The sequence below is a fragment of the Streptomyces sp. NBC_01317 genome (genome assembly GCF_035961655.1).
Taxonomy (GTDB): Bacteria; Actinomycetota; Actinomycetes; order Streptomycetales; family Streptomycetaceae; genus Streptomyces.
This window is the reverse complement of the sequence record NZ_CP108393.1, coordinates 287,024-344,694: the sequence shown is the minus strand read 5'-3', so window position 1 is coordinate 344,694 and position 57,671 is coordinate 287,024. Positions and strand designations below refer to the sequence as shown.

Sequence of the window (57,671 nt, the reverse complement as noted above, 5' to 3'; positions counted from 1 at the left end):
CGGCCTCGCTCTCGGGCGCCGGGTCGATGCCCAGCTCCTCGGCGAGGACCTCGCGCAACTGCTGGTATGTGCGCAGCGCCTCGGCCCGGTTGCCCGCCGTCCGGTGCGCGGCCATCCGGCACCGGTACGCGCTCTCCCTGAACGGAGCGCGCCGTACGGCCTCCTCGGCGTACCGCAGCGCGTGGTGCTCGTCGCCGAGAGCCGACGAGGCGAGGCTCGCCGTCTCCAGCGCGGACAACCGCAGCTCATCGAGGCGTTCGCGGGTGCTGTTGACCCACTCGCCCTCGTGGGCCGGAAGAAATGACCCGCGTAGATGTGACACAGCGGCGGCCGCGAGCTTCTGCGCGACACCGTACGACCCGGTCGCGTACGCCTCGGCCGCCTCGGTCGCCGCCTCCTCCGCGCACTCGACGTCGACCAGTGCCTCCTTGGGCAGGTACAGCAGATAGCGGCCGCCCTGGGCGACGAGCGGGGTGATGCCCGGATGCTGCGTCGGGGATGTGACGAACGTACGGACGCGGCTGACCACGCTGCGGAGCGCGGACGCCCAGGTGTCGGGGAGGCCGTCCGGCCATACGGTGTCGGCGAGCTGGTCGCGGCTGGTGCCCCCGGAGCGTTCGAGGACGAGCCGGGCGAAAGCGATCTGGGCCTGTGCGCTGGACAGGTGCTGTGGGGCAGTCCCGTCGGGTTCGATGGTGACGAGACCAGCGAGTCTGATGAGCAAGCTGTACTCCCTGAGCGGTCGGCCGGTGGCCGGGAGTTCCGGCGCCGGCTGCGGCCGGCGACGGTGGGTCGAGAACGCGCCAGGGGGCGTCACGCTTGTCCTTGTGGAGGAAAGCGGGACACGTCTCGGGTATGCCCCCCGCACAAGAATTGGACGATACCGGCCACCCTTCTCGGTGTGTCAACAGTGGCCGGAGAACAATCCACTTGAATGGCTGGAGCCTTGAGTTCCGATTGCCGTTCGCTGTCGCGTTCTTGTTGCGCTGTCCCAATTCCCCCATCTCACAGCCGTGTTGCGCCCGCCTTGCGCGGCTGTCGTTGAATTGCGTCGCACTTCGGGTCCAGGGTTGAGAGGACTCCGGTAATTGTCCGAAACGTGGATGAGGAGACGTCCGTGAACGCATCCGGAGGCTGGGAACGGCTCGCGCCGAAACTGGACGCGACACGCCGTCGCGTGCAGTCGCTCGAATGGGAGCCCGCCCGCCGCAACAGCTTCGTCACGTACACGGTCGAGCGGGACTCCGCGTACGCCGACCTCGACGGCCGCCGCCTCCTGATGATGTCGGGCTACAGCTACCTCGGTCTGGCCGGTGACGAGCGTGTGGTCCGCGCCGCCCAGGCCGCCGTCGAGCTGTACGGCACCGGCAACCACGGGGTACGGGCACTGGCCGGGTCGATCCCGCTGCACGAGGAACTGGAGGCGGAGGTCGCCCAGTTCGCCGGCCGCGACCGGGCCCTGGTCTTCGGCTCCGGCTACGCGGCCAACGTCGGCACGGTCGGCGCCCTGGTCGGCGCGGGGGACACCGTACTGATCGACAAGTACGACCACGCCAGCATCGTCGACGGCTGCCGCCTCAGCGGCGCCACCGTCACCCGCTTCCGCCACAACGACGTGGACCATCTTGACCGGCGGCTCGCCGCGGCGGGCCCCGACGGCATCCGCCTGGTCATCGTCGACAGTGTGTACTCGATGGACGGCGACATCGCCCCGCTGCCCGAGCTGCGCCGCGTCTGCGACGCGCACGACGCGCTGCTGATGGTGGACGAGGCCCACGCGCTCGGTGTCATCGGCGCCACCGGCAAGGGCATCGAGGAGCACTTCGGGTACACGGCGAAGGTCGACGTCAAGCTGGGCACGCTGTCCAAGGCCATCCCCTCCATGGGGGGCTGGGTCGCGGGGCCCGAGGAGCTGATCGGCCATCTGAAGTACGCGGCGCGGCCGTTCCTCTTCTCCGCCGCCCTCGGCCCGGCCCAGACCGGCGCCGCGCTGGAGTCGCTGCGCATCCTCCAGCAGGAGCCCGAGCGGGTCACCCACATCCAGGAGGAGTCCGCGCGCTTCCGCCGCACCCTGAACGACGGGGGGATGCGGACGGGCGACAGCGAGACGGCCGTGGTGCCGGTCATCGCGGGCTCCGACGAGGCGGCCTACGACTACGCGACCGCGTGCCGCGCGGCCGGCGTGATCGGGCTGCCGGTGGTCACCCCCGCGGTCCCCAACGACCTGGCGCGGCTGCGGATCGCCATCACCGCCCGGCACACCAAGGCGGACCTCGACTTCGCCGCGGAGGCCTTCCTCAAGGCCGCGGCGGAGTGCGGTCTGATCCCCGCCTGAGCCGTGCTCCGACCACTTCTGACCCACCGTCAGGACGTTCCTGAACCGGGCCTCGGAGCCGGGTCGACACCGACGGCCGACGCGCGCGTGCCACCGACTCGTAGAACCGGTCGGCACGCGCGCCGACCGCCACCACCGCCACCACCTCAACGGCCGGACGGCCGTCCGCCGCTCGCACGGGATACGGGATCCGAGATGCCAACCTCACCGAGGCACGCACCGCTCACAGCGCCTGTCGCGATCACCGGCATGGGCGTCGTCACTCCGGGCGGCAGCACCCCCGACGACCTGTGGGACACCCTCCGCGCCGGCCGCTCGACCGCCGCCGCGCTCACCCACCTCGACCTGTCCCGGCACCGGGTCAGGATCGGCTGCCGGGTCCGCGGCCTCGACGCCGTCGGACTGGTCCCCGACAAGGACGCCCGGCGGATGGACCCGTTCGCGCTGTACGGGACGACCGCCGCGCTCGCCGCCCACCGCGACGCCGGGGCGCCCACCGCGGACCCCGGCCGTACCGCCATCGTCGTCGGCAACGCCGTCGGCGGCCGGGCCACCAGCGACGAGCAGTCCCGGCTCTTCACCGAGTCGGGCCCCCACCGGGTCAACCCGCTCATGCCGCTGATGACGATGCCCAACGCCGCCGCCGCGCAGATCGCGATCCGGCTCGGCTGGCAGGGCCCCGCCCTCACCATCGCCACCACCTGCGCCAGCGGCGCCGACGCCGTCGGCCACGCGCTGATGCTCCTCCAGACCCACCGGGCGGACGTCGTCATCGCGGGGGGCTGCGAATCCACCCTCACCCCCGTCACCCTCGCCGGGTTCGGCAACCTCAACGCCGTCTCGATGCGCAACGACGACCCGGAGCACGCGTCCCGGCCGTTCGACACCGACCGCGACGGGTTCGTGATGGGGGAGGGCGCCGGGTTCGTCGTCCTGGAACGCCTGGACGACGCACGGGCGCGGGGAGCGCAAACGTACGCCACCGTCGCCGGGTACGCGGCCACCTCGGACGCCTACCACCTCGCCATGCCCCTGCCCGACGGCTCCGCCGCCATCGACGCGATGACCGGGGCGATCGCCGACGCCGGCCTGATCCCCTCCGACATCGTCCACATCAACGCCCACGGCACCTCCACCCCGCACAACGACCGGGCCGAAGCGGCCGCCCTCACCAAGGTGTTCGGCGCCGACGGGCCGCCGGTGACCGCGACCAAGAGTGTCATCGGCCACCTCATCGGAGCCGCCGGAGCCGTCGAACTGATCGCCACCGTCGAGGCGATGCGCCGGTGCGAGGTCCCGCCCACCGCCAACCACGAACAACTGGAGCCAGGCATGGAAATCGACGTGGTCCACGGCGCTCCGCGCCCCGTGGCGTCCGGTCCCGCGCTGTCGAACTCCTTCGGCTTCGGCGGCCACAACTCCACCCTGGTGGTGTCGCCGGTATGACCACCACACCGATCGAGGAGACAACCGTGGCCCAGGCCCTCGCCCCCGCGGCGGCCTCCACCGTCACCGCGGCGCAGCTCGCCGCCTACCGGGACGCCGTACGGTCCGCGCTCCCGGCGGCCGGAACCGGCCACCCGGCCGCCGGACCCGCCTCGCCCGTGCACGCGTTTGTCCTCGCCCACACCGTCGCCGAGCAGACGGTCGCCGCGCTGACCGCCGCCGAGACGGGACCCGTGTCCGTCGTCCACCTCGGCCAGGACATCCGCTGCCGCAGGCTCGTCGCCGCCGGTGAGCGGGTGACCGTACGGCTCGACGTGCTCGGCGCCCGCCGCGAGCCACGCGGCACCCGGGTCGCCCTGCGCTCGCTGCTCACCGGCGACGCGGACGGGGGAGCGGAGCCCTTCGCGGAGCTGCTCACCAGCGCCCTGCTCGTCGGCGCCACCGCACTGGACCCCTTCGGTGACATCTCGGCGGGCGCCCCCGCCCCGAAGCCCGCCGGATCCGGTGAACCCGCCCTCGCGACGCACGAGTTGACCGAGGAATGGATCGGCCGGTACGCCCACGCCTCGGGCGACCTCAACCCCATCCACCTCGACCGGGAAGCGGCCCGCGCCGCCGGCTTCGGCTCCGTCATCGCGCACGGCATGAGCGTGGTGGCCCTGGCTGTCGAGGAGATCACCGACCGGTACGCCGATGGCGACCCCTCGCGCGTACGGGGCATCGGCGCCCGCTTCTCGTCGCCCGTGGCGCCCGGCGAGGAGCTGCGCCTCGAACTCCAGCCGGACGCGGCCGGCCTGGTGGTGCGCTTCACCGGCAGGACCCCGGCGGGGCCCGCGGTGAAGAGCGGCTGGGTCCAGCTCGCCGATCCCGGCGCCGGGTCCGGGGCCGTACCCACCGGAGGCAGCCATGAGCACTGACAGCCCCGGCCCCGGCGGCCTCGTCGGCGGATTCCTCCTCCAGGTCCGCGAGCGCCCCGACGCGCCCGCGCTCGTCTGGAACGGCGAGGAGACCTCGTACCGCGAGCTGTACGAGCAGGCGGGACAGCAGCGCGAACGGCTGGACCGGATCGGGCTCACCCCCGGCGAGCCCGTCGGCGTCCTCGGCACCAAGTCACCCGCGGCCGTCGCCCTCGTCCTGGCGTGCCTGCTCGCCCGGCGCCCCTTCCTCCTGCCGTCCCCGGCCCTCGCCCCCGCCCTGCTCGCGGACCTGTTCGCCCAGGCGGGCTGCCGCCGGGTGATCGCCCCCGGGGCCGAGGACCCGGGCGTGGTGCCCAACCCCGAGGTCACCCCGCAGCCGCTCTCGCCCCGCGAGGCCGCCGAGGTGTCGTTCATGCTCACCACCTCGGGCTCCACCAGCCTGCCCAAGATCGTCCCGCTGGGCCGGGACGCCGTGAACCGCTTCGCCGCCTGGGCGGGACCCGCCTTCTCGATCACCCCGGGCACGACCGTCCTCAACTACGCCCCGCTCAACTTCGACCTCTGCCTGCTCGATGTGTGGACCACGCTCGCCCACGGCGGCCGGGTCGTCCTGGTCGACCCCGCCCTCGCCGCCCGCGGCGGACACCTCCTCGACCTGCTCGTGCGCCACGACGTCGAGGTCGTCCAGGCGGTGCCGATGTTCTACGGCCTGCTGCTCGACGCGGCCGAGCGGCGCGGGGTGACCCTGCCCGGCGTCCGGCACGCGATGTTCACCGGCGACGTCATCCCCGACCGCACCCTGGGCGGGCTGCCCAAGCTCTTCCCCTCGGCGCGGATCCACAACATCTACGGCTGCACCGAGACCAACGACAGCTTCGTCCACGAGGTGGACGCCACCACCGGCACACCCGTGCCGATCGGCGTCCCGCTCCCCGGCGTCGAGGCCCTGGTCCTGGACCAGGACGGCCGGCCCGTCACCGGACCGGGCTCCGGCGAGCTGTACGTGTCGACACCCTTCCAGTCGGCGGGCTACCTCGACCGGACCCGGCACACCGGAGTGTTCACCGGTCACCCCCTCGGGCTCGACGACCGCCCCTGGTTCCGTACCGGCGACCTCGTACGGCGCGACACCGAGGGACGGCTCCACCTCACGGGACGCGGCGACCACCAGGTCAAGGTCCGGGGCGTGGCCGTCAACACCGCCGAGGTGGAACGGGTCCTGCTCGACCACCCCTCCGTGCTCGAAGCGGGTGTGGCCGCCGTGCCCGACCCCATCGAGGGCCGCGTCCTGATCGCCGCGGTCCACCGCGCGCCCGGCAGCGGGGTGAGCAGCCTCGAACTGCGCAAGCACTGCGCCCAGGGCCTGCCCAGGGCCGCCGTCCCCGCCCAGCTGCGGATCGTCGACGAGCCGCTGCCCAAGACCGCCACCGGGAAGGTCGACCGCAGGGCGCTCGACCGGCTCCACCCTCTGTCATCAGCGAAAGGAAGAACGTCATGAGCCACGTCGGCACCATCAAGCAGTTCGTCATCGAGGAGTTCCTGCCCGACGTCAGCGCCGAGGAGCTGGCCGACGACCACGACCTGCTCTCCGACGGTGTCATCGACAGCCTCGGTGTGCTGAAGCTGATCGCCTGGGTCGAGGACCGGTTCGAGGTCGCCATCGGCGACGAGGACCTCGACCCGGACAACTTCCGCAGTGTCGCCGCGATCGACGCCTTCGTCTCGGGCTCGCGCCGGCCAGAGGTCGCAGGAAGCTGACATGCACCTCGCGATCCTCGGACTGCTCGAACAGCGCGCGCCCGTCGGGCGCGAGACCTGGCGGTCGTTCTGGGACCAGCTCGGCGACGGCAGCCTCGACCGGGCACAGGCCGTGGCCCTGCTGACCTCCCTGGCCACCCGGCTCCCCGACCACGAGACCCTGCGCCACCTGCTGGACTCGCTCGCGGAACGGCGGCCCGCCCGGCCGGCGGACCGCTGGCCCGGCACGGTCAACGTGGTGGGCACCGGCGGCGGCCCCAGGACCTTCAACATCTCGACCGCGTCGGCGTTCGTCGCCGCCGCGGCGGGCGTACGGGTCGTCAAGACCGGCTCACGTGCCTACTCCAGCAGCCTCGGCTCCGTCGACCTGCTGGAACGCCTCGGGATCCGGCTGACGTCGTCGTACGAGCAGACCGAAGGGACGCTGGAGCGGTACGGCATCGCCTTCGCGGGGCCGTTCGTCTACCCCGCGCAGCTGACCCGGCTCGCCAGGACCGTCGCGCCGCTGAGCATGAAGCCCTTCGGCCGCTTCCTGAACGCCCTGGGTCCCTTCCTCGCCGACCTGCCCGTCACCGCCCAGGTCACCGGGGTCTCCGCGAGTGCGCCGCTCACCGGACTCCGCGCCCTCGCGGGGACCGTCACCGATCGCACCCTGTGGCTGACCAGCAACGACCGGGGAGCCGACGAACTGCTCGGCTTCGCCGACAACACCATCCACACCAACGGCGACGCCGGGGGCGAGTTCACCGTCAAGGCCGGTGAACTGGTCTCCTCCGAGGGCGGGTTCGACGACCTCGGCCCGGCCGCCGACCCCGCCTCGGCGCCGGACCACTTCCTGTCCGTCCTCGGCGGCACCGCCGGTGAGGTGGCCACCCGCACGGTCTGCCTCAACGCCGCGGCCCTGGCCGTCGCGAGCGGCCACCTCACCGACTGGAGCCGGGCCGTCGCGGCGGCGGAGGAAGCGGTACGGGGCGGAGCGGCCCGCGCCCTGGCCGAGCGCGTCCGTGCCGACCAGGCGCGGCCATTGGTCCGTGCGGGCGGAGCGGCCCATGTCTGACTTCTTCACCCGCGCCAGGACGGGCGGCGAGGGACCCGGCCTCGCGCTGTTCCTCAACGCCGGGGACCCGCCCCTCGACGTCCTCGCCGATCTCGTGCGGATGCTGGACGACGAGGGTGTCGACTGCCTCGAACTGGCCGTCCCCTTCCCGGACTCGGTCACCGACGGGCCCGTCATCCGCCGGTCGGCGAGCCGCGCGCTCGCCCTCGGCGTGGGCCTGGACGAGGTTCTGGAGTTCGTCGCCGCCGTCCGCCCGGGACTGCGCACCTTGCGGATCGCGCTGCTCGCCGACTGGAGCCACTCGCTCAAGCACCGGGACCTCGCGGCCACCACCCGTACCATCGCCGACTCGGGCGCGGACGGCCTGCTCGTCCACGCGCTGCCGCCCCGGCTGCGCGCCGCCCACCTGGCCGCCGCCCGCGAGGCGGGGCTGCCCGTCGTCACCACCTGCTACCAGCAGAGCCCGCCCGCCACCCGGGCGGAGGCGGCGGCCGACGCCACCGCCTACCTCTATCTCGTCGCCCACTACGGACGCAGCGGCACCGCGCCGGCCACCGGCCACGCGGACCTGGCCGGCACGGTCACCGCTCTCCGGGCGCACACGACGTCCCCGATAGCCGTCGGCTTCGGGGTCAGGACCAGACAGGACGTGGAAGCCGTACGAGCCTGCGGCGCCGATGGCGTGATCATCGGTTCCGCCGGCGTCGCCACGGTCGAGCAGGCACTCGACCAGGGCGACGACATCGTCCGGGCCTTCCGCGACTTCGTCGGGTCCGTCTCTCCCATCCCAACCAACACACCAGAGAGAACAGGGAGTTGAACATGATTATCCGTGACCTGGAGAACGTCAAGACCGTCGAATGGGGCAACGGCCTGAGCCGTCGCTTCCTCACGGCCGCGGACGGCCTCGACTACAGCGTCACCGACACCACCGTGCGCGCCGGCACCAAGTCCCGCCTCCAGTACCGCAACCACCTGGAGACCTGCTACTGCATCGAGGGCTCCGGCGAGGTGATCGAGCTCGACGGTACGTCCCACGCGCTCACACCGGGCGTCCTGTACTCCCTCAACGAGAACGATCCCCACTACCTCGTGGCGAGCCCGCACGAGGACCTCCGCCTGGTCTGCGTCTTCTCCCCGGCCCTCCAGGGCGACGAGGTGCACCAGCTCGACGAACACAGCTCCTCCGCCTACTGATCCACCCCAGACCCGCACGGTCCGTACGTACATCGAAAGGCTCGCCGTGATCCGCTGGAACGCCGATCAGACCGACCTGCGCGAGGGCCTGGCACGGTGGGGCGAGGCCCTCAGCGCCGGCCACATCGAACAGGACGAACAGGCCACGTTCTCCTGGGACAAGTGGAAGCTGATCCGGGAGACCGGCATTCTCGGACTGCCCTTCGGGGAGGAGTGGGGCGGCCTTGGACAGTCCCTGCTCACCACCATGCACGTGCTCGAAGGCCTGGGCGAGAACTGCCGCGACTCGGGGCTGAGTTTCTCGGTCACCACCACCATGGCCAGCACAGGCGTCCCCGTGGAGCAGTTCGGCACGGCGGCCCAGAAGGACAAGTACCTCACCCGGATCTGCTCGGGCGAGACGATCGGCGCCCACGCGATCACCGAGGCGGAGAGCGGCTCGGACGCCATGGCGATGACCACCCGGGCCGTCCGGGACGGCGACCACTTCGTCCTCAACGGCGGCAAGATCTTCGTCAGCAACGGGCCGGTCGCCGACGTCATCGTCGTCTACGCGCGTACGCGCCCGGACGGCGGAGCCCTCGGCGTCACCGCGTTCCTCGTGGACCGGGACACTCCCGGTCTCGTCATCGGCAAACCCACCAAGAAGATGGGCCTGCGCACCTCACCCATCAGCGAGCTCTACTTCGACGACTGCCGCGTCCCCGCCACCCAGGTCCTCGGCCGCGTCGGCGGAGGGTTCCTCGTGCTCGACCACGTGATGAAACGGGAGATCCTCTACTCCTTCATCGTCAACGTGGGGGAGATGCGGCACCGTCTCGGCCGCCTCGTCGAGCAGGCGAGGACCCGCCGCTCCTTCGGGAAGACCATCGGCTCCTACCAGGCCGTGGCGAACAAGATCGTGGACGCGAAGATCCGACTGGAGACGGCCGCCAAATGGCTGTACGACACCGGTGAACGCCTCGCGGCCGGCGAGAACGTCACCACCGACCTCGCCATCGCCAAACTCCTCACCAGCGAATCCAACCTCGCCACCAGCCTGACCGCCGTCCAGCTCTTCGGCGGCCACGGCTACATGACCGAGTACGGCCTGGAGAAGGACGTACGCAACGCCGTGGCCGGCACCATCTACTCCGGCACCAGCGAGATCCAGTACAACCGCATCGCCTCGATGATGGGCCTCGGCCAATGAGCGTGCCGGCCGGCGTCCTCAAGGTCTGCGGAGCCACCGAACCCGCCGACATCGCCCTGCTCGCCGCCCACGGGGCCACCTGCGTCGGCCTCTGGCACGGGGTGCCCGGCGGCCATGCGGACCTGCCCGGGGACCGGCTGGCCGGCCTGGTCTCCGCCGCCCGTGCCACCGGCCGCCTCGAACCGGTCCTCGTCACCTTCCTCGGCGACCCGGACGCCCTCGCCGCCGTGGCCCGACGCACCGGGCTCCGCTGGCTCCAGCTGCACGCCTACCAGCCGCCCTCCGTGGTCAGGGCGCTGCGCTCCGCCCTGCCCGACGCGGTGCTGGTCAAGGTGCTCCACCTGCGCGACGGCGCCTGCCTGGAACGCCCGCTGATCGGCGCCTACGAACGGGCCGGCACGGACCTCTTCCTCCTCGACACCACCACCGAGGACGGCCGGATCGGCAGCACGGGACAGTCCCTCCGCGCAGACGACGTACTGGACCTGCTGCCGCGCCTCACCCGGCCGTTCCTGCTCGCCGGGGGCATCACCCCCGCCCACCGCCCCGGCCTCGAAGCCGTCGTGAGCCACCCCGGGTTCCGCGGCGTCGACGTCGACACCGCGGCACGCGACGGCCACGGACGCTTCGCGGCGCCGGCCGTCACCGCCCTGGCCCGCGCCTGGCGGACCGTACCTCTCCTGGAGGAGACCAGATGACCGCCCGTTTCCTGGAAGCCCTGCTGGCCGCCGAGCGCCCGCTGGTCATGGAGGTCAAGCGGCGTGACGCGCACGGCTACGACCTGCTCGGCGGACGCACCCCGGCCGCGATCGTGGAGTCGTACGAACGCGCGGGCGCGCCCTGCATCTCCGTGGTGACGGGCCGCTGGTTCGGCGGAACGACGGCCCTGCTCCGCGATGTCGCCGCGCTCACCGATCTGCCCCTGCTCCAGAAGGACTTCATCACCCGCAAGGACCAGCTGCGGACCGCCAGGGAGCTGGGCGCGTCGGCCGTCCTGCTCACCGCCGCCCTGCTGCCCAGGTCCAGCATGCGCACCCTGATCTCCGGCTGTCTCGCCGAGGGCCTCACCCCCTTCGTGGAAGTGACCCAGGAGGCGGAACTCGACGGGCTGCCGCACGCCGAGGAGTGCGTGGTCGCCGTCAACAACAAGGACATCAAGGTCAAGGAGAGCGATCGCGGAGACCTGGACCGGAGCATGGCCCTGCTGCCCGCCCTCCGCGCGTCCGGTACCCGGTGTCCGGTGAGCGCCAGCGCCATCGACAGCCCGGTCGCCGCCGCGCGCCTGCTCGACGCGGGCTTCGCGGGCCTGCTGGTCGGTACGTCGCTGCTGCGCACCGACAGCGCGGCCGGCTGGCTGGAGGACCTGGACCGTGCCAGGGTCCGGCCACCCTCCCGCACGCCCTGACCGCCCCGTCCGTACCGCTCCTGGAGACCACCACCCATGACCGCTCCGGCCGACACCACACCACCGCCCGGCCCCGCCCTCGGCTCCGGCCCCGCCGCCGCTCCTGACCCCGGCCCCGTTCCCGTTCTCGGACCCGATCCCAGCCTTGTCCCCGCCGTCCGGCCGATCCTCCTGGACGCCGGCGGGGTCCAGGTGTCCGGCCTGCTCGCCGAACCGGCCGGTGTCCACGACGGCACCGGCGGCGCGCCACGCGCCGTCATCGTCGCCGTGCACGGCCGCGGCATGTGCGCCGAGTACTTCAACGGCCTGACCGACCCGCTCAACTCCCTGCTCACCCTGGGCGCGCGGCTCGGCCACACCGTACTGGCGCTGGACCGCCCCGGGTACGGGCTGTCCGCGCGGCAGCTCCCGGAGGGCCACTCCCTCGGCGAACAGGCGGTCGTCCTGCACACCGCGCTCGCCGCCTTCGCCCACACCCACCCCACCGGGGCCGGCTTCTTCCTCGCCGCCCACTCCGACGGCGGCAAGGTCGCCTTCCACATGGCGGCCGCCGAAGCCGGCGGGTCGCTCCTCGGCCTGGACGTCAACGGCTGCGGCTGGCAGTACAATCCCGAGGCCCGCCACTTCCCCGACACCCTCGGCGGCGGCGCGTCCCGGCTCAACTGGGGCCCGCTGCACCTCTATCCGCCCGGTACGTTCCGGGCGAGCCGCTCCCTCCTCCAGCGGGTCCCCCGGCACGAGGCCGCCCAGACCGCCTCCTGGCCCGCGCAGTACCCGCGCCTGGCCGGCCGCGTCACGATCCCCGTACGCCTGACGTTCGCGGAACACGAACTGTGGTGGCGGCTCGGCGAGGAGGACCTCACCGCGATGACGGCCCTCCTCACCGCGGCCCCGCACGTCACGGTGGAGCGGCTGCCCGAAGCCGGCCACAACATCAGCCTCGGGCACGCGGCCCGCGCCTACCACCTCCGGGCGGTGGCGTTCCTGGAGGAGTGCCTGCTCCGCGGGCACACCGGCGCGCGCTGACCGCCACGGGCGCGGCCACCCGCCGCTGATCACCACGGGGGACCACCATGCGGCCACGGCGGAACGCAGCGCCACCCGGCGGCTACTCTGCGAACTCACAGGCGCCTCGAACGACTTCAGGAAGGACCTCCGCCATGGCGGCAGAGACCGCAGACCGTCCGCCGTACCCCAAGACAGGCCCCCGTGCCCTGCTGTCCGCGCTGTCAGCGCCGTCAGGGGAGAGGCGCTCGTTCTCCTTCGAGTTCTTCCCGCCGAAGACCGAAGCCGGGGAACGCACCCTCTGGAACGCGATCCGCCGCATCGAACCGCTCGCCCCCACCTTCGTCTCCGTCACGTACGGCGCGGGCGGCTCCTCGCGCGACCGCACGGTCGAGGTCACCAAGCGCATCGCCGCCGAGACCACCCTCACCCCGGTCGCCCACCTGACGGCGGTCGGCCACTCCGTCGCCGAACTGCGCCACATCATCGGCCAGTACGCGGACGCCGGCATCCGCGACGTCCTCGCCCTGCGCGGCGACCCGCCCGGCGACCCCCGCGCCGAGTGGGTACGCCACCCCGAGGGCTTCGCCCAGGCGAGTGAACTGGTCACCCTCATCAGGGACCTGGGCGACTTCACGGTCGGGGTGGCCGCCTTCCCCGAGCGCCACCCGCGCTCCGCCGACTGGGACACCGACATCCGCCACTTCGTCGCCAAGTGCCGTGCGGGCGCCGACTACGCCATCACCCAGATGTTCTTCGACGTGGACGACTACCTGAGGCTGCGCGACCGGCTGGCGGTCGCCGGCTGCACCACCCCGATCATCCCGGAGATCATGCCCGCCACCGACGTGCGGCAGATCCGCCGCTTCGCCGAACTCAGCGACGCCCGCTTCCCCGACCATCTGGCCCAGCGTCTCGAAGCCGCCAGGGACAGCCCCGCCGACGGCCACCGGATCGGGGTCGAGCACGCCACGGCGATGGCCGAGCGGCTGCTCGCCGAGGGCGCCCCCGGCCTGCACTACATCACCCTGAACCGGTCCACGGCCACGCTGGAGATTCACCAGAACCTCGGAGTGAGCGCGCGCGAGGTCCGCGAACCGGCCACCGCCCCGCGCTGAACGGCCTCCCGGCGTGCCGGACTTCCGGTGGGCGGGGTTGGACGCAGGGACATGCACCTGAGCTTTACAACTATGTACCGTCTCAGCGCCTTCGACTTGACTGGAACCATGAGGCGGACGTCAGACAAGGAACTTCGATGAGTCACTACCCTCCCGGCACCCCCCACCCCTACGTCGCCCACCCGCCGCCGCCCGTGGCCGCCCCGGTGCGCCGCAGCAAGGCGGCCGGGCCCCTGCTGATGATCGCGACCATCACCATGGGTCTCATGGCGGGCCTGTTCTTCGCCTTCGACGTCTCCGTCATGCCCGGTCTGGCCAAGGGCGACGACCGCACCTACGTCACCGCGATGCAGAACTTCAACGCGCTGATCGACGGCAGCGGGCTCTTCGGCATGGTCTTCGTCGGCGCGCTGCTCGCCACGGGCATCGCGGTGTTCCTGGAACACCGCCAGGGCCGCCGGGCCGCCGCGCTCTGGATCGCCGCCGCCGCGGCGCTCTACCTGGTCGCCCTCGTCATCACGTTCAGCGTCAACATCCCGCTCAACAACGAGCTGGCCGCCGCCGGGGACCCCGCGAAGATCACCGACTTCTCGGTCGTCGACAAGTTCAAGGACACCTGGGTGGCCACCAACATCGTGCGGACCCTGGTCTGCACCGCGGCCCTGGGCTTCCTCGCCCGCGCCCTGGTGCTGCACGGGCGCGGGACCTCCCCGCTGCGCCCCGGCGCCGTCTGAGCCCCCCTCAGCGGCACCGCCGGACCGCAGGTGACGCGCCCGCCCTTCCCGAGTGGCTCCCAGGGGAAGGGCGGGCGCCTCGCCGTCCGGAGCGGGTCTGTCCCGCGCCGCCCAGGGCCGGCGCGGCCTCGGGTAGAGTGAAGCCGTCCGTCAGCAGTGAGCGATCGAGGAGGTGGACCCCATTACCGCTGTATCAGGCCGGGTGCTCCCCCTCACGGCCGTGCGGTCCGACCGGCCCAGGTGACCGCGGGAGCGCCCGAAGGCGTTCCCGAAAGGCTCCGATGCCGGTTCCACCGTCACTTCTCCCCCTCTCCACTGTGGTCAGCAGACTCCGCGCCGCGGGCTGTGTCTTCGCCGAGGACGAGGCGCGACTGATCCTCTCCACGGCCCGCACCCCCGCCGAACTCACCTCCATGCTGGACCGGCGTGTCCACGGGCTTCCCCTCGAACACGTCCTGGGCTGGGCGGAGTTCCGGGGCCGCCGCATCATCGTGGACCCCGGGGTGTTCGTCCCGCGCCGGCGTACCGAATTCCTCGTCGACCAGGCCGTGGCCCTCGCGCGCCCCGGCGCCGTGGTGGTCGACCTGTGCTGCGGCTCGGGCGCCCTGGGCGCGGCGCTCGCCGCCGAGCTGGACGGGGTGGAGCTGTACGCCTCCGACATCGACCCCGCCGCCGTCCGGTGCGCCCGCAGCAATGTCGCCGCCGCGGGGGGCCGGGTGTACGAGGGCGATCTGTACGACCCGCTGCCCGCGGAGCTGGCCGGACGCGTCGACGTCCTGCTCGCGAACGTGCCGTACGTCCCCACCCGGGAGATCGCGCTGCTGCCCCCGGAGGCCCGGCTGCACGAGGCGCGGGTGGCGCTCGACGGGGGAGAGGACGGTCTTGACGTCCTGCGGCGGGTGACCGCCGGGGCCGCGCGCTGGCTGGCCCCGGGCGGCCGGCTGCTGTTCGAGACGAGCGAACGCCAGGCGGACCGGGCCGTCGCGACGGTCGCCGGGGACGGGCTGCTCCCGCGCACGGTCACCTCAGACGAGCTGTACGCGACGGTGGTCATCGGCACGAACGCGCGCGCCCTTCCCTGAGACGGCCGGGAGCGCCGGGCGGGCCGCTCGCACCCTGCGCGCCGGGCGGCCCGATCATCCGTACGCCGAATGCCGCGTGCGAGGTGACGTGACCGGTGAGGTCTCGTTGGGGAGGCGAACCAGGCCGGGCGGTGTGCGGGAGCCGGACGCCGTCGGCCCCCGACGCGCGACCGGAGAGAGCCATGACCACTGCTCACGCCCCCCACCCCGACCACGCGCACCGCCACGGCGAGGGCTGCGGCCACGTGGCCGTCCCCCACGGCGACCACGTGGACTACGCGCACGACGGGCACCTCCACCAGGTCCACGACGACCACGTGGACGAGTGCGAGGCCGCCGCCCACGCGCCGCACGGCGAGCACGGCCACCGGCACGGCGAGGGCTGCGGCCATGTCGCCGTACCGCACCGCGACCACGTGGACTACGTGCACGACGGCCACCGGCACGCCGGGCACGACGGCCACTGGGACGACCACTGAGCCACGGCCGCGTGTGCGTGTCCGTGTGCTGGTACGTGCGCCGGTACGTGGGCGACGCGTGAACGGGCGGGTGGCCCCCCGGCGTCCCAGGGGGCCACCCGCTCTTCCCGGGGGACGGCCGTGGGAGCGCTCTCCGGACCACGTAGCATCACCCGTATGGAGCAGCGTGTACTGGGCAGGACGGGACGAGACGTCTCCGTCGTAGGACTGGGAACTTGGCAGCTGGGCGCGGACTGGGGGGACGTGACCGAGTCGGACGCGTTCGCCGTCCTGGACGCGGCGGTCGAGTCGGGGGTGACCTTCTTCGACACCGCGGACGTGTACGGGGACGGCCGCAGCGAGCAGCTGATCGGCCGCTATCTCAAGGACCGGCCGGACGCCGGGATCTTCGTCGCGACGAAGATGGGCCGGCGGGCCGAGCAGCTTCCGGAGAACTACACCCTGGACAATTTCCGGGCGTGGAACGACCGTTCCCGGGCGAACCTCGGCACCGACACGCTCGACCTGGTCCAGCTGCACTGCCCGCCGCCGGCCGTCATCGAGTCGGACGCCGTCTACGACGCGCTCGACACCCTGGTGGACGAGCGGCGGATCGCCGCCTACGCGGTGAGCGTCGAGACCTGCGCCGAGGCGCTGGCGGCCATCGCCAGGCCCGGCGTCGCGAGTGTGCAGATCATCCTCAACGCCTTCCGGCTCAAGCCGCTCGAAGAGGTGCTGCCGGCCGCCCGCGAGGCGGGTGTCGGCATCGTCGCGCGGGTGCCCCTGGCCTCCGGCCTGCTGTCCGGGAAGTACACGAAGGACACGGTCTTCGCCGCCGACGACCACCGGACGTACAACCGGCACGGCGAGGCGTTCGACCAGGGGGAGACCTTCTCCGGCATCGACTACGAGACCGGCCTCGCGGCGGCGGCCGAGTTCGGCGAACTGGCCCCCGAGGGCGCCACGGCGGCCCAGACGGCCCTGCGCTGGATCGTCCAGCAGCCCGGCGTCACGACCGTCATCCCCGGCGCCCGCTCCGTCGCGCAGGCCCGGGGCAACGGCGCGGCGGCGGAGCTGCCCGCCCTGCCGCAGCCGACCCTGGACGCCGTCAGGGACCTGTACGACCGGCGGCTGCGCGCCTCGGTCCACGGGCGCTGGTAGGCACCGCCTCCGCACACGGGAGAACCACGCGGCCGATCGGCGTTGATCGGGAGATAAAACGGGATGATCGTGGGCCGATTGCCGCGCCAGGGTGCGGCACGGCTGCAAGAGTTGGTCGTTTCTGTGGCTGTATCGCGTTGCGCCATGTAGCGTCTTGATCAGCTGTCGTGGTTCCGAAGTACCGCTCGCCCGTGACGCACCGTCACGGGCGTTTGTGCTGTTCAGCGTCTCTGCGGACCAAGGCGATCACCTCCGGTTCCCCGTACCGTGCGGGGGACCATGCGTCCCGGATACGGAGATTCACCATGGCCAGTGGAACAGTGAAGTGGTTCAACTCGGAAAAGGGCTTCGGCTTCATCGCGCAGGACGGCGGTGGCCCCGACGTGTTCGCGCACTACTCGAACATCGCGACCTCCGGCTTCCGCGAGCTCCAGGAGGGCCAGAAGGTGACCTTTGAGGTCACCCAGGGCCAGAAGGGCCCCCAGGCGGAGAACATCCTCCCCGCCTAAGGGCTGAGAGCGGAGCCGTCCCGCCCGCGAGGGCACGGACGACAGGGCGCCGGTCCGACGGGTTCACCCCGCCGGGCCGGCGCCCGCTTCTGTTCCCGCCCGTGGCGGCTCAGGCCACGGGTTCCGTCGCTGCCGCCGTCGTACGGGCCACCTCCCCGCCGGCCGCCGGCCGCAGGGCCAGTCGGCACCCGGCGCAGTCGCCGTGCCCCTCGGCCGCCGTCCGGTCGCGGACCCGCCAGTTCCACTGGTCGGCGGTACGCGGCCCCGGCGGCTTCCCCCAGCCGATGAGGTGCAGCACCCAGGTGACCAGCGCGGCCACGGCCACCACGCCGAGCCCCAGCCAGATGCCCGGCGCCCACGCGGCGCACAGCGCGGCGCCCGCGCCGGCCGTCCCGGCGCACGCGGTGACCGTGCCCGTCCACCCCGCGACGGTGTGACCCAGGTCGACGTCGCCATGCGCGCTCATGGGGCTTCCTCTCTCCCTCGCATGTGCTTCCCGGTAACGCGGCAGCCGTGTGCCGCGCCTAGACTTCGCACGTGGGGAAGTTATCTCACGTGCTAAGTAACTTAGATGCTAAGGAGAATGGTGGGCAAGGGCAACCCCCGGCCGTCGGCGACCCCTGCGGAGGCACTGGCGAGGATGGACCGGGTCATGGCGCTGAGTTCCGTCGGCCAGCATCGGGTGGCCGAGGGGCTGGGCATCAACATCACCGATCTGACCTGCCTCGGACACATCCTCGGGGCGAGGGAGAAGCCGATCGGCGCCGGGGAACTCGCCGCGCTGGCCAATCTGACCACCGGCGGGGTGACCGGTGTCCTCAACCGGCTCGAACGGGCCGGGTACGCGCACCGGGAGCCGGACCCGGCCGACCGGCGGCGGATCAGGGTCGTCGCCGACCCGTCCACGGCCGCCCGGCTGTACGCGGTCTACGGCTGCCTCTACGAACGGCTCAACGGCCTGTTCGCCGACTATGCGCCGGAGGAGATCGCCGTCCTGGTCGACTGGTTCACCCGCGCCGAGGAACTGATGCGCGTCTCCCTGGACGAGATGCCGGCGCGGCTCGAAGCGCAGGAGCCGGCACCGGACCGGCCTTGACGGGACGGAACCGACCGTGACGGGACGGACCGGAGATCACCGGCCGCCGGCGCCGGTCTCCAGGTGGACGATGTTGGACTGCTCCCCGTACACGAAGGCCCGTACGCGGTAGGACGCCGTCTTCTCGTCCGGCAGGGTGATGAGGCCGAAGGAGTTGATGTCCGGGTCCAGGACGGCCACCGGGCGGTACGTCTCGCTCCCCGACGGCCTGGTCTCCAGCAGGAAGCCGTCCTCGTCCTCGGCGTGATCGGTCCAGGTGAATCCGATGCCCGCCGCGTGCATGACCGTCGCCCGGAGGTCGCCCGGCGCGGCGGCGTCCGCCGGCTGTGTGCTCCCGCCGGCAGAGGTCTCCCCGCCGGCCGGCGCGTCCACGACCGGGTGGGTGTCGGCCGGCGGCCCGTCGACGGTGCGGGGCGCCGTCCAGGTGTGGTCGTCCTCCTGGTCCTCCGCCGTCGGCTCCCCCGGAGGGAGGGTGACCTCGACGGGCGCCGAGGCGGGGCCGGAGTAGGGCCGCAGCCGGTAGAAGAAGGGGGTGTGCGGCATGAGGTCCGGGTGCTCGTACTCCGTCCGGCCGGGCGCCAGGAACTCCAGCACGGTGTACGGACCCGTGGGCTCGGTCGCGAACTCCAGTACGCGGCCCGCCGCGCCCGGCTCGTCGCCCTTCCAGCGCAGGATCGCGTCCACCGGGGATTTCAGTTCTCCGGTGAGCGTGAGGCCGCCGCCGGGCGGGGCGGGGCGCGCGGCCCTCGTACGGTCCGGTGTCGCGTCGGGTGACGCGGTGCAGCCCGCCAGGGCGAGGAGGAGCACCACCATGGCCGGGGTGCGCGGTTGTGGAAGCACGGAGGGGGGTCCTTCTGGCGTGTGGGGGGAAGGGCGCGATCCGGGAGGGACGGTCTACTTGCTCCAGAACTTCACGTTGCTCCACACGACCGTGGCGGGCCCGCTGCCGCTGTCGGTGCGGTACGCGCCGAACTTGTCGTAGAAGCTGCCGCCCGGACTGCTGTAGGTGTGCTTCAGCGAGCCGTTGATGTACGTACGGTGCGAAGTGCCCACCTGGTGCACGGTGTTGACCCGGACCGTGGCACCGACGGTGCCCGCGGTCGAGAGAGTGGTGCCGCCGTGCACGGCGTACAGCCGGCCGCCGCGCTCGGCCGCCAGCATGAAGTACGGCCCCGAGGCGGACTCGTTGAACGTCTGCTTCAGGCTGATCCGGGTGCCGCCCATGGCGGCTATCCGGAAGTACCCCTCGAACTGGCGGGTGCCGCCGGTGTACGTGGCGTACCTGCGCTCGGCGCGCTGGTCGCCGCTCGCGGTGGAGCAGGTCAGGGTGAAGGTCAGGTTGTCGACCTGGCCGCAGCCCCGTTCCTGCACGGTGAAGGAGGGGGAACTTGAATTCCACCCTCCCGGTTCGACTTCCGCATGAGCGGCCGGAGCCGCCATGAGAAGTGCGGAAGCGGCGGAAAGGACAGCGGCGATACGGGTTTTCCGGGACACGTCTCACGTCTCCATTTCCCAAATGGCTTGGGCGACAGAGTAGAAGCACGTGCGGTGGCCGACAAGGGATTCAGAGGAAGTCGACGAAGTTCAGGGATATGAATGCGCGTATGGCGCGAATGGCGCAAATCTGGAGATGAATTGAGCCTGGAAGGGGGTCGATATTCAGCCTGCTGAACGGGAGGACAGTTTTTTCTTTCCCCGCGACGCGGCCCGGAAGCTGCTTGCCGGGACCGTGAGATTCCAGGCTGTAATGACAGGATTGCCGTGTTCCAGGCCGAGTCGTGACACCGTTCCCGTGGTCAGCTGGAAAAGCGCGCCGGCCGCCGGGCTCAGTCCGAGATAACGCGCGGTGAGTACACGCAGGAAATGGCCGTGCGACACGAGCGCGATGTCGTCGTCGCCCGCCCGCAGGGTGTCCATGATCCCGCCCAGCACCCGGTCGGCGCGGGCCCCGACGTCGCCGGGCTGCTCGCCGGGGTGGTCGGCAGGACCCGGGGGCACCCCGTCGGTCCACAGGCTCCAGTCCGGCCGGGTCGTGTGGATGTCCGCGGTGGTGATGCCCTCGTACGCGCCGTAGTCCCATTCGTGCAGGTCAGAAGTGATGCGCGGGTCTTTGAGCCCGGCCAGTTCCGCCGTACGCCGGGCGCGCGCCAGCGGGCTGACGAGCACAAGCCCGATGTGGCGCTCCCGCAGCAGCGGCGCCACGGCGCGGGCCTCGTCCTCGCCGTGTGCCGTCATCGGCAGGTCGGTGGACCCGGTGTGCTGCCCGGACAGCGACCAGGCCGTCTCGCCGTGCCGTACGAGGATCAACTCACCCATGGATGACGTCCCTGCTTTCCGCTGTCCGCGCTCCGGCCGTCCGGAGTCACCCCCAGTCTCTCCTGTCCCAGGGGCCGGGACGTGGCGGGAATGTCACAACGGGGTGGTGTGTTACAGAGACGTACCGCTCGATGGGAGCGATATCGAGAGTCTGGAGCCCCCATGGCACGCAGCGAAACCCGTCCGGTCGTGACCCTCCGGTCGACGGCGGGCACCGGCCAGGCGTACGTGACGCGCAAGAGCCGGCGGAACAATCCCGACCGCCTTGTCCTTCGTAAGTACGACCCGGTCGCCGGCGAACACGTGATGTTTCGCGAAGAGCGCTGACCGCCCGGCGTCGTACCGAACGCCCCGTCCCACCCCCTCCACCCGTACCGAGGAAGGATTCCGCATGAAGCCTCGTATCCACCCCGTTTCCCGTCCGGTCGTCTTCCGGGACCGCGCCGGCGGAGCCGCCTTCCTCACGCGTTCGACCGCTGACTCGGAGCAGCGTGTGGAGTGGGAGGACGGCAACACCTACCCCGTCATCGACGTGGAGATCTCGTCCGCGAGCCACCCGTTCTACACCGGGCGTGGCCGTGTCGTGGACACCGCGGGCCGAGTGGAGCGCTTCGAGCGCCGCTACGGCAAGCGTGAGACCCCCACCGACTGACTCCCGCCGGGGCCGGCGAGGCCCTGGGGTGTACGACTCCTCTCGGAGACCGGAAGCCGGCCGTCGCATCCTGAACCAGGGTGTGACGGCCGGTTTCCGCATGTGGTGGGGCCGGACAGGCCTGGCCGCGTGGCACAGTTCACACCGCCGACGGGCGGCCGCGCGGAACGCGCCGGTGTGATCGGGCGTTCCTCAACCGTGGGCCCTGGCCGGCATCCCCCGAACCGGCCGGGGCCCCTTTCATGCCTCCGGCGGCACCTGGAGTTGGAAGACGGCCCGGCCCCGCGCCACCCCGTTGACCTGGACCTCCAGCGCGTGTTCCCCGGCGTGGAACGTCCGCGTGGTGATCGGTTTGAAGGACCGGCGGCGGGCGAGGACCACCGTCTCCCCGGGGGCCAGGGTCACGGTGGTGAGCTTGAAGACCTTCGGGGCCGTACCGCCGTTGGCCTTGCGGTAGTGGACCACGTAGTCGACCGCCAGCCGCGTCTCCGCCGCCGAGTCGTTCGTCAGCGTGACCTCGAACGGCAGCTCGTCCCCGACGGACAGCGCGGTCGCGCCGAGGACCGGGCCCGAGACCGTCAGGGCCGCGGGCGGCGGGAATCCCAGCAGCCCGAGCGCCCCGGGATGGCCCTGCTTGACGAGGGTCCGCAGCGCGTGGCGCACGACCTTCGTGGTGGTGCCGTCGGGAGCCGCCGCCCACGCCGTCGCGACACGCACCGCCAATTCCGGGCTGGTGTGGCTCACGTCGTTGAGGTGGTTGGCGACCGACCGCCGCACATACTCCGACGGGTCCCGGTACAGCGCGTCCAGGATCGGGACCGTCGCCTCCGGCCGGTCGGCCAGCGGCTTGACCCGTACGGCCCAGGGCAGGCGCGGCCGGGTCCCCTCGCTCGCCAGCCGCCGTACGTGCGCGTCCGGATGAGCGGTCCACCCCTGGATGTCCGCGAGGGCGCGGTCCAGGTCGGCGTTGAGCAGGCGGCGCAGGGCGAACTCCGCGGTCAGCCGGGGCGTGAGATCGGCCAGCAGCGCCAGGGCGTCGTCGAACGCGCGCGGATCGTCCGAGGCGAGCGCCCGGGTCGCGACCGCGTCGGTCACCGGCCAGATCATCCAGCCCGTGAACTCCGGATCGTCCATGGCCGACCGTACGGTCTTGTCGAAGTCGGCGTAGGCCGCGGGCAGATCGGTCAGCAGGGCCTCCCGCAGCAGGTCGTTGCGGGCCCGCAGCCCGACCCCCGCGAGCGACGTGGCGGCCCGGCGCAGGGCGGACAGCTCCCGTTGTGGCGCGACCGCCTCCAGACAGCGGACCAGGCCGGCGGCCGCGGCGGGGCTGATGAGTTCGTCTGCTGTGGGCACTGACTTCTCCCTGAGGGGCGGTGGCTCGGTTCGTCGGTGGATCGTTGGTCGGCAACGGGTCGGCAACGGGTCGGCCGGCGGCTGGTCGGTCGTGGTGCGGAGGACGTCCGAGTGGTCAGACCTCCATGCGGTGCGCGAGGTCCGGGTAGTCGAGGACCAGCCCCGCCGCGTCGAACTCCAGGTCCCTGCGGAAGCCGCCCGACGTGAAGCGGACCAGTCCGCCGCGCCCGGTGCGCCGCAGGTGGGTGTACGTCTGCCGGGACGGGTGCACGGTCAGATCAGGTACGGACACCCACGCCATCAGGAACGCCGCCCCGCCGGGACCGGCGTGGAGCCCGTGCCGCAGCACCGGCATGGAGTTGGTGAGGGGACACAGGCCGAGGTCGCAGTCGAGGGCCCCCGCCAGCTCGGGCCGCAGCCGCCCGTCCACGGTCCACGCCCCGTCCTCGTCCCGGCGCAGATCGAGGGCGCGCGTACCGGCCGCGCTCTCCACGCCGACGCGCAGCGCCCGGGTGACGAAGCCCGGGCCGGTGTCCAGTTCGTACGAGATCCAGTACGGCTCCGGTGCCGTACCGACCGCTCTGCCACGGGCGTCCAGCCGGTCCTCGCCGAGCGTCACCCAGCTGGTTTCGTACCCCTTGCTCTCCCTGATGTCCCAGGTGAGGACGTGTGATGCAGCCATGTCCCGCACTCTAGGGCAGGGGTCTGACACTCCCGGGTGCCCCGCGTGCGGGCACACTGGTGGCCGTGGTTCCATCCGGCCTTCCCGGCAGTGCCGACGTCAAGGAGAACGACGCGTGACCCCACTCTTCCCGGCCCTCGCCGCGCGTGCGGACCGGCCCGCGCTCCAGTTCGGCGACCACACCCTGACGTACGCCGAACTCGCCGACGACGCGGGCGCGCTGGCGCTGCGGATCGCCGGTGCGCGGCGGATCGCGGTCTGGGCCACGCCCACGCTCGGCACGGCGGTGGGTGTCGTGGCCGGGCTGCTCGCCGGGGTGCCCGTCGTGCCCGTCAACCCGAAGAGCGGGGAACGCGAACTCGCGCACGTCGTCACCGACAGCGCCCCGGACCTTGTCCTGGTGGAGGCAGGTGTCGAACTGCCGCCGGGACTCGCCGCACCGGAGCGGGTGGACATCGTGGCGCGTGCGACCCGTCCGGGTTCACTTCGGGAGAGGGGGACGGACGGCGTGCCCACGGGCGACGGTCCCGCGCCGCTGCCTCCCGAGCCGTCCCCCGAAGCGCCCGCGCTGATCGTCTACACCTCCGGGACCACCGGGCCGCCCAAAGGGGCCGTCCTGCCGCGCCGGGCCCTGACCGCCTCCCTGGACGCGCTGGAGGACGCCTGGCAGTGGACCGCCGACGACGTCCTCGTCCACGCGCTGCCGCTCTTCCACGTCCACGGACTGATCCTCGGCGTCCTCGGCCCGCTGCGCAGGGGCGGGTCCGTGCGCCACCTCGGCAGGTTCGACACCGCCGGGGTCACGCGGGAGCTGTCCTCCGGGGCCACCATGCTCTTCGGCGTACCGACGATGTACCACCGCGTCGCCGAGGCGCTGGCCGACGATCCGGCACTGGTGAAGGCCCTGACCGGGGCGCGGCTCCTGGTGTCCGGCTCCGCCGCGCTGCCCGTGCACGACCACCGGCGGATCACCACGGCCACCGGGCGCGCGGTCGTCGAGCGGTACGGCATGACGGAGACCCTGATGAACACGAGCGTGCGCGCGGACGGTGAACCGCGCGCGGGCACGGTCGGCGTTCCGCTGCGGGATGTCGAACTGCGCCTGGTCGAGGAGTCGGGCGAATCGATCGAGGCGTACGACGGGGAGACGGTCGGCGAGATCCAGGTACGCGGCCCGAACCTCTTCACCGCCTACCTGAACCGGCCGGACGCGACGGAGGCCGCCTTCGCGGACGGCTGGTTCCGCACGGGCGACATGGCGGTCCGCGACCCGGACGGCTACGTCCGTATCGTCGGCCGCAAGGCCACCGACCTGATCAAGAGCGGCGGTTACAAGATCGGCGCCGGGGAGATCGAGAACGTCCTGCTGGAGCATCCCGGGGTACGGGAGGCCGCCGTCACCGGCGAACCCGACGCGGACCTCGGCGAGCGGATCGTGGCGTGGGTCGTGCCACGGGACGCCGACGCGCCGCCGTCCGCCGAGGAGTTGGCGGATCACGTCGCGGGCCAGCTCGCGGCGCACAAACGGCCGCGTGTGGTGCGCTATCTGGACGCCCTGCCCCGTAACGACATGGGCAAGATCATGAAGCGGTCGCTCCGTGGCTGACCGGTCGAGCGCCCGCGAGGCCATCGCCGGGGTGACCGGTGGCGGTGACTTCGCCGAACTGCCCGCGCCCGAGGACATCTCCGCGCCGGACGGACCGCTGGCCTGGGAGGGGTACGGCGAGCAGCGGCGGCGCGCGCGGCGGACGACCGGCGAGGCCGAGTCCGTCGTCTGCGGCACCGCGTGGGTCGGCGCCACCCGGGCCGTGCTGATCTCCTTCGAATTCGGCTTCCTCGGCGGCTCGTTGGGCGAGGCGACGGGCGACCGGATCGAGGCCGCCCACACCCGGGCGCGCGAGGAGGGACTGCCGGTTGTCTCACTCATCGCCACCGGCGGCAGCCGGATGCAGGAGGGCATGCGCGCCCTGCGCCAACTCCAGCGGGTGGCACGGCAGTCGGCGCTGACCCGGGAGGCCGGCCTGCCCCAGGTGGCCGTCGTCCGGGACCCGACCACCGGCGGTGGCTGGGCCACCCTGGGCGCGGGCGCCGATGTCGTACTGGCGCTGCCGGACGCCCAGATCGGCTTCGCCGGCTCGCGGGTACGGCCCGTGGACGCCGACCCCCACGCGTACACCGCCCAGGCGCAGTTGACGGCCGGTCAGATCGACGCCGTGGTGGCGCCGGAGGCGCTGGCCGCCACGGTCGGCAGCTGGCTGGCACTGCTCACCGGTGGGGTCCGCGCGGACGCCGCGCCGCCGCCCGACGGTCTCGGCGACACCCCGCTGCCCGCCACCGGCCGGGAAGCCGTCCTGCGTGCCCGGGCAGCCGGACGCCCGCGTGCCGGGGCGTACCTGGACGCGTACTTCACCCGCCGGGAGGAGGTCACCGGCGACCGCTGCGGGGGTACGGACCCCGGGATGCTCTGCGGGTTCGGCGAGAGGGCGGGCCGTACCTACGCGTACGCGGCGCAGTGCGGCACGGCCACGCTCCCGGCCGGGTACCGTACGGCGGCGCGGCTGATCCGGCTCGCCGACCGGCTGGGCATCCCCGTCCTCACCCTGGTGGACACGCCGGGCGCGGCCAACGACGCCGAGGCGGAACGCGCGGGGGTGGGGGCGGCCGTCGCGGACGTCTTCGCGGCGGTGGCGGCGGCGCGGGTGCCGATCACCACCCTGCTGATCGGCGAGGGCGGCTCGGGCGGCGCGCTGGCGCTGTCGGCGCCGGACAACACGTGGGCCACGAAGGACAGTTACTTCTCCGTCATCGCGCCCGAACTCGCCACGGCGATCCTCAAACGCGCCCCTGACGAGGCGGGCGCGACGGCCGACCAGCTCGGACTGCGGCCGCAGGACCTGCTGGAGCTGGGGGCGATCCGGGGGATCGTGCCGTGAACGGCGGCCTCCCCGTATTAATTCTCATGGGCCTCTCACCGGCTTTTCAGTTGGCATGCTTAGGCTTGGACGCGTGACGTATTCGACTCCCCCCGGCTGGCATCCCGATCCAGGGCACACAGGCGACGGCCCCCGCCTCGAACGATGGTGGGACGGATCGGCCTGGACCGAAGAGCTCCGTTCCGCCACGCCGGACCGGGAGCAGAACCAGGAGCAGGATCCGGGCCCCGTCCGGACACAGGAAGCGGACCAGATCCACGAACCGGATCAGGCCCAGGCCCACGTCCGGGACGCGGCCCTGGCCCAGGACGCGGGTCTGGCCCAGGACCCGGCTCAGGCGCAGGACCCGGATCGGCCCGATCAGACCCTTGTCCAGGGCGCGGTCGACCGGCCGCACGGCCCGGACCTGTTCAAGGGCACGCCTCCCGCGCCCGTTCCGGACCCGGTCGACGGCCACCCCGCCACGGTCACGGCGCCGGTCCCCGTCCCCGGTCCCGGTCCCGTGCCTCCCGCGCCGCCCGCCGGGGCGGGTTGGGGCCAGCCGCAGTACCCGCCGTATCCGCTGGGCACGGCACCCGGGACCGCCCCCGGCACGCCGAACCGCAAACGGCGGATCGGGTTCGGGGCGATCGCCGCCGTCGTGGTGCTGGCCATCGCGGGTGGCTCCTTCCTGCTCGGGCGCGGCACCGACGACAACAGTGACAACACCTCCGCGGCGGGCGACGGGGGTTCCTCCGCGGCGCCGTCACTGCCCGGCGTGCCCGGCCCCGGGCAGCGCGGCCGGAGCCCCGCGCCCGACGCCCCGCCCGGGCAGGGCGAGGGCGGCAGCGGCGGAGGCGGCGAGGACGGCGCTCCCCAACTGCCCCAGCCGCAGACCGAGGACGGCTTCGCCACCGACGGGGCCAGCGGCATCAGCATTCCGGTCCCCACGAGCTGGAAGGGCGAGTCGGGCCCGATCGGCGCCGGGGTGACGACCGGGGACTACCCGTGCCCCGGGGAGACGTCGCAGACCTGTGTCCTCGGCGGGGTGTTCTCCGCCCCGGCCGCCGCGCTGGAGATCAACGCGAAGACGGCCAAGGACGCGGCCGAGAAGGACATCGAGGCCAACGCCAAGGATTCCTACGGCGGCGCCACGTACGGCGAGATCTCCTCGCACCAGCAGCTCAAGGCCGAAGCGGTGACCGTCGCCGGCCAGAAGGGCTATCTGGTGCGCTGGAAGGTCGTCACGAGCAAGGGCGACGACGGTTACGTCCAGTCGCTGGCCTTCCCGTCCCCCGCCAACCAGGAGCTGATCGTGATCGTACGGTCCGGGTTCGACGTCAACGTGAAGGCGCCGAAGCTCACCGTCATGGATGACATCACGAAGGGGATCAAGAAGGCGGCGGGCGGCGGCACCGGCACCGGACAGGGCGTCTGACCCACCCGTCGCCCCCCTCCGGCCCCTGGGAGACACCAGAGGCACCTGAGGCACCACGCTGTGGCACCACGCACTCCCGCACGCGATCGCCGGGCGGACCGGAACAGGTCCGCCCGGCGTCGCCGTGTCCGGGAGCGGCGGCCGGCCCGCGCACGACGGAGCCGGGAGCGCCCCTCTGGCCGTACACTCGCCCCATGGGTTGCACACGTGTGGTGAGGGAGTGCCTGCGACAGGGCGCCTGCGCACTGTGCCCGGCCGCCGCCGACGCGGTGTCCTCAGGCCCCGGCCCGGTGTCCGCACCGGAAGCCGGTTGTCGCGCCCTGCACGGCCACGGCTAACACCCCGCCTGCACCGCCGCCGACCCGCCTGAACCGCCGTCCCGCCCGCACCTTCCGTCCGGCCGTCGCTGGCCGTCCGCGCCCTCATCTCGCCCCCGCCGCACGGGACTTCACCGCACCCGCACCCGCTTGACCGCCGCAGCCGCACCCGCCTCCACCGCCGCCGTACCAGCACGCCCCCCACCGCAGCACATCCCACCGCAGCGCGCCGCCCGCCGGGCCGGCCCTGTGGCGTCCGGTCCGACCCGGACGCCGTCACCGCCCGCACCACCCCCGTCACGCGACGCCACCGCGACCCGTCGGCGCCTTCCCGGCGCCCGCGGCGACCCGGCCGTATCGCGCCTTCGAGAGGACCCCTGTGAAGTTGAGCGCACTGCTCGCCGGGCACGACCACGAGATTCTTCAGGGCGATCCGGAGACGGTGATCACCGCGGGAACCGCCTTCGACGCCCACCGGGTGTCACCCGGATCGCTGTTCATCGCGGTGCCCGGACACCGCGAGGGCGGCCCCGAGTCCGTCGGCCCCGCGCTCGCCAGGGGCGCGGTCGCCGTCCTGGTCGACGCCGGGGCCCCGGACCTGCCCGCCTCCGTCTGGGCGGACACCGACGTCTGCGTGGTGCGCGTCCAGGACACCCGCACGACGGCCGCGGTGGTCGCCTCCCGCTACTACGGCGAGCCCGGGCGCGCCATGGACATGGTCGCCATCACCGGCACCAACGGCAAGACCTCGGTGTCGTACATGGTCGAGTCGGTGCTGCGGCTCGCCGAGGGCGCCACCGTCGGGGTCATCGGGACCGCGGGCAGCCGGATCGGCGACGAGCTGATCCCCATGCCGAGGTCGGTGCTGACCACCCCCGAGTCGCCGGACTTCCAGTACCTGCTGGGGCGCATGCGGGACCGCGAGGTCGGTACGGTCGTCCTGGAGGCCACGTCCATGGGGCTGTTGACGCACCGCGTCGACCACTCCTTCATCGACGTCGGCATCTTCACCAACCTGACGCAGGATCACCTGGACGACCACGGCACGATGGAGAACTACCGGGACGCCAAACTCCGGCTGTTCCAGGGGCTCTGCCGCCGCGCCGTCGTGAACGCCGACGACGCCGTGGGCGCCGGGATCGTCGCGCTGATGCCCGGGGCCGTGACGACGTACGCCCTCGACACCGACGCGGACTACCGCGCCACCGACCTCACCGTGGACGCCTTCGGCACCCGCTTCACACTGCACCACGAAGGGCGCAAGTACCCGGCGGCCATCCCCGTACCCGGCCGCTACTCCGTCGCCAACGCCCTCGCCACCGTGGCCGCGTGCCACCTCCTCGGACACGACCTGCGCGGACTGGTCGCCGCCCTCGACCGGATGCCGCCGATCCCGGGCCGCTTCGAGCGCTTCGAGACCCCGGCCGGCACCTCGGTCGTCGTGGACTACGCGCACTCGCCCGACTCGCTGGAGAAGGTGCTCACCACCATCCGCGGGTACGCCAAGGGCCGGATCGTCACCGTCTTCGGCTGCGGCGGCGACCGCGACATCACCAAGCGGGCCGAGATGGGCGAGATCGCCGGCACCTACTCCGACCTGTGCGTCCTCACCTCGGACAATCCCCGCGACGAGGACCCCGAGGCGATCCTGGACCAGATCGCGCCGGGCATCACCGCCACGGGGACGCCCTTCGAGCGGCTCGCCGACCGCCGCGCCGCCATCGCCCACGCGCTGGCCGCCGCGGGCCCGGACGATGTCGTGCTGATCGCCGGCAAGGGCAGCGAGCCGTACCAGATCGTCGGCGAACGACTCGTACCGTTCAGCGACATGGCGACGGTCCGCGAACTCGCCCGATAAAGGGTGTTACGGAGGGACCGCCGCCTCCTGTGTCACTGGGGGAAGCTCGGCCACACTCCCAGCTTCGTCACGGCGGTGGTGGTGATGCCGGCGGCGCCGCCGGGGAGGAGCAGGCTCGTCTGCTCGTAGTCCTTGTCGCCGATCAGCAGGTCGGCGTCGCCGTCCCGGTCGGTGTCGCGCAGCCGGAGGTTCAGTCCGAACCTCTCGTCGGCCGTGGGGCTCCCGGGGACGCCGGCGGTGGAGCGGGTGAACCACTGCGAACCGGTACCGGTCAGGCCCTTCTTGCCGCCGCGCAGGAGGTGGACGCCGCCCGCCGCCGCGGCCGAGCCGACCTTCTCCTCCGCCGAGTTCACCGCGAGGTCCGGGTAGCCGTCGCGGTTGGTGTCGCCGGCGGAGAGAGCGGCGCCGAAGCCGTCGTTCTTGGTGGCGCCCGTGGCGACGCCCGCCGTGGACTGGGTGAGGCGGTACGTGGTGGTGGGGCCGGACGCGCCGCCGCGTACGACGACGACCGAGCCGGCGCCCTTGTTGTGGGCGGTGTCGCTGACGGCCAGGTCGCCGTAGCCGTTCTTGTCGAAGTCCGCGATGACGCCCGTGGGGCTGTAGTCGGGGGCGGTGTTGTTGATCGGAGTGACCTTGGCGGCGGGCTTCACGGTGGTGCCGCCCCGCAGGAACCACGCGTCCTGCGTCATCTTGTCCTTGCGGTAGCCCTGGCCGAGGACGTACAGGTCGGTGGCCTTGTCCTTGGTGACCTGCCCGGCGACGAGTCCGGTGGGTTCGAGGACGTCGGGTGAGCTGAGGGGCAGCTTGTGCTTGGTGACCTTGCCGGTCGTCCCTGTCTTGGAGAAGCCTCCCCGGAAGATGTAGGCGGTGTCGAGGGAGTCGACGACCGCCAGGTCCGGCTTGCCGTCGCCGTCGAAGTCACCGGTCTCGACCGCCTTGCCGAAGCCCCGGTGGGTGACGGCGCCGACGGGGAGCCGGGTGGCCTTGGCGCCGAGGCCGGACTTCGCGCCCCACATGATGACCACCGCTCCCGAGCCGGTCTTGCCGCTCACCTTCTCGGTGAAGTCGGTGACCGCGAGGTCGGCGTAGCCGTCCCGGTCCAGGTCGGTGGCGGCCAGGTCGTCACCGAAGGCGTCCCCGGTGCCGCCGGCGTCCCCGGCGGCCCCGGGAATGTTCGGGCTGTTCTGGGTGAACGTCTTCCTCACCGTGCCGGGGCCGGTCGCGGTCCCGTAGGTCACGGCGAAGGAGCCGCCGAGGGAGGCCTCGGCGTAGTCCCGGTAGCCGTCACCGTTGAAGTCGTCGGCGTACTTCGCCGGGGCGGCCGCGGCCGTGCCCGCGAGAGCCAGCAGCCCGCCGCCCGTGAGGGACAGGACGGCGGCGGTCGCGAGAGCGAGCCGGAACGGGCGGGACATCCTGTGCGTGAACATGCGTCTCCTGCGTGCGCGCGGAACCGGTCGGGACCGGTCCCCGGTGATCTTGTGAGGCGAGTACAGGAGAAGACACACGACCACGGAAGAGGGTTGTACCCGAAAGGGTCACCGTTCGGCCCTCGGTGGTTCGCCGCCCCTGTTCGGACCGGCCTGAGCCGTGTCGCGGAAGGACGGACGGGCCGGAACGGAATGCGTACCCGCGGCGTCCGAGGTGCATGAACCTGTCGCGTCAAGTCGCTTTGCTGTTCCTGGGCGTTGGGCTGTTGCTCTCCGGATGCTCGTCCTCGCCCGACGACCCGGGCGGTGAGGGGGACGCAGGCCCCACCCTGGCCGCCCGAACCTTCACTGCGGACACGTGGGAGGAAGGGCCGGCCGCGCCCAGGGAGCACGAGCCGTATCCGTACGACGTCAACACGCACTGCGGAATCAAGTGGCTGGACTTCGGCGGACGTTGGTGGGTCCTTGACTCCGTGTTCCCCGGTGTCGAGCAGGTCAGGGGGACGCCGCCGTCGCGGAACAGCGAGAGAATCGCCGGCTACATGACCCTGATCGGCCCTGACACCGCCAACTTCGACGCCGCCGGGACGCCCACGATGCAATTCGTACCGACCGAGGAGGAACCGCCGGGCTGCGCCTAAAGAGTGCCGGTGTCGAGGACGTACAGCTCGGGGAGGTTGACCACGATCGCCTCCTGCGTGCTGCGGGCGATCACCACGACGGCCTCGTCGTCGGGGCTGGGATTCTCCTCGCGGTGCGGGACGTACGGCGGTACGAAGATGTAGTCGCCCGGCGAGGTGCGGATCCGGACCTCCTCGGGTGTGCCGCCCGAGTTGTCGAGGAACACGAACTCCGGGTGTCCCTTGACCACGTGGATCGCCGTCTCAGACTCCCCGTGGTGGTGGTTCGAGGACGCCGTTTCGGGAGCGACATGGGTCTGTCCCATCCAGATCCGCTCCGAGCCCACACTGCCGCCGCTGATCGCAGCGAACCTGCGCATCCCGCCGGTCTGCGCGGTGTCGCCGTCGAGCGCGTCGGCGCGGATGTGGTGGAGACGGGCCCGGAGCGGCGGCGTGCTCCCCTCGGCGGGGTCGGAACCGTGGTCGTGACCCGGGAGGTCGGGATGGAACGCGTCCATGGAGTTCCTGCTCCTCAGGGGCTGCGGGTGCGAGTGGCCGGGACCGAACGTAGAGAGGGCGGCGAATGGATGTCAAGATGTGTCCATTGCCGCCGAGCTGGTCCTCACCGGTTGCCGGACGCTTCTCGGACGGTGCTCGGTGGACTCGGCACGCTACGGGGAGACGGTACGGATGCAGATATCGGCGAAGGCGGACTACGCGGTGCGGGCGCTCGTGGAGCTGGCCGCCGACAGCGGGCGGCCCCTCACCTGTGAGTCCATCGCGTCCTCCCAGGACATCCCGTTCCGCTTCCTCAAGTCCGTCTTCCGCGACCTGCGGCAGGCGGGTCTGGTGCGCAGCCAGCGGGGGTGCGAGGGCGGTTACTGGATCGGCAGGGACGCGGCCGCGATCAGTGTGGCCGAGGTGATGACGGCGGTCGACGGGGAGTTCCTCACCGTACGGGGCGAGCGCCCCGGCGATCTCGGGTACCCGGGCGCCGCCGGGACGCTGCCGGACCTGTGGCGTGCGGTCGAGGCCGCCGCGCGGGCGGTGCTGGGCGGCACGAGCATCGCCCAGCTGGCGGCCGAGGAGGTGAGTGGTGTGCCGTCGGGCCGGTCCGCGGCTGAGGATGTGCGTGACGTGCCGTCGGGCCGGTCCGGGGCTGAGGATGTGCGTGACGTGCCGTCGGGCCGGTCCGGGGCCGAGGACGTACGTGACATGCCGTCGGCCCGTCCCGCGGCCGTTCCCGCATGACCCCGCCCGCGCCCGGGGGCGCGTACCGGCCGGCCCTGGACATCACCGAGTTCACCGATCCGGTCTGCCCCTGGGCCTGGGGCTCCGAGCCCGTCTTCCGCCTGCTCAGGCTGCGGCTCGGGCACCAGTGGGGCGACGGCGTGCGGTGGCGCCGGGTTTTCGGCATCCTCTTCGACGACGATGACGATCCCGCGCCCGATCCGGATGCCGAGGCGCGGTGGTACGAACGGTTCACCCACGAGGTCGGCGCCCACACCGGGGCGCCGTACGCGCCACGGCTGCGCCGCGTGGCCCGCAGCAGCTGGCCGGCGTCGCTCGCCGCCAAGGCGGCGCAGGCGCAGGGGCCCGAGGTCGCCGAACGGGTCCTGCGGCGGCTGCGCGAGACCATGTTCGTCCTCGGCGCCCCCGCCGACACGCCGGACGGTGTCCTCGCCGCCGTACAGGGCGTTCCCGGACTCGACACGGACCGGCTGCGGGACGACGCGGCCGCCCCGGCGACCCGGGACGCGGTCCGCGCTGACTGGGCGGAGACCCGGCGCCCGCTGCCCGAAGTGGTGGATCTGGACGCGCCGGGCCCGCACCCGGGCCGGGCCAAGGAGGTGGGGGACCACCGCCGTTACGCCCTGCCGACCCTGGTCTTCGACGGCCCAGGAGGCCGGGTGTGTGTCCCGGGATGGCGTCCCGTGGAGACCTATCTGGAAGCGGCCCGCTCCGCCGCGGGCACGGCCGCGCCGGCCCCTCCCGTACAACTCCCCGCCCGGGAGGCACTGGAGCGCTGGCGCACCCTGACCGGTCCCGAACTCGCCCTGCTCACCCGTGAGTCGGAGCCTCCGAAGGACGCCGTACGCGTCGACACGGGCAACGGCCCCCTGTGGCTGCATCCCACGGAAATCCGCCCGCGCGGCTGACGAAACCGCAGGTCGTCAGGGTCTCGTCCAATGAGACACCTGGAGGTGTCCATTGACAGTCGGGCGCCGGGCCGTGAGGATACGGGCATGCATTCGATGCACCCCGGTGTGGTCTGCCGCTACGTGGATTACCGGCGCACTTCCAGCGCCCTCTGTCGCTGACCCGACCGCCGAACCGGCACACCGCGTGAGGCCTTCGGCACTCCGGCCCTGCCCGGGCCCGTCCGGCGGACCAGCCGTGAGCTGATCCGTGGGGGATCCGCCGGACGGACCCCGCCGGACAGACCGTGGCCCGTTCCCTCCCCGCACCGCGACGGCGGTGCCCCCGGGGGCCGTACCCGGCCGGGAGCGCTCTCTTCCCACTCGCCGCTACTCCGCGACCGGAGTTCCCGGCGTCGCCCCGTCCCAGTGCCGCGGCGGTCGGCGCCGTACACCCGCGAAACCTCCCGCGCCTAGGGGCCGAGCCGCCCCGCTCCCGACTCCGGTGCCCCGCGCCGATCCCCCAACACCCCCGCGCCCACACCGTTGTTGACGCCTGTCTCCTCGCCGGCCCCGGCCTTCTCGCGGCTTGCTCCTGACTGCTTCGCTCTGCGTTCCTCTGTGTCCTCCGTGTCCTTGTCCCGCTCTGTCCGGGCCGCCCGACCGGGCGTCCAGGCCCGCCCGCGTACCCGAACGCTCCGGTACGGCCGAGAAAGGTGGCGCTCCCATGCCGATCCTCCGCCCCTCCACCAGCAGCAACGCCCCTTCGCTGCCCGGAACTCCGTCCCGCCCCGGTCTCGGGCGGCGGTCCTTCCTCGGGCTCTCGCTCGGCGCCGGCGCGGCGCTGGCCCTCACCGCCTGCGGCGGAGGGTCCGCCTCGACCGCCGGTGGCCGGACCGCCACCCTCAAGTGGGGCTGGTCGCTGCCCACTTCGTGGGACCCGGTCACCTCGTCCGCCGGCTGGGACGTGCACTCCCTCTCGCTCGTGTACGCGGGACTGACCAAGCTCGACCTCACCGGCAAGGCCGTCCCGGCGCTCGCCACCTCCTGGAAGTACAACGCGGACGGCACGGTCGTCACCTTCACCCTGCGCGAGGGGCAGAAGTTCAGCGACGGGACCCCCATCGACGCCACCGCCGTGAAGAAGAGCCTCGAACGCGGCCGTGACTACGCGAAGTCGCTGGTCGCCTCCCAGCTCGTCGGCGTCAAGGACGTCACCGCCGTCGACCCCGGCACCGTACGGCTGACCCTCGCCGCACCGGACTTCCAGGTCCCGGCCCTCCTCGCGGGCAAGACCGGCATGATCGTCAACCCCGAGGTCTTCGAGAGCGACGCCGCGGGCATCGCCACCAAGCCCGCCGGATCCGGTCCTTACACCCTGGTCTCGTACGTCCAGAACGCCAAGGCCGTGCTGCGCCGCAACCCCACGTACTGGGACGCGGGCCACATCAAGATCGAGAACTTCGAGATCTATCCGCTCCCCGAAGCGTCCACGGTTGTCGCCGCGCTCACCTCCGGGCAGTACAACGTCGCCCAGATTCCCGGCAGTCAGGTCGAGGCCGCCAAGGCCGCGGGCCTGGAGGTCCAGGTCATCCCCTCCATGGTGGTCGCCGTCCTCGACCTCAACCTCGGCAAGGCGCCCTTCGACGACGACCCCGATGTCGCGCTGGCCATCAAATACGCCATCGACCGGCAGGAGTTGCTCAAGACCGCGGCCTTCGGGCACGGCGAGGTCACTGTCCAGCCCTTCCCCCAGGGGTACGCCGGTCACGACGACGCGCTCGACAAGCTCTTCCCGTACGACCCCGAGAAGGCCAAGCAGCTGCTGGCCAAGGCCGGTCACGCCGGCGGGCTCGACCTGACCCTCTCCACGTCCACCCCCGAGGGGGTGCCGGAACTGATCCAGGCGCAGCTCAAGAAGGTCGGCATCAACGTCACGATCGACACCGTCCCGCAGACGCAGGCGACCCAACTCGTCTACATCCAGCGGAGCAAGGCGCTCTTCGTCGACCAGTTCGCCGGGCGGGACTCCGCGACGCAGGCCTTCCAGGTGCTCTTCGGCAAGGAGGGCCTGATGAACCCGGGGCGTACCGTCTCGCCCGAGCTGGAGAAGGCCCTCGACGTGGTGCGCCGTACGCCGCTCGACTCGGCCGACTACCCGGCCGTTCTCCGGAAAGCCACCGGCATCGCGGTACGGACCATGCCGAACGTCTTCCTCTACACCGTGCCGCGGATCCTGGCGCGCAACACCAAGGTGTCGGAGATCCCCGCGTACACCGTCGTTCAGCGGTTCGAGGGGGTGACCGTCGCATGACCGCCCCCGTACTGACCGGGGCGGCCCGGCCGTCGCCGCTCGAGAGGGCCCGGACGTCCTGGCTCCCGCCGCTGCGGCGCCGGCTGTCCGGAGCGCCGCGCTCGCTGGGCCGGGTGCTCGCCGTCACCGCCACCGTGTTCGTGCTGGCGTCGCTCCTGACCTTCGCGCTCGGCGCGCTGTCGGACGCGAACCCGGCCGCCGCGGTGCTCGGGGACCAGGCCACTCCGGCCGACATCGCGCGGATGCAGGCGGAGTTCGGCCTCGACCGGCCGCTGTACGCCCAGTACGTGAGCTGGCTCGGGCACGCGCTCACCGGTGACCTGGGGGTGTCCTGGTTCACCAGCGCGCCGGTGGCCGACAGCATCTCCCAGGCGCTGCCGGTGGACCTCTCCATCGCCGGTCTCGCGCTCCTGCTGGCCGTCCTGCTCGGCGGAGGGGCGGGGATCGGGGCTGCGCTGAACAACGGCGGGCGGTTCGACCGGGCGGTCACGCTGGTCTGCTCGGTGCTGGCCACGCTGCCGCCGTTCCTCATCGGCATCGTGCTGATCGTCGTCTTCGCGGTGCAGCTCGGGGCGCTGCCGACGGGAGGGTACGTACCACTGGGTGAGAGCCCGGCGGAGTGGCTGCGGTACGCGATCCTGCCCGCGTTCGCGCTCAGTCTGGACGCCGCGGCGTCCCTCGCACGGCAGTTGAGGACCTCGCTGGTCGGCGCGTTGCGCGAGAACTATGTGACGGGGGCGGAGATGCGCGGGTTCTCGTCGCGGCGGGTGCTGTTCGGGCATGTCCTGCGCAACGCGGCGGGGCCCGCGCTGAGTGTCCTCGGGCTGAGTGTGCCGGTGATCCTGGGCGGGGCGGTCGTCACCGAGAAGATCTTCAATCTGCCGGGGATCGCGCAGCTGTCCCTTCAGTCGGCCGAACAGCACGACATCCCGGTCATCCAGGGGACTTTGCTGGTCACGGTCGTGGTGGTGCTGATCGCCAACATCGCGGTCAACGCGGCGCTGGCGGCGCTGAATCCGGCGGCGCGCAGAGGCGCGGCGGCGGCCGGCCGGCGGGCCGCGGCGGACGGGGGCGCGTCATGAGGACCCTTCGCCGCACGTGGCGGCTGCGGTCCGCGCGGATCGCCCTGGCCGTGCTGGCCGTTGTGGCGCTGCTGGCGATCGCCGGGGGCGCCGTGGCGCCGCACGACCCGCTGGCGCAGAGTCCCGCCGACATGCTCCACGGTCCGAGCGCCGGGCATCTGCTCGGTACGGACTACCTCGGACGGGACGTCCTCAGCCGGGTCCTGGCCGGTACCGGGCGGTCGGTGGTCGGCGCGCTGGAGGCCGTCGGCGCCGCGATGCTGCTCGGCATCGTGCCGGGCATCGCCTCGGTGTGGCTCGGCCGTACCGTCGAATGGACGGCGCAGCGGGCCGCCGACACGCTGATGATCATGCCCTTCACGGTTTTCGCGATCGCCGTGGTCGGCGCGCTGGGCAACGGCATGCACCAGGCGATGCTCGCGCTGGGCGTGCTCTTCGCACCGCTGTACTTCCGGGTGACGCGGGCCGCCGCGCTGGGCCTCAAGCAGGCGCAGTACGTGGAGGCCGCCGAGCTGATGGGCGCGTCGCGGTGGTGGATCCTGCGGGTCCACGTCTGGGGCAAGATCCTGCCGACGGTCGCGGTGACGACGGCCCAGGCGGTGGGCCAGGCGCTCCTGGTGGTCGCGTCCCTGACCTTCCTGGGCCTCGGCGTCCAGCCCCCGGCCCCGACCTGGGGCGGCATGCTCGCCTCGGACCTGGGCTACCTGTCCCAGCAGCCCTGGGCCCCCCTGATCCCGGGCGCGGCCATCATGCTGACGGTCGGAGCCCTGAACATCCTGGCGGACGCGGTGCGGGACAGCGGCGGGACGGCTGCCGCCGAACGCCCGAAGAGGACCGGGCTGCTGCGCGTGCCTCGCGGGGCGGTGCGACCGGCGGCCCCGGCCCAGGCTTCGCCCCCGGAGGCTGCCTCGGCCTGTGACCGGACCCAGCCACCGGCGCCGGAACCGGCCCGGGTCTCAGGCCCGCAGCGGGCCCAGGACCCGGACGAGGCACCGGCGTCGGCACAGGCTCGGGTCCCGGCTCTGGACGAGCCCCAGTTCCCGGAACGGGCCCAGGCACCGGCCCGGACCTCGCGCTTCGAGCGGCCCCAGGTTCAGCCACCGGCCTCGGCCCTGGCTCCGGCTCGGGACTTGACCCCGGAGGGTGCCCCGGCCCCGGCGTCGGAACGGGCCCGAGCCTCGACATCGGACACGGCCTCGGCTCCGGCTCCGGCCTCGGACACGGCTCCGGCCTCGGCTCCGGCTCCGGCCTCGGACACGGCTCCGGCCTCGGCTCCGGCTCCGGCCTCGGCTCCGGCTCCGGCCTCGGACACGGCTCCGGCCTCGGCTCCGGCTCCGGCCTCGGACACGGCCCGGGCCTCGGACACGGCCTCGGCCTCGGCCTCGGCTCCGGCCTCGGACACGGCCCCGGTCCCAACCCCGGGCTCGGACACGGCCCCGGCTCCAGCCCCGGTTCCGGTGCTGGCCCGGGCCACGACTTTGGCTCCGGCTCGGGACTCAGCGCCGGCGGGTGCCTCGGCCTCTGGCCGGACCCAGGCACCTGCGTCGGTACCGGCTCGGACTTCGGGCCCAGAGCGGGCCAAGGAGCAGGACTCCGATCGGCACCAGGCACCGGCACCGGCTCGGGTCTCGGCTCCGGAGGAGGCACCGGCCCCGGACCGGGCCTCGGGCTCGGAGCAGGCCCAGGCCCAGGCCCAGTCACCGGCCCCGGCCCGGGCCTCCGCCCTGGACGGTGCCCAGGGCCCGGATCGGTCCGAGACCGAGGTGCGGCCCCCGACCGCGGCTCAGTCCCGGTCTGCGGTCCGGGCGGCTCCGGTTGAGGAGCGGGTTTCCGATCGGGCCGAAGCCCAGGGGCCGCATCTGGCCGGCGACCGAGACCGGGCCGCGGCCCTGGACCGGATCCCGGCCGAGGACCGGGGCCCGGACCGAGTCCCGGACCAGGGCGTGGAGTTGGGCCCGGACCGGGGCGTGGAGTTGGGCGGGGACCCGGTCCTCGGTCCGCCCGTCGCCTCGGGCGACGGGGTCGGGACTGCCGTGGGTGTGGCCGGGGGAGGCGGGGGCGTCGGTCGAGCCCCGATCGGTGCGTCGTACGAGGAGACCCGAGCCGTCGCCTCCGGCGGCGAGCAGCGTGAGGAGGTGGAGCGTCATGTCAGTGCCGGCTGAGATCCCGGTTGCCGCCGGGCCCGTTCTGACCGTCGACGGGCTCGACGTCACCGTGTCGGGCGGCGCGCGCGCCGTGCGGGGCGTGTCGTTCACGCTCGGGCGCGGTGAGGCCGTCGGGCTGGTCGGGGAGTCCGGCAGCGGCAAGAGCCTGACCTGCCGCTCCGCGCTCGGTGTCCTGCCCGCCGGCTGCGAGGTCACCGGCGGCCGTATCACCCTGGGCGCCACCGGCTCCGGCGCGCCCACCGAGCTGAGCGCGCTCACCCGTAAACAGTGGAACGCCGTCCGGGGCAGCCGCGTCGGCGCCGTGTTCCAGGACCCCGCCTCGTACCTCAACCCCTCCCTGACCGTGGGCCGCCAGCTCGCGGAACAGCTCCGCGTCGGACGCGGACTGCCCAGGGCCGCCGCCCACACCCGCGCCGTCGAACTGTTCGGCGCCGTCGGACTGCACCGGCCCGACGAGGTCTTCCACCAGTTCCCGCACGAACTGTCCGGCGGCATGCTTCAGCGGGTCCTTATCGCGATCGCCGTCTCCTGCGAGCCGGAACTGCTCATCGCCGACGAGGCCACCACCGCCCTCGACGTCGTCATCCAGGCCGAGATCCTCGAACTGCTCGCCCGGCTCAGGGCGGAGCAGGGCCTCGCGCTGCTCCTCGTCACCCACGACCTCGCCGTCGTCGCCGAGAGCTGCGACCGCATCCTCGTCATGTACGCGGGCCAGATCGTCGAGGACGGCCCCACCGCCGAGGTGCTCGCCGCGCCCTCCCACCCCTACACCGAAGCGCTGCTGCGCGTCGCGTCCCTCGGGGTGTGGGGCCGCCGCGAACTCGACATCATCCCCGGCCGGCCGCCCGAGGCCGGCGCCGACCTGCCCGGGTGCCACTTCGCCGACCGCTGCGCCCACACCACCCGGCAGTGCACGGCAGGACCCGTCGACCTCTACGAACTGGGTGACGGGCGCCGCGCCCGTTGCCTGCGTCCCGCCGCCTCCGGAGCCGCCGTATGAACGCCGTCCTCACCCAGGAGAACCCGGCCGCGCTCCTGGAGATCCGCGGACTGACCGTCTCGTACGGGCGCCGCGCCACCGCCCTGCGCCGGGCGGGCAGCACCCGGGTGCTCTCGGGCGTCGACCTGACGGTACGGGCCGGGGAGATCCTCGGGATCATCGGCGAGACCGGCTCGGGCAAGACGACCCTGGCCCGCGCCGCCGTCGGCCTGGTCCGCCCCGACGCCGGGGAGATCGGGTTCGAGGGCCACGACGTCTCCCGCCTGAGCCGCCGGGACCTCCGGGACTTCCGCCGCACCGGCCGCGTCCAGTACATGTTCCAGGATCCGCTCCGGTCCCAGGACCCCGAGTTGACGGTGCGTCAGGTCGTGGCGGAGCCCCTCGCGTCGGTCGGCGCCGCCACCCGCCAGGAACGCGCGCGGCGCGCCGACGAGGCCCTGACCCTCGTCGGGCTCGACGCCGAGGCACTCGGCCCCCGCACCCCCGCCCAGCTCTCCGGCGGCCAGCGCCAGCGCGTCTCGCTGGCCCGCGCCCTCGTCACCCGCCCCCGGCTGCTCCTCAGCGACGAGCCGGTCAGCGCCCTGGACGCCTCCAACCGCAACCTCGTCCTGAGCCTGCTCGACCGGCTCCGCCGCGAACTGGGCCTCGCCGTCGTCGTCATCTCGCACGACCTCAGCTCGCTCGCGGGCATCGCCGACCGGGTCGCCGTCCTCTACCGGGGCCGGCTCGTGGAACAGGGCCCCATCGGCGAGGTCCTGGAACACCCCAGGCACCCGTACACCGCCCTGCTCACCGCCTCCGCGCCCAGCGTGCGCCGCGAACACCGGCTCCAGCCCGCGCAGTTGCGCCCGGATCCGGTCGTCGCCGCCGGCCGCGCGCCCTGGCCCGACGACGAGGGCTGTGTCTTCGCCCCCCGCTGCCGCTTCGCGGGACCCGCGTGCCGGGAGGAGCCGGGCTCCGCCCCCGTACCGGATGGGGAAGCCACCCGAGCGGCTCCGGAATCGGCACCCAACTCCGCCCCGCAAGCTGCCGCGGAAACCGCCGCCGAAACCGCCGCTCAAGCCACCGCCCGACCCATCACGGCACAACTACCTTCCCCCGCAGGGGAATCCGACCCGTCCAGGCCGTCCCACACCGTCGCCTGCCACCACGCCGCCACCTGGCGCGGCGGTATCGGCTGAACAGGAACAGGAGAACCCACCGCCATGGCCATCGAATTCATCGGCATCGCCGCCACCCAGGAGACCAGCGAGAGCGGCTCCCGCACCCCCGTCACCGGCCGCGTCGGCGTCTCCACGCAGACGGAGACCGAACAGGCCGCAGGGCCGGTGGTCCAGCCCGGCTACCTCCGGGAACTGGCCCGCGCCCACGAGGAGTCGGGCTTCGACCGCGTCCTGGTCGCTCACTCCTCCGCGAGCCCCGACGGCTTCACCGTCGCCGACCAGATCCTCACCCACACCGAACGGCTCGGCGTCCTGCTCGCCCACCGCCCCGGCTTCGTCTCGCCGACCCTCGCCGCCCGCAAGTACGCCACCCTCGACGCCTTCCACCCCGGCCGGATCGCCCTGCACGTCATCACCGGCGGCGACGACGCCGACCAGGCGCGCGACGGCGACTTCAGCGACAAGCCCACCCGCTACCGCCGCACCGACGACTTCCTCGACGTGGTCCGCAAGGAGTGGGACTCCGCCGAACCCTTCGACCACGAAGGGGAGTTCTACCGCGTGAAGGGCGGCTTCTCCGCCGTACGCCCCGCCGCCCCGATTCCCGTCTACTTCGGCGGCGCCTCCGCGGACGCCGTCCGCGTCGGCGGCAAGCACGCCGACGTCTACGCCTTCTGGGGCGAACCGCTCGCCGGGATCGCCGAGCGGATCCGTGACGTACGGGCCGCCGCCGCGCCGTACGGCCGCGAACCCCGCTTCAGCGTGAGCCTGCGCCCCATCCCCGCCGCCACCGAGGAACAGGCCTGGGACAGGGCGAGGGAGATCCTGCGGCTCACCGAGGAGCGGGTCGGCGAGACCGCCAGGGCCTTCAACCTCGACCACTCCGCGCAGCGCGGCTCCCAGCGACTGCTGGAGTACGCGGCCCAGGGCGACGTCCACGACAAGCGGCTGTGGACCGCCATCGCGAGGACCACCGGCGCCGCGGGCAACTCCACCGCCCTGGTCGGCAGTTACGAGCAGGTCGCGGAATCCCTCCTCGACTACGTCTCCCTCGGGGTGTCCACCCTCCTCATCCGGGGCTTCTCCCCCCTCGCGGACGCCCGCGACTACGGCACGCTCATCGACCTCGTCCGCGCGGGCGCCGAGCGCACCGGCGCGGGCCGGCTCACGGTCCCCGCATGACCTCCTCTCCCGCGCCGGGTCCCGCCGCGCAGCCGGCCGGCTCCCTCCCGACGACCTCGCACTGGGGCGCGTACAGCGTGCGCCCCGGTACAGGCGCCAGGGGTGGTCCAGGCAGCGCGCCCCACGGCGATCTCGGCATCCGGCCGCACCCGGCCGACCCCTCGCCGTCCCCGCTGCTGCGCAACATCGACGGGGCGCTGCGCCACCCCACCCGGGTGCGCCGCCCCGCCGTGCGCCGCGGCTGGCTCGAACACGGTCCGGGCCCCACCGACCGGCGCGGCCAGGAGCCCTTCGTCGAGATCGGCTGGGACGAGGCGCTGGACCTGACGGCCGCCGAACTCGCCCGGGTCAGGGACGAACACGGCCCGGCGGCCGTCTTCGGCGGCTCGTACGGCTGGGCCTCGGCCGGGAGGTTCCACCACGCCCAGAGCCAACTCCACCGCTTCCTGGGCCAGTTCGGCGGCTACACCGCGTCCCGCAACTCCTACAGCCTCGGTGCCTCGCTCGTCCTGCTGCCCCACCTCGTCGGTGCGGCCGGGGCGCAGGCCGTCCTGCGCGCCGCGTCCAGCTGGCCCACCCTCATCAAGCACACCGAGCTGATCGTCGCCTTCGGCGGCATCCCCGCCAAGAACGTCCACGTCACCCCGGGCGGTGTCACCCGCCACCGCACCCCCGGCCACCTCGACGCACTCGCCGCGGCCGGCACCCGGGTCGCGCTGATCAGCCCGCTCCGCGCCGACCTGCCCGAAGGGCTCGACACCGACTGGCACGCCATCGTCCCCGCCACCGACACGGCCCTGATGCTCGGCCTCGCCCACACGCTCCTCGCCGAGGGACTGCACGACCGCGCCTTCCTCGACCGCCGCACCACCGGCTTCGACACCTTCGCCCGCTACCTCGACGGACGCGCCGACGGCACCACCAGAAGCGCCGACTGGGCCGCCGCGATCTGCGGGCTCGACGCCTCCCGTATCCGCGCGCTCGCCCGCCGCATGGCCGCCTCCCGCACCCTGGTCACCGTCACCTGGTCCCTCCAGCGCATCCAGCACGGCGAACAACCCGTCTGGGCGGCCCTGGCGCTCGCGGCGATGCTCGGCCAGATCGGCCTGCCCGGCGGCGGGTTCGGGCACGGGTACGGCTCGATGGGGGACGTCGGCGACCACGGCCCCCAGGTGAGGCTGCCGTACCTGCCCCAAGGCCCCAACCCGGTGGGGGAGTTCATCCCCTGTGCCAGGATCGCGGACCTGCTGCTCCACCCCGGTGACACGTACGACTACAACGGCGAGACCCGTACGTTCCCCGACATCCGGCTCGTGCACTGGGCCGGCGGCAACCCGTTCCACCACCACCAGGACCTCGGACGGCTCCGCCGCGCCTTCGGCCGGCCCGACACCGTGATCGTCCACGAACCGCACTGGACCGCCACCGCCCGGCACGCCGACATCGTCCTCCCGGCCTCCACCACGCTGGAGCGCGAAGACCTCGGCGGCGGACGACGCGACACCCATCTCATCGCCATGCACCGCGCCGTCGACCCCGTCGGCGAGGCCAGGGACGACCACGCCATCCTCGCCGGACTCGCCGGCCGGCTCGGCTTCGGCGAGCGCTTCACCGAGGGCCGGACCCCCCGCGCGTGGCTGGAGCACCTGTACGGCTCGTGGCGCGGGGAACTGCGCGCCAACGGCACCGACGTACCGGAGTTCAAGGAGTTCTGGGCGGTGGGGGACTACGAACTGCCCTCCGAGGAAGCTGAGTTCACGCTCTTCGAAGACTTCAGACGCGACCCCGTGCGCCACCCGCTGGACACCCCGAGCGGGCGCATCGAGATCACGTCCGAGGCCGTCGCCGCCCTGGGCCTGGCCGACTGCCCCGGCCACCCGGTGTGGCTCGAACCGGACGAGTGGACCGGCGGCCCGGCGGCTGACCGCCACCCCCTCCTGCTGATCGCCAACCAGCCCGCCACCCGGCTGCACAGCCAGTTCGACGTCGGCGCGCTGAGCCTGGGTGCCAAGGTCGCCGGACGCGAGGCCGTCCAGCTGCACCCCGCCGACGCGGCGGCCCGCGCGATCCGGGACGGCGATGTCGTACGGATCTTCAACGACCGCGGGGCCGTGCTCGCCGGGGCCGTCCTCACCGACTGCGTACGGCCCGGGGTGCTGCAGCTGCCGACGGGCGCGTGGTTCGACCCCGTACCGCAACAGGACCCGGACCAGCCGCCGTTGTGCGCCCACGGCAACCCCAACACCCTGACGGCTGACGTCCCCACCTCCCGCCTCACCCAGGGCTGCACCGGCCAGCACGCCCTGGTCGAGGCGGAGAAGTACACCGGCGACCCCCCACCGGTCACGGTCCGCCGCCCGCCGCCCCTGCTCGACGGCGCCACCGTGCCCCGCCACCGGCGCGGCGCGCGCCGCCCCACCGCCCACCCGCACCCCGACCGGCCGGAGACCCCGTGACCCGCGACCCCGTGACCCGTACGAACAGCACCGCGGATCAGGGCCCCGCCCCCGCGCTGCCACCCCTGCGCGTCGACCTGCTGCCCGCCGTCACCGAGAGCCTCGCCGCCCGCGCGGCCGAGCACGACCGCGACGCGTCCTTCCCCGCCGAGGCCTTTCCCCTCCTGCACGGGGCGGGACTGCTCACCGCCACGGTCGCCGCCCGGCATGGCGGGCCCGGCGCGGGGCTCGCCGACACCGCCCGTATCCTGCGCGCGCTGGGCGCCGGCGACCCCGCCGTCGCGCTGGTCACGGCGATGACCCTCTTCACCCACGCGGCCGAGGCCCGTACCCCCGGCGGCTGGCCGCCCGCCCTGTACGGGGACCTCCTCGACGAGTCGGCCAAGGGCCCCGCCCTGGTCAACTCCCTCCGCGTGGAGCCCGAGTTGGGCAGTCCGGTACGGGGCGGCCTGCCCGCCACCACCGCCCGCCGCGACGGCGACCGGTGGCTGCTGACCGGACGGAAGATCTACTCCACCGGGGCCGTCGGCCTCAGCCGGCTGCTGGTTTTCGCGCGGACCGGCGAAAACCCCGTGCGCGTCGGCTCGTTCGTCGTCCGCGCGGACAGTCCCGGCCTGGCGGTCGAGCCGACCTGGGACCATGTCGGCCTGCGCGCGAGCCGCAGCGACGACGTGGTCCTCGACTCCGTGTCCGTACCACTCGGCGACGTCCTCGGCCTCGCCGAGGCGGGCGAGACCCCCGGGGCCCGCCCCGATCCCGAGACCGGCGCGTGGAACGCCCTCGGTCTGAGCGCGCTGTACCTCGGCGTGGCGGGCGCGGCCCGCGACTGGCTCACCCGCTTCCTCCACGAACGTGTCCCGACCTCCCTCGGCGCGCCGCTGGCCACGCTGCCGCGCTTCCAGAGCGCCGTGGGCGAGATCGAGACCGCGCTGTTCGGCGCGGACACCCTGGTCGACACGCTCGCCGCCCGGGTCGACAGCGGGGATCGTACGGCGGCCGAACAGGCGGGCGCCGTCAAGGTCCTCGCCACGCGGGCCGCCATCACCGCCGTCGAACAGGCCGTCGCCCTGACCGGCAACCACGGGCTGACCCGGGCCAATCCGCTCCAGCGGCACTACCGGGACGTCCTGTGCAGCCGCGTCCACACCCCGCAGGACGACTCCGTACTCCTCACCACCGGCCGCGAGGCACTCGGCCGTGTCCACGAAACCCGCGCCCACGATCCTCGTGCCCAAGATCCTCGTGCCCAAGATCCCGGCCCGTCCGATCGCGGTACCGCTGATTCCGGCCCGTCCGACCACCCCGCTCCCGACCACCGGTCGCACGACCGCCGGTCCGCACCGAAAGGCAACTGACCCATGACCGACCAGAGCACCCCGGCCCCCGCCCGCGTCGCCCGCGCCCCGCACTCCGTCGAGTTCATCGGCATGATCGGTACGCAGGACGCCTCGGAGACACGGCCGCCCAGCGGCCCCCAGATCGACCGGGCGTACACCGCCCGCTTCGCCCGTGCCCACGAGGACGCCGGATTCGACCGGATCCTCATCGGCTACAGCTCGGGAAGGCCCGACGGCGCCCAGGTCGCCGCCTATGTCGCCGCGCACACGGAACGGCTCGGCCTGCTCGTCGCCCACCGCCCCGGCTTCATCGCGCCGACGCTCGCCGCCCGCAGCTTCGCCACCCTCGACCAGTTCACCGGCGGGCGGGTCGCCGTGCACACCATCACCGGCGGCAACGACGTCGAGCAGCGCAGGGACGGCGACTACCTGGACAAGGAGGAGCGCTACGACCGCACCGACGAATACCTGTCCGTCCTGCGCCGCGCCTGGTCCTCCGGTGAGCCGTTCAGCCACGAGGGCCGCCACTACCGGTTCGAGGACTACGGCTCCAAGGTGCTGCCCGTCCACGCGTCCGGCATCCCGCTGTACTTCGGCGGTTCCTCCGAGGCCGCGTACCGCGTGGGCGGCAAGCACGCCGACACCTTCGCGCTGTGGGGCGAGCCGCTCGCCGAGACGGCCGAACAGATCGCGTCCGTCCGCGCGGCGGCCGTCGCGGCCGGCCGCGCCGAACTCCCGGGCATCAGCGTCTCGTTCCGCCCGATCCTCGCGCCCACCGAGGAACTCGCCTGGGAACGCGCCCACCACATCCTGGACACCATCAAGTCCGGTGCGGGCCAACCCTTCTTCGCCCAGGCCCGCCGTCACCAGGGCCCCGACGGCCCGCAGAACACCGGCTCGCGGCGGCTCCTCGCCGCCGCCGCGAAGGGCGATCTGCACGACCGCGCGCTGTGGACGCCGACCGCCTCCGCGACCGGCGCGGGAGGCAACACCACGGCGCTCGTGGGCACTCCGGAGACCGTCGCCCAGGCCCTGCTTGACTACGTGGACATCGGGGTGACGACCCTGCTCATCCGGGGGTACGACCCGCTGGACGACGCCGTCGACTACGGCCGCCACCTGCTCCCGCTCGTCCACCAGGAACTCGCCCACCGCAGAGCGGCCGCGTCCGCCGCCGCGTCGGCCGAGCCCGCTCTCGCGCCCGCCGGAAGCGTCCGATGACCGACCTGTTCAGTGCCCCGGCCCTCAGCACCCGTACGCTCGCGCGCAGTTGGCACCAGCCCGAAGGGATCGCCCCGCGTGGCACGCTGCTCGTCCTGCCGGGCCGGGGCGAACACCCGCTGGTGTACGAGCGGTTCGGACGCCGGCTCGCCGCCGACGGGTACCGGGTTTACGCGCTCCCCACCGCGCCCGACGACCGCGCCGAGGACGTCCTGGCCCGGGCGGCGGAGGCCGCGGGGCCCGATCCCGTCGCCCCGGTGATCCTCGTCGGCAGTGACACGGGCGCCCTCCAGGCCCTCCACACGGCCGCCGATGCCGACCCCCGGCTGCCCGTGGCGGGGATCGTCGTCGCCGGGGCGGCACCGACCGCGCCCTCTCCGGCGGCCGGCGCGGCGCGCGACGCGGCGGGCCCCTGGGAGGCCGAGCTGGCGGCCCGTACCGCCTGCCCGGCGCACCGCGAACGGCTCACCGACGACGAGGAGTTCGTACGGGGAAGCCTCGACGCCCCCGTACCGGACCGGCTGCGGTCCGAGGCCCGGCCCGCCGCGCCCGTCCTCGTCCTGCACGGCGGGGCCGACCCGGTCACGCCCCTGGGTCAGGCGCGGGAGCTGGTTGCCCGGCTGCCGCACGCCACCCTGGGGGTGGTGCACGACGGGCTGCACGACGTCCTCAACGACGCCGCGCACCGGACCACGGCGGCGGTGGTCGTCCTGTGGCTGGAGCGGCTGCGCGCGGATCCCGGCGGGCGCCCGATCCTCACGGTCGAAGAAGCACAAGAGGCGCAAGAGGCGGAAGACGCGGCAGCAGCAGTCGGACAGGGCGACGAAGGCGCGGAAGGCGCGCGTTCGTGAGCCACCACCTCGTAGGAAGGGAAGAGGCATGACCGTGTCCATCGAACGCGCTGCCGGAGCCGCCCAGGGCCCGGCGCCCGCCACCGGCGACGAGATACTCCGGCGCACCCTGCGGCGGCACGCGGCCGGGGTCACCGTGATCACGGTCCCGGGCCCCGCCGGTTTCACCGCGACCTCCTTCACCTCCGTCTCCCTGGAGCCCGCCCTCGTCTCCTTCTGCCTCGGCCTCACGGCGTCGACGTTCCCGGCCGTGCAGCGCGCCGACCGCTTCGCCGTCCACGTGCTGGGCACCGGGAACACCACGCTGGCCCGGCAGTTCGCCCGCAGCGGCATCGACCGCTTCGACGGGATTCCCTGGGCGGAGGAGGCCGACGGGCTTCCGCTGCTGGACGGCGTACCGGCCTGGCTCACCGCCCGGGTGACGCTCCGTCAGCGGATCGGCGACCACATCCTGGTCGTCGGCGAGATCGACGCGGGTGGCGGGCACGGCGAGGGAGAGGCCCTGGTCCATCACGACGGCGCGTTCGCCGCGCCCGTACGCCTGCCCTCGCAGACGGGGGAGTGACACGACACCGACGGCACCCGGGCCCGGCCGACCACCGAAGAAGCACGCCTGAGGGCGTGCTTTTTCGGTTACTGGCTGCGTTCAACGGAGGCACGGAAGGGGGAGGGGCGCGCGCGGGGCGCATTGGGGAAGCCTACGAACTCGCGAATGCGCCGGGTGGCCGAAAGGATTGGTTCACAGTCGTTGACATTCGGTCAAAAAGTGCATGGATTGGCCGGAACCTGCCGCTTGGCGCCGATTGGCATATGACCTCGGCTAGCTCGTTTATTGACCCCGGTCAAGTACTTGTCAGTAACGGCGCAAATGTTCGTCTTTGAGTGTCGCGATCCTCTAAGGTGACTGGCGTGAACGGACGTTGGCGGGGTACTTGTACCCGGTCCACCGTGCACGCCGGTATGGGGGGTGTTATCGCCGCTCCGCGTGGCCGAGTTCGTGCCGCGAGGGGGCCGGGTGCCGAACGGTGTCGCTGCGAAGTGACGCCCGAAGCGGCATGCGGGGGACAAGGCTGATGAACACGCCGTGGAAAGACAGAGAACAGGTGGGGGGAAAGACCGTGACCAATCCTTTCGACGACGAATCCGAGCGGTTCGTGGTGTTGGTGAACGGCGAGGGACAGTACTCGCTGTGGCCCGCGCGTCTCGATATTCCGGGCGGCTGGCGCGCCGAGGGCCCGGAAAGCTCGCGACAGGAATGCCTGGACGCCATCGAGGGTGCCTGGAGTGACATGCGGCCCGTCAGTCTGGTGCGGGCGATGGAGGACAGCGCCGGGTAGGTCGGGCGGCCGGCCGGCCGGACCGCCCGAGGTGGCCGGGCCGTCGAGGGTGGTCGGCCCGGCCGGCGCGGCACCGAAGCTCCGACTGCTTCGAGCTTGCTCCCGTCCGAGCAAAATCGATCAGGGATGGTCGGAGATCGGTCGCGTCCGGTCCGTATGTCAGGTCCTCTTCATGCACGGTCCATAAAACATCGGCGGCCCGCTCTGCCGCCGTCCGTCATGTGCTAAGGAAGCCCGGTCCTGTATCAGGACGCCATCTGAATGCCCGTTCCTGATACGAGGCCGCCGCGGCGCCGGGCGCAGAGGCGCGGCGACTTCCTTTCGGCTTTCACCGGCCCGTTCCCAAAAGCGGGCGCAACGGCGAGGGTGGTTTTGTCATGCCCTTCTCGCTGTCCCTTAAAATCTTCCCGAAGGTGTAGATCGGCATGCAGGAAAACAGTCCCCTCTCCACAGAAGTTTCTCCCGAAGAGATAGAAGAGACTTTCGAACTGACCACGGCCCAGCAGGGCATGTGGTACGGGCAGCTCGTAGACCCGGACAGCCCGAAATGCAATATCGGAGAATGCTTCGAGATCCGCGGTGACCTCGACGAGGGGTTATTAGCGGCTGCTCTCGACCGGGCCGTCGCCCTGTGTGACAGCTTCAACCTCCGGATCGTCACCCGGGACGGAACGGTTCGCCAGAGAGTCGTCCGCCCCTCCGTGCCCCGGACCGGCCTCCTGCGCCCGGTCGACCTGTCGGGCGCCGACGACCCCGTCGCCGCCGCCGAGCGCTACATGGCCGCCGACATGGCCACCGTGGACCGGCTCGACGCACCGCACCACCACTACGCGCTGCTGCGTCTCGCCCCCCGGCTGCACTACTGGTACGTCCGCTTCCACCACATCGCGATCGACGGCCTCGGCGGCGCCCTCTTCACCCGTACCGTCGCCGATCTGTACACGCGCGCCGTGCGGGGCGAGGACCTGGAAGCGATCGAGCTGCCCGCCGCGCCCCTGCGCGACCTCGTGGCCGGTGAGGTGGCCTACCGGGCATCGGACCAGTACGAGACGGACCGCGCGTACTGGACCGGCAAGTTCGCCGACCTGGCCGCCGGCCACCTCACGGACCCGGCCGGCGCCGGAGACGTATCGGACGCACGTGACGGTACGGCGCTCATCCGCCGCCGCACCGACGCCCCGACGGCCGGCGAAGTCACCGGCACGCCCGGCGGGCTGCACACCCGCGAGACGCTGCCCTTCGCCGTCTTCGACGACCTGCGCCGACTGGCCGCCGAGCACCGCACCACCTGGTCCGCGGTGTTCGTGAGTGCGGTCGCCGCCTATGTCGCCCGGGTCACCGGGAACCAGGACGTCACCGTGGGCCTCGCCTCCAACGGGCGCCACGGCGGGCTGCGGCACATCGTCGGCATGACCTCCAACGTCCTGCCGCTGCGCCTGACCGTCACCGGCGACATGACCGTCGGCGCTCTCGTGCGCACCGTCGCCGCCGAGATGCGTGGCGCCCTGCGCCACCGCCGCTTCTCCCGCGAACAGCTCGCCCGTGAACTGAGGATGACGGACGCCGCCGCGCGGCTGAGCGACATCGTCGTCAACATCATGGGCTACAACTACGACATCGACCTCGCCGGTACTCCCGCCCCCTCCCGGCTGCTGTCCCTCGGCCCGGTGGACGACCTGTCCCTCTTCGTCTCCGAACGGGCCGAGGGCAAGGACCCGTTGATCGGTTTCGACACCAACCCGGAGCTGTACCGGCCGGAGGACGTGCGGCTGCACCAGCGGGCCGTGATCTCCTTCCTGTCGGCGCTGGCCGGCGCGGACGCCGATGCCCTCCTCCGCGACCTGCCGTTCCTCGACGAGACCGGCGCCAAGGCGCTGCTCGCGCAGGGCCGGGGCGCGGACCTGCCCGCGGAGACCGTGGGAGCCACCCTTCCGGAGGCGTTCCGCGCGCGGGCACGGAGGACGCCCGACGCCCCCGCCGTGGTGGAGGGCGCCGTCACGCTCTCGTACCGCGAGCTGGCCGCATCAGCTGACGAGTTGTCAGCAACCTTGAACGGCTGGGGCGTCGCAGCCGAGGACGGCATCGGCGTTCTGATGGGCCGCTCGGCGGCCCTGGTGTCCGCCACGCTGGGCGTGGTCGGCGCGGGCGCCGCGTACGTACCGATGGACGCGGCCTGGCCGGCCGAGCGCCTTGACCGCGTGGCCGAAGTCGCGCGGGTCCGTGCCCTGGTGGTGGACGCGGCCCATGCCGACCGGCCCTGGGTACGGGAGACGGCGGCCACCCTGCCGGTGATCGTCGTCGACGATCGCGGTGGCGTCCTGCGCGGGGCTCCCCCGTGGCGGGGGGTGTTGCCGACCGTGGCCCTCGGCGGCCGGCTCGCCTACGTCATGTTCACCTCCGGGTCCACCGGCCTGCCCAAGGGCGTCGGCGTCACCCACGCCGACGTCCTCGCGCTGACCGCCGACACCGCCTGGAAGGACGGCGTGTCCGACGCGGTGCTGATGCACTCCGCCTACGTCTTCGACGCCTCCACGTTCGAGATCTGGGTGCCGCTCCTGAACGGCGGCCGTGTGGTGGTCGCACCGGCGGGTGTCCTGGAGGCACGGAGCCTCGCGGAGCTGGTCGAGCGGCACGGGGTCACCGCGCTGTTCCTGACGACCGCCCTGTTCAATGTCGTCGCCGAGACCGACCCCGCCGCGTTCGCCGGGCTGCGCCGGGTCGCCGCCGGGGGCGAGGCGGCCACCCCCGACGTGATGCGGCGCGTGGCCGCCGCCGCGCCCGGCACCCGGGTGCTGCACGTGTACGGCCCCACGGAGACCACGACCTTCGCCACCCGCCACCCGGTCGGCGCCGGCGCGGCGGGCATCCCGCCCATCGGCCGGCCCCTCGACGGGACGAGCCTGTACGTGCTCGACAGCTCCCTCGGCCTGGTGCCGCCCGGCGTCGTGGGGGAGCTGTACGTGAGCGGCCGGGGCGTCGCCCGGGGCTACCAGGGCCGCTCCGCGCTGACCGCCACCCGGTTCGTCGCCGACCCGTTCGACCCGGCGGGCGGGCGCATGTACCGTACCGGCGACCTTGTGCGCTGGACCGAGGGCGGCGACGTCGAGTACGTCGGACGCGCGGACGGGCAGGTCAAACTCCGCGGGTTCCGCATCGAGTTGGGCGAGGTCGAGAACACCTTGGCCGCCGACCCGGAGGTGCGCGCCGCGTGCGTCCTGGTCCGCGAGGACATACCCGGCGACCGCAGGCTCGTCGCCTACGTCGTGCCCGCCCCCGGCGCCCGGCCGGACGAGGCCGCCCTGGCCCGCGGACTGGGGCGCACCTTGCCCGCGTACATGGTGCCCTCCGCGTTCGTCCCGCTCGACGCGCTGCCCCTCAACGCCAACGGCAAGGTCGACCGCCGCGCGCTGCCCGTGCCCCGCGCCGCCGTCACCACGAGCGGTGTTCCGCGCACGGCGTACGAGGAGGTCCTGGCGGGCCTGTTCGCCGACGTCCTGGGCACGGCCGCCGTCGGTGTGGACGACAACTTCTTCTCCCTGGGCGGCCATTCGCTGCTCGCCACCCGTCTCATCGGCAGGACCCGGGCCGCCCTGGGCGCCGAACTCGACCTCCGTACCCTCTTCGACCACCCCACGGTCGCCTCTCTGGCCGCCGTCCTCGACACCTCCGGGGTGGCCCGGCCGCCTCTCGTCCCGCAGGACCGGCCCGACGCGGTGCCGCTGTCCTTCGCGCAGCAGCGGTTGTGGTTCCTCAACCGGCTCGAAGGCCCCAGCCCCACCTACAACGTGCCGCTCGTGCTGGAACTCGACGGTCCGCTGGACCCGGACGCCCTGCGCGGCGCGCTGGCCGACGTGGTCGTACGGCACGAGAGCCTGCGTACCGTCTTCGCCGAGGACGACGGGGTCGCCCGCCAGGAGATCCTGGACGCGGGCGCCGCCGGGTCGCTCGTCCCCCTCGTCGTGGAGACGCCCCCGCCGGGGGAGTCCGCGGACGCCTGGGCCGGGGAAACCGTCGACCGGCTGACCGCCGTGCCCTTCGACCTGGCCGGTGATGTCGCCGTCCGCGCCCATCTGCTCCGCCTGGAACCGGCCCGTCACCTCCTGGTCCTCGTACTCCACCACGTCGTCGCCGACGGCTGGTCCCTCGCCCCGCTGAGCCGTGACCTGGGCGCGGCCTATCGGGCCAGGACCGGGGGCGCGCGTACGGGCGATATGTCCGATCGGCCGGCGCCGCGTGTGCAGTACGCCGACTACGCCCTCTGGCAGCGCCGACTGCTCGGCGACGACAGCGACCCGGACAGCCTGGCCGCCCGCCAGCTCGCCTTCTGGCAGGACGCGCTGCGCGGCGCCCCCGACCTGCTCGACCTGCCGCTCGACCGGCCGCGCCCCGCCGTGCCCAGCCACCGGGGCGACACCGTTCCCTTCGCACTGCCCGCTCCCGCGCACGCCGCGCTCACCCGGCTCGCCCGCGCGGCGGGCTGCACCCCCTTCATGGTGCTCCAGGCGGCCCTCGCCGTGACCCTGCGCTCCCACGGCGCCGGTGACGACATCCCGCTGGGCACCGCCGTGGCCGGACGTACGGACGAGGCCCTGGACGATCTGGTCGGGTTCTTCGTCAACACGCTCGTCCTGCGCACGGACCTGTCCGGCGACCCGACCTTCCGTGAACTGCTGGACCGGGTCAAGGAGTTCGACATCGCGGCCTTCAGCCATGGTGACGTTCCCTTCGAACGGCTGGTGGAGGCGGTCAACCCCGAGCGGTCCGGTGACCACCACCCGCTGTTCCAGACCATGCTGGTCCTCCAGAACCAGGAACGGGCGGGGCTCGACCTGCCCGGCGTCACCGTCCACGACCGGTCGCGGCACACCGGGATCAGCAAGTTCGACCTGACGTTCTCGCTCACCGAGACCACGGCATCCGCGGACGCCACGGAACACACCGCGCCCACCACAGCGGGCACCCCCGGCATCGCCGGTTACCTGGAATACGCCACCGACCTCTTTGACGTTCGTACCGCCCGCGCCCTCAGCGCCCGCTTCGCCCACGTCCTCACCCAGGCCGTGACCGACCCCGACCGGCCCGTCGCCGACCTCGACCCGCTGGTACCGGGCGAGCGGGACGTCCTCCTCGGCCAGGGACGCGGTACGGAGCGGCCGCCGCCCACCCGTACCGCCCCCGAAGCGGTCCGCGCCTGGGCCGTACGCACCCCCCACGCGGTCGCCGTGCGCGACGCGCGCGGGAGCCTCACCTACGCCGAACTCGACGCCCGCGCCGACGCCGTCGCCCACGTCCTGCGCGAGCGGGGCGCGGGCCGTGAGGACCTGGTGGCCCTCGCCGTACCCTCCTCCGTCGACACGCTCGTCGCCATGCTGGCCGTGCTGCGGGCGGGCGCCGCCTACCTGCCCGTCGACCCGCGCTATCCGGCCGCGCGCATCCGGCACATGCTGGACGACGCCCGGCCCGTCCTGCTGCTCACCACCACCGGCGTACAGGCGGATCTGCCCGCCCACGGCGTGCCGTGGCTCGCCCTCGACGACCCCGCCGCCCTGGCCACGGGTCCCGTCGCGCCCGCCCCGGACACCCCCCACCCGGCGGACCCCGCGTACGTCATCTACACCTCAGGCTCCACCGGCCGCCCCAAGGGCGTGGTCGTGCCGCACACCGCCCTCGCCAATCACATGGCGTGGATGGCGCGGTATCTCGCCCTCACCCCGGACGACCGGGTCCTCGCCCGTACCTCCACCAGCTTCGACGCGTCCGTCTGGGAGCTGTGGCTCCCGCTGATGAACGGCGCCGAGGTCTGTGTCCTGCCGGACGACGCCAACCGGGACCCGCACGCGCTGGTCTCCTGGATGAGCCGATTCGACGTCACCGTCGCCCAGTTCGTGCCCGCGCACCTGACCCTCGTCCTCGCCGAAGCGGCGCACGCCGCGCCGCTGCCCCACCTGCGGGCCGTCCTGTGCGGCGGCGAACCGCTGCCGCGCGCCCTCGCCGCCGACATCGCCGGACTGTGGCGGGCCGAGGCGCACAACCTGTACGGACCGACCGAGGCGACCGTCGACGCGACCGCCCACCGTACCGGCGACCCGGACTCCGGCGGCCTGGGGACCGCCGAACACACGGACCCCGGCACACCGTCCGAGACCGTGCCCATCGGCCGCCCCGTCGACACCATGCGCGCCTACGTCCTCGACGGCCGGCTGCGGCCCGTACCGCCGGGCGTCACCGGGGAGTTGTACCTTTCGGGCCCCAACCTCGCCCGCGGCTACCTGCACCGCCCGGGTCTGACCGCCGAACGGTTCGTCGCCGATCCGTTCGGCGCCACCGGCGCCCGTATGTACCGGACGGGCGATCTCGTACGGTGGAACGGGCGGGGTCTGCTCGACTACGTGTCCCGCGCCGACGACCAGGTCAAACTGCGCGGTTTCCGCATCGAGTTGGGCGAGGTCGAGGCCGCGCTCCTGGCGCGCCCCGGCGTCACGGCCGCCTGCGCCGTGATCCGCGAGGACGAACCCGGCCTGCGCCGCCTCGTCGCCTACGCCGTCACCGGCGACCCGGCCCCGCGCCCCGCCGTCCTCCGTGACGACCTCGCCGAGACCCTGCCGCACTACATGGTGCCCGGCAGCGTCGTCGTCCTGGACGACCTTCCGCTCCTGCCCAACGGGAAGGTGGACCGGCGCGCCCTGCCCGTACCCGACCCGGGCCCCGACACCCCCGCCGCTGTGGGCCGGCGCACGCTCCAGGAGGACCTGCTCGCCGGGATCTTCGCCGATGTCCTGCACGTGCCCTCGGTCGGCCCGCACGACAGCTTCTTCGACCTCGGCGGCCACTCGCTCCTCGCGATGCGTGTGGTCAGCCGCGTCCGTTCCGTCCTGGGCGCCGAGGCCGCCGTACGCACCCTCTTCGAGCACCCGACCGTCGCGGGCCTGGCCCGCGTCCTCGACACACCCGGCCCGGCCCGCCCGCCGGTGGTGTCAGCCGCGTCGCGGCCCGATCCGCTGCCGCTGTCCTTCGCGCAGCAGCGGTTGTGGTTCCTCAACCGGCTCGAAGGCCCCAGCTCGGCCTACAACATCCCGCTCGTCCTGGAACTCGGCGGCCGGCTCGACCCGGACGCCCTGCGCGCGGCCCTGGCCGATGTCGTGGAGCGGCACGAGGCGCTGCGCACGCTGTTCCCCGAACGGGACGGCGTACCGCACCAGTTGATCCTCCCCGCCGACACCGCGACACCCGCCCTGCCGGTCGTGAGCACGGCGCCCGGCGATCTGGAGGCCGCCGTCCTGGCCGCGGTGCGTGAGCCGTTCGACGTCGTCACGGACCTGCCGCTGCGCGCGCTGCTCCTGCGCTCGTCACCCGCCCATCACGTCCTCGTGCTCGTCCTGC

48 protein-coding genes and 2 pseudogenes (2 of these 50 running past the window's edge) are annotated in these 57,671 nt (G+C 73.0%); 41 read left to right on the top strand and 9 right to left on the bottom strand.

The window, feature by feature from the left end; genetic code table 11:
- Positions 1–724, bottom strand: the 5' portion of a protein-coding gene (locus OG349_RS01350) for an AfsR/SARP family transcriptional regulator (protein WP_327232786.1). It extends 140 nt beyond the left edge of the window; the window shows 724 of its 864 coding nt (coding positions 1–724); it begins with the start codon at positions 722–724; its stop codon lies beyond the left edge, outside the window.
- 393 nt (positions 725–1,117) lie between these two features.
- On the opposite strand from OG349_RS01350, the gene OG349_RS01345 reads away from it, so the two are divergent.
- From OG349_RS01345 to OG349_RS01260, 18 genes are all read left to right on the top strand, one after another.
- Positions 1,118–2,335 (top strand): aminotransferase class I/II-fold pyridoxal phosphate-dependent enzyme, encoded by a 1,218-nt coding sequence (locus tag OG349_RS01345; RefSeq protein ID WP_327232785.1) that lies wholly within the window; start codon positions 1,118–1,120, stop codon positions 2,333–2,335.
- 195 nt (positions 2,336–2,530) lie between these two features.
- Positions 2,531–3,781 carry a beta-ketoacyl-[acyl-carrier-protein] synthase family protein gene (locus OG349_RS01340; protein WP_327232784.1) on the top strand — a complete coding sequence of 417 codons (1,251 nt, stop codon included), beginning with the start codon at positions 2,531–2,533 and terminating at the stop codon, positions 3,779–3,781.
- The gene (locus OG349_RS01335; protein ID WP_327232783.1) at positions 3,778–4,698 is read left to right on the top strand and encodes a MaoC family dehydratase; all 921 of its coding nucleotides are present in this window, start codon (positions 3,778–3,780) and stop codon (positions 4,696–4,698) included. The genes OG349_RS01340 and OG349_RS01335 overlap by 4 nt, the downstream gene beginning before the upstream one ends.
- A complete protein-coding gene (locus OG349_RS01330; RefSeq protein ID WP_327232782.1) occupies positions 4,688–6,196 on the top strand; it encodes an AMP-binding protein in 1,509 nt (502 codons plus the stop codon). The genes OG349_RS01335 and OG349_RS01330 overlap by 11 nt, the downstream gene beginning before the upstream one ends.
- The gene (locus OG349_RS01325; RefSeq protein WP_327232781.1) at positions 6,193–6,456 is read left to right on the top strand and encodes an acyl carrier protein; all 264 of its coding nucleotides are present in this window, start codon (positions 6,193–6,195) and stop codon (positions 6,454–6,456) included. The genes OG349_RS01330 and OG349_RS01325 overlap by 4 nt, the downstream gene beginning before the upstream one ends.
- Position 6,457: 1 nt before the next feature.
- A complete protein-coding gene (locus OG349_RS01320; RefSeq protein ID WP_327232780.1) occupies positions 6,458–7,513 on the top strand; it encodes a hypothetical protein in 1,056 nt (351 codons plus the stop codon).
- The gene (trpA, locus tag OG349_RS01315; protein ID WP_327232779.1) at positions 7,506–8,333 is read left to right on the top strand and encodes a tryptophan synthase subunit alpha; all 828 of its coding nucleotides are present in this window, start codon (positions 7,506–7,508) and stop codon (positions 8,331–8,333) included. The genes OG349_RS01320 and trpA overlap by 8 nt, the downstream gene beginning before the upstream one ends.
- A 2-nt stretch (positions 8,334–8,335) precedes the next feature.
- Positions 8,336–8,710, top strand: a complete 375-nt coding sequence (locus OG349_RS01310) for an ectoine synthase (protein ID WP_161312365.1) — start codon at positions 8,336–8,338, stop codon at positions 8,708–8,710.
- Positions 8,711–8,756: 46 nt separating this feature from the next.
- The gene (locus OG349_RS01305; protein WP_327232778.1) at positions 8,757–9,902 is read left to right on the top strand and encodes an acyl-CoA dehydrogenase family protein; all 1,146 of its coding nucleotides are present in this window, start codon (positions 8,757–8,759) and stop codon (positions 9,900–9,902) included.
- Positions 9,899–10,600, top strand: a complete 702-nt coding sequence (locus OG349_RS01300) for a phosphoribosylanthranilate isomerase (protein WP_327232777.1) — start codon at positions 9,899–9,901, stop codon at positions 10,598–10,600. The genes OG349_RS01305 and OG349_RS01300 overlap by 4 nt, the downstream gene beginning before the upstream one ends.
- A complete protein-coding gene (locus OG349_RS01295) occupies positions 10,597–11,307 on the top strand; it encodes an indole-3-glycerol-phosphate synthase (RefSeq protein ID WP_327232776.1) in 711 nt (236 codons plus the stop codon). Before OG349_RS01300 ends, OG349_RS01295 begins: the two co-directional genes overlap by 4 nt.
- 36 nt (positions 11,308–11,343) lie before the next feature.
- A complete protein-coding gene (locus OG349_RS01290; RefSeq protein ID WP_327232775.1) occupies positions 11,344–12,333 on the top strand; it encodes an alpha/beta hydrolase in 990 nt (329 codons plus the stop codon).
- 134 nt (positions 12,334–12,467) lie between these two features.
- A complete protein-coding gene (gene metF, locus OG349_RS01285) occupies positions 12,468–13,430 on the top strand; it encodes a methylenetetrahydrofolate reductase [NAD(P)H] (protein WP_327232774.1) in 963 nt (320 codons plus the stop codon).
- A 137-nt stretch (positions 13,431–13,567) separates the two neighbouring features.
- Complete coding sequence (locus tag OG349_RS01280; protein WP_327232773.1) at positions 13,568–14,164, top strand: anthrone oxygenase family protein; 597 nt, start codon at positions 13,568–13,570, stop codon at positions 14,162–14,164.
- Between the two features lie 281 nt (positions 14,165–14,445).
- Positions 14,446–15,246, top strand: a complete 801-nt coding sequence (locus OG349_RS01275) for a putative protein N(5)-glutamine methyltransferase (protein WP_327232772.1) — start codon at positions 14,446–14,448, stop codon at positions 15,244–15,246.
- Between the two features lie 182 nt (positions 15,247–15,428).
- Positions 15,429–15,725: a hypothetical protein gene (locus OG349_RS01270; RefSeq protein ID WP_327232771.1), complete on the top strand. Its 297-nt coding sequence runs from the start codon at positions 15,429–15,431 to the stop codon at positions 15,723–15,725.
- A gap of 156 nt (positions 15,726–15,881) precedes the next feature.
- Positions 15,882–16,865, top strand: a complete 984-nt coding sequence (locus OG349_RS01265; RefSeq protein WP_327232770.1) for an aldo/keto reductase — start codon at positions 15,882–15,884, stop codon at positions 16,863–16,865.
- A gap of 305 nt (positions 16,866–17,170) precedes the next feature.
- Positions 17,171–17,374 carry a cold-shock protein gene (locus OG349_RS01260; RefSeq protein ID WP_327232769.1) on the top strand — a complete coding sequence of 68 codons (204 nt, stop codon included), beginning with the start codon at positions 17,171–17,173 and terminating at the stop codon, positions 17,372–17,374.
- Between the two features lie 109 nt (positions 17,375–17,483).
- Here the strand turns inward: OG349_RS01260 and OG349_RS01255 are convergent, their stop codons facing one another.
- Complete coding sequence (locus OG349_RS01255; protein WP_327232768.1) at positions 17,484–17,840, bottom strand: HGxxPAAW family protein; 357 nt, start codon at positions 17,838–17,840, stop codon at positions 17,484–17,486.
- Between the two features lie 117 nt (positions 17,841–17,957).
- Between OG349_RS01255 and OG349_RS01250 the strand changes: the two genes are divergently transcribed.
- The gene (locus tag OG349_RS01250; protein ID WP_327232767.1) at positions 17,958–18,470 is read left to right on the top strand and encodes a MarR family winged helix-turn-helix transcriptional regulator; all 513 of its coding nucleotides are present in this window, start codon (positions 17,958–17,960) and stop codon (positions 18,468–18,470) included.
- 36 nt (positions 18,471–18,506) lie between these two features.
- On the opposite strand, the gene OG349_RS01245 is transcribed toward OG349_RS01250, so the two are convergent.
- The 3 genes from OG349_RS01245 to OG349_RS01235 form a co-directional block, all read right to left on the bottom strand.
- Complete coding sequence (locus tag OG349_RS01245; RefSeq protein WP_327232766.1) at positions 18,507–19,310, bottom strand: fibronectin type III domain-containing protein; 804 nt, start codon at positions 19,308–19,310, stop codon at positions 18,507–18,509.
- Positions 19,311–19,364: 54 nt separating this feature from the next.
- Positions 19,365–19,841, bottom strand: a complete 477-nt coding sequence (locus OG349_RS01240) for a hypothetical protein (RefSeq protein ID WP_327232765.1) — start codon at positions 19,839–19,841, stop codon at positions 19,365–19,367.
- A 288-nt stretch (positions 19,842–20,129) separates the two neighbouring features.
- On the bottom strand, positions 20,130–20,786 hold the full coding sequence (locus OG349_RS01235; RefSeq protein WP_327232764.1) for a histidine phosphatase family protein: 657 nt from the start codon (positions 20,784–20,786) through the stop codon (positions 20,130–20,132).
- A gap of 162 nt (positions 20,787–20,948) precedes the next feature.
- Between OG349_RS01235 and rpmG the strand changes: the two genes are divergently transcribed.
- Positions 20,949–21,113, top strand: a complete 165-nt coding sequence (gene rpmG, locus OG349_RS01230) for a 50S ribosomal protein L33 (protein ID WP_327232763.1) — start codon at positions 20,949–20,951, stop codon at positions 21,111–21,113.
- Between the two features lie 64 nt (positions 21,114–21,177).
- Entirely contained in the window at positions 21,178–21,438 is a 261-nt protein-coding gene (locus OG349_RS01225; protein WP_161306796.1) for a type B 50S ribosomal protein L31, read from the top strand.
- 240 nt (positions 21,439–21,678) lie between these two features.
- On the opposite strand, the gene OG349_RS01220 is transcribed toward OG349_RS01225, so the two are convergent.
- On the bottom strand, positions 21,679–22,791 hold the full coding sequence (locus OG349_RS01220) for a DNA alkylation repair protein (protein ID WP_327232762.1): 1,113 nt from the start codon (positions 22,789–22,791) through the stop codon (positions 21,679–21,681).
- A 115-nt stretch (positions 22,792–22,906) separates the two neighbouring features.
- Complete coding sequence (locus OG349_RS01215; protein WP_327232761.1) at positions 22,907–23,473, bottom strand: putative glycolipid-binding domain-containing protein; 567 nt, start codon at positions 23,471–23,473, stop codon at positions 22,907–22,909.
- A 115-nt stretch (positions 23,474–23,588) separates the two neighbouring features.
- Between OG349_RS01215 and OG349_RS01210 the strand changes: the two genes are divergently transcribed.
- From OG349_RS01210 to OG349_RS01195, 4 genes are all read left to right on the top strand, one after another.
- Positions 23,589–25,079, top strand: a complete 1,491-nt coding sequence (locus tag OG349_RS01210; protein ID WP_327232760.1) for an acyl-CoA synthetase — start codon at positions 23,589–23,591, stop codon at positions 25,077–25,079.
- A complete protein-coding gene (locus OG349_RS01205; RefSeq protein ID WP_327232759.1) occupies positions 25,072–26,406 on the top strand; it encodes a carboxyl transferase domain-containing protein in 1,335 nt (444 codons plus the stop codon). The genes OG349_RS01210 and OG349_RS01205 overlap by 8 nt, the downstream gene beginning before the upstream one ends.
- A 73-nt stretch (positions 26,407–26,479) precedes the next feature.
- The gene (locus OG349_RS01200) at positions 26,480–27,823 is read left to right on the top strand and encodes a DUF2510 domain-containing protein (protein WP_327232758.1); all 1,344 of its coding nucleotides are present in this window, start codon (positions 26,480–26,482) and stop codon (positions 27,821–27,823) included.
- A gap of 696 nt (positions 27,824–28,519) precedes the next feature.
- Positions 28,520–29,998 carry a UDP-N-acetylmuramoyl-L-alanyl-D-glutamate--2,6-diaminopimelate ligase gene (locus OG349_RS01195; RefSeq protein WP_327232757.1) on the top strand — a complete coding sequence of 493 codons (1,479 nt, stop codon included), beginning with the start codon at positions 28,520–28,522 and terminating at the stop codon, positions 29,996–29,998.
- A 32-nt stretch (positions 29,999–30,030) separates the two neighbouring features.
- Here OG349_RS01195 and OG349_RS01190 read toward each other — a convergent pair whose 3' ends face one another.
- Positions 30,031–31,425, bottom strand: a complete 1,395-nt coding sequence (locus tag OG349_RS01190; protein WP_327232756.1) for an FG-GAP repeat domain-containing protein — start codon at positions 31,423–31,425, stop codon at positions 30,031–30,033.
- Between the two features lie 218 nt (positions 31,426–31,643).
- Between OG349_RS01190 and OG349_RS01185 the strand changes: the two genes are divergently transcribed.
- Positions 31,644–32,066, top strand: coding sequence for a hypothetical protein (locus OG349_RS01185; RefSeq protein ID WP_327232755.1), 423 nt, complete (start codon positions 31,644–31,646; stop codon positions 32,064–32,066).
- Here the strand turns inward: OG349_RS01185 and OG349_RS01180 are convergent.
- The gene (locus OG349_RS01180; RefSeq protein WP_327232754.1) at positions 32,063–32,563 is read right to left on the bottom strand and encodes a cupin domain-containing protein; all 501 of its coding nucleotides are present in this window, start codon (positions 32,561–32,563) and stop codon (positions 32,063–32,065) included. The two genes, OG349_RS01185 and OG349_RS01180, sit on opposite strands and share 4 nt — an antisense overlap.
- Before the next feature lie 172 nt (positions 32,564–32,735).
- On the opposite strand from OG349_RS01180, the pseudogene OG349_RS01175 reads away from it, so the two are divergent.
- The 15 genes and pseudogenes from OG349_RS01175 to OG349_RS01105 all read left to right on the top strand — a co-directional run.
- A pseudogene (locus OG349_RS01175) lies at positions 32,736–33,167 on the top strand (RrF2 family transcriptional regulator); the annotation flags it as partial.
- Between the two features lie 125 nt (positions 33,168–33,292).
- On the top strand, positions 33,293–34,204 hold the full coding sequence (locus OG349_RS01170; protein WP_327232753.1) for a DsbA family oxidoreductase: 912 nt from the start codon (positions 33,293–33,295) through the stop codon (positions 34,202–34,204).
- Between the two features lie 706 nt (positions 34,205–34,910).
- Positions 34,911–36,497, top strand: coding sequence for an ABC transporter substrate-binding protein (locus tag OG349_RS01165; protein ID WP_327232752.1), 1,587 nt, complete (start codon positions 34,911–34,913; stop codon positions 36,495–36,497).
- Positions 36,494–37,579 carry an ABC transporter permease gene (locus OG349_RS01160; RefSeq protein WP_327232751.1) on the top strand — a complete coding sequence of 362 codons (1,086 nt, stop codon included), beginning with the start codon at positions 36,494–36,496 and terminating at the stop codon, positions 37,577–37,579. Before OG349_RS01165 ends, OG349_RS01160 begins: the two co-directional genes overlap by 4 nt.
- Positions 37,576–38,463 (top strand): annotated as a pseudogene (locus tag OG349_RS34745) (ABC transporter permease); the annotation flags it as partial. The gene OG349_RS01160 and the pseudogene OG349_RS34745, both read left to right, overlap by 4 nt.
- Before the next feature lie 1,261 nt (positions 38,464–39,724).
- Positions 39,725–40,744: an ABC transporter ATP-binding protein gene (locus OG349_RS01150; RefSeq protein ID WP_327232749.1), complete on the top strand. Its 1,020-nt coding sequence runs from the start codon at positions 39,725–39,727 to the stop codon at positions 40,742–40,744.
- Complete coding sequence (locus OG349_RS01145; protein WP_327232748.1) at positions 40,741–41,925, top strand: oligopeptide/dipeptide ABC transporter ATP-binding protein; 1,185 nt, start codon at positions 40,741–40,743, stop codon at positions 41,923–41,925. Before OG349_RS01150 ends, OG349_RS01145 begins: the two co-directional genes overlap by 4 nt.
- Positions 41,926–41,949: 24 nt before the next feature.
- Complete coding sequence (locus tag OG349_RS01140) at positions 41,950–43,089, top strand: LLM class flavin-dependent oxidoreductase (protein ID WP_327232747.1); 1,140 nt, start codon at positions 41,950–41,952, stop codon at positions 43,087–43,089.
- Entirely contained in the window at positions 43,086–45,545 is a 2,460-nt protein-coding gene (locus OG349_RS01135) for a molybdopterin-dependent oxidoreductase (RefSeq protein WP_327232746.1), read from the top strand. The genes OG349_RS01140 and OG349_RS01135 overlap by 4 nt, the downstream gene beginning before the upstream one ends.
- Positions 45,542–46,900, top strand: coding sequence for an acyl-CoA dehydrogenase family protein (locus OG349_RS01130; RefSeq protein ID WP_327232745.1), 1,359 nt, complete (start codon positions 45,542–45,544; stop codon positions 46,898–46,900). Before OG349_RS01135 ends, OG349_RS01130 begins: the two co-directional genes overlap by 4 nt.
- A 3-nt stretch (positions 46,901–46,903) precedes the next feature.
- A complete protein-coding gene (locus tag OG349_RS01125) occupies positions 46,904–48,103 on the top strand; it encodes an LLM class flavin-dependent oxidoreductase (RefSeq protein WP_327232744.1) in 1,200 nt (399 codons plus the stop codon).
- On the top strand, positions 48,100–48,954 hold the full coding sequence (locus OG349_RS01120; protein WP_327232743.1) for an alpha/beta hydrolase: 855 nt from the start codon (positions 48,100–48,102) through the stop codon (positions 48,952–48,954). The genes OG349_RS01125 and OG349_RS01120 overlap by 4 nt, the downstream gene beginning before the upstream one ends.
- A 28-nt stretch (positions 48,955–48,982) precedes the next feature.
- The gene (locus OG349_RS01115) at positions 48,983–49,519 is read left to right on the top strand and encodes a flavin reductase family protein (protein ID WP_327232742.1); all 537 of its coding nucleotides are present in this window, start codon (positions 48,983–48,985) and stop codon (positions 49,517–49,519) included.
- A 553-nt stretch (positions 49,520–50,072) separates the two neighbouring features.
- Positions 50,073–50,291: an MbtH family protein gene (locus OG349_RS01110; RefSeq protein ID WP_327238403.1), complete on the top strand. Its 219-nt coding sequence runs from the start codon at positions 50,073–50,075 to the stop codon at positions 50,289–50,291.
- A gap of 425 nt (positions 50,292–50,716) precedes the next feature.
- On the top strand, positions 50,717–57,671 hold the 5' portion of the coding sequence (locus OG349_RS01105; protein WP_327232741.1) for a non-ribosomal peptide synthetase. It continues 7,613 nt past the right edge of the window; the window shows 6,955 of its 14,568 coding nt (coding positions 1–6,955); it begins with the start codon at positions 50,717–50,719; its stop codon lies off the right edge, out of view.

What these genes read in the sequence shown, in the direction of transcription:
- OG349_RS01340 (WP_327232784.1), top strand. Translation starts at nt 2,531, where the DNA reads ATGCCAACCTCACCGAGGCACGCACCGCTCACAGCGCCTGTCGCGATC.
- OG349_RS01335 (WP_327232783.1), top strand. Translation starts at nt 3,778, where the DNA reads ATGACCACCACACCGATCGAGGAGACAACCGTGGCCCAGGCCCTCGCC.
- OG349_RS01330 (WP_327232782.1), top strand. Translation starts at nt 4,688, where the DNA reads ATGAGCACTGACAGCCCCGGCCCCGGCGGCCTCGTCGGCGGATTCCTC.
- OG349_RS01325 (WP_327232781.1), top strand. Translation starts at nt 6,193, where the DNA reads ATGAGCCACGTCGGCACCATCAAGCAGTTCGTCATCGAGGAGTTCCTG.
- OG349_RS01320 (WP_327232780.1), top strand. Translation starts at nt 6,458, where the DNA reads ATGCACCTCGCGATCCTCGGACTGCTCGAACAGCGCGCGCCCGTCGGG.
- trpA (WP_327232779.1), top strand. Translation starts at nt 7,506, where the DNA reads ATGTCTGACTTCTTCACCCGCGCCAGGACGGGCGGCGAGGGACCCGGC.
- OG349_RS01310 (WP_161312365.1), top strand. Translation starts at nt 8,336, where the DNA reads ATGATTATCCGTGACCTGGAGAACGTCAAGACCGTCGAATGGGGCAAC.
- OG349_RS01300 (WP_327232777.1), top strand. Translation starts at nt 9,899, where the DNA reads ATGAGCGTGCCGGCCGGCGTCCTCAAGGTCTGCGGAGCCACCGAACCC.
- OG349_RS01295 (WP_327232776.1), top strand. Translation starts at nt 10,597, where the DNA reads ATGACCGCCCGTTTCCTGGAAGCCCTGCTGGCCGCCGAGCGCCCGCTG.
- OG349_RS01290 (WP_327232775.1), top strand. Translation starts at nt 11,344, where the DNA reads ATGACCGCTCCGGCCGACACCACACCACCGCCCGGCCCCGCCCTCGGC.
- metF (WP_327232774.1), top strand. Translation starts at nt 12,468, where the DNA reads ATGGCGGCAGAGACCGCAGACCGTCCGCCGTACCCCAAGACAGGCCCC.
- OG349_RS01280 (WP_327232773.1), top strand. Translation starts at nt 13,568, where the DNA reads ATGAGTCACTACCCTCCCGGCACCCCCCACCCCTACGTCGCCCACCCG.
- OG349_RS01275 (WP_327232772.1), top strand. Translation starts at nt 14,446, where the DNA reads ATGCCGGTTCCACCGTCACTTCTCCCCCTCTCCACTGTGGTCAGCAGA.
- OG349_RS01270 (WP_327232771.1), top strand. Translation starts at nt 15,429, where the DNA reads ATGACCACTGCTCACGCCCCCCACCCCGACCACGCGCACCGCCACGGC.
- OG349_RS01265 (WP_327232770.1), top strand. Translation starts at nt 15,882, where the DNA reads ATGGAGCAGCGTGTACTGGGCAGGACGGGACGAGACGTCTCCGTCGTA.
- OG349_RS01260 (WP_327232769.1), top strand. Translation starts at nt 17,171, where the DNA reads ATGGCCAGTGGAACAGTGAAGTGGTTCAACTCGGAAAAGGGCTTCGGC.
- OG349_RS01255 (WP_327232768.1), bottom strand. Translation starts at nt 17,840, where the DNA reads ATGAGCGCGCATGGCGACGTCGACCTGGGTCACACCGTCGCGGGGTGG.
- OG349_RS01250 (WP_327232767.1), top strand. Translation starts at nt 17,958, where the DNA reads ATGGTGGGCAAGGGCAACCCCCGGCCGTCGGCGACCCCTGCGGAGGCA.
- OG349_RS01235 (WP_327232764.1), bottom strand. Translation starts at nt 20,786, where the DNA reads ATGGGTGAGTTGATCCTCGTACGGCACGGCGAGACGGCCTGGTCGCTG.
- rpmG (WP_327232763.1), top strand. Translation starts at nt 20,949, where the DNA reads ATGGCACGCAGCGAAACCCGTCCGGTCGTGACCCTCCGGTCGACGGCG.
- OG349_RS01225 (WP_161306796.1), top strand. Translation starts at nt 21,178, where the DNA reads ATGAAGCCTCGTATCCACCCCGTTTCCCGTCCGGTCGTCTTCCGGGAC.
- OG349_RS01215 (WP_327232761.1), bottom strand. Translation starts at nt 23,473, where the DNA reads ATGGCTGCATCACACGTCCTCACCTGGGACATCAGGGAGAGCAAGGGG.
- OG349_RS01190 (WP_327232756.1), bottom strand. Translation starts at nt 31,425, where the DNA reads ATGTTCACGCACAGGATGTCCCGCCCGTTCCGGCTCGCTCTCGCGACC.
- OG349_RS01185 (WP_327232755.1), top strand. Translation starts at nt 31,644, where the DNA reads ATGAACCTGTCGCGTCAAGTCGCTTTGCTGTTCCTGGGCGTTGGGCTG.
- OG349_RS01180 (WP_327232754.1), bottom strand. Translation starts at nt 32,563, where the DNA reads ATGGACGCGTTCCATCCCGACCTCCCGGGTCACGACCACGGTTCCGAC.
- OG349_RS01170 (WP_327232753.1), top strand. Translation starts at nt 33,293, where the DNA reads ATGACCCCGCCCGCGCCCGGGGGCGCGTACCGGCCGGCCCTGGACATC.
- OG349_RS01165 (WP_327232752.1), top strand. Translation starts at nt 34,911, where the DNA reads ATGCCGATCCTCCGCCCCTCCACCAGCAGCAACGCCCCTTCGCTGCCC.
- OG349_RS01160 (WP_327232751.1), top strand. Translation starts at nt 36,494, where the DNA reads ATGACCGCCCCCGTACTGACCGGGGCGGCCCGGCCGTCGCCGCTCGAG.
- OG349_RS01150 (WP_327232749.1), top strand. Translation starts at nt 39,725, where the DNA reads ATGTCAGTGCCGGCTGAGATCCCGGTTGCCGCCGGGCCCGTTCTGACC.
- OG349_RS01145 (WP_327232748.1), top strand. Translation starts at nt 40,741, where the DNA reads ATGAACGCCGTCCTCACCCAGGAGAACCCGGCCGCGCTCCTGGAGATC.
- OG349_RS01140 (WP_327232747.1), top strand. Translation starts at nt 41,950, where the DNA reads ATGGCCATCGAATTCATCGGCATCGCCGCCACCCAGGAGACCAGCGAG.
- OG349_RS01135 (WP_327232746.1), top strand. Translation starts at nt 43,086, where the DNA reads ATGACCTCCTCTCCCGCGCCGGGTCCCGCCGCGCAGCCGGCCGGCTCC.
- OG349_RS01125 (WP_327232744.1), top strand. Translation starts at nt 46,904, where the DNA reads ATGACCGACCAGAGCACCCCGGCCCCCGCCCGCGTCGCCCGCGCCCCG.
- OG349_RS01120 (WP_327232743.1), top strand. Translation starts at nt 48,100, where the DNA reads ATGACCGACCTGTTCAGTGCCCCGGCCCTCAGCACCCGTACGCTCGCG.
- OG349_RS01115 (WP_327232742.1), top strand. Translation starts at nt 48,983, where the DNA reads ATGACCGTGTCCATCGAACGCGCTGCCGGAGCCGCCCAGGGCCCGGCG.